Origin of the sequence: Blastococcus sp. CT_GayMR16 (genome assembly GCF_004570875.1) — a bacterium.
In the GTDB taxonomy this organism is placed as follows: Bacteria; Actinomycetota; Actinomycetes; order Mycobacteriales; family Geodermatophilaceae; genus Blastococcus_B.
Map to the genome: position 1 here is coordinate 1 of NZ_SPQK01000020.1, position 53,578 is coordinate 53,578.

A 53,578-nucleotide genomic window follows, 5' to 3' on the forward strand; every position below is an offset into this window, starting at 1 on the left:
CCCTGGCCGGCCTGCCGCCGGGCAGCGCGGCGGGCGTCTCCGGCGTCCGGCAGGACGTCGCCTCGCTGCCCGACCAGTGGGCGCAGGCCCGCGCCGCGGCACGGGTGGCACGCGCCGTGCCGCACCTCTCCCCCGTGGCGCACTGGGCGGAGCTCGGCGCGTGGCGGGTCGTGACCGAACTCCCCGGGCCCGACCCCGTCGTCCTCCCGCTCCTGTCCGACCGCGTGCTCGCCGAGACCGCGGAGGTCTTCCTCGACTGCGCCGGGAGCGCCTCCCGGGCCGCCGCGGTCCTGCAGATCCACCGGCAGACGCTGTACTACCGGCTCGCCCGGATCGGCGAGATCACCGGCCTGGACCTGGCCGACGGCGAGGCCCGGCTACTGCTCCACGCTTCCGTGAAGGCGGCCCGCCTGGGGCCGGGTATCTGATCCGCACCCGGATGATCGACTGTCGCCTAGGCTTTCCCCAATGGCCCCCGGAGAAGCGACGGCGGCCGCGGCGAACAGCGACGTCCTGCACTTGTTGCGCACGGGGACGGCGGCCGAGCACGAGTCCGTCGAGCGCACCCTCGACCTGCTCGACCCGGACCTGGACCGGGCGCGGCTGACCGGCGTGCTCACGCGCATGCACGGTTTCTGGCAGGCGGCCGAGGCCGTCCTCGACGACTGGGCCGCCCGGTTCCCCGCCGACGCCGAGACCGTCAGGTGGTTCGCGCGGCGCCGGGCCGCCCTGTTCGCCGCCGACCTGGACACCCTGGGTGCGGGCCCGGCCGACGCCGGGCCGGTCCTCCCGCCGGTCGCCGACACCGACGACGCCCTCGGCCGGCTCTACGTCCTCGAGGGATCCACGCTCGGCGGCACGTTCATCGACCGCCACCTGACCGGGCTCCCCGCCCTCTCCGGGGTCCGGCTGCGCTCCTTCTCCCCGTACGGCGCCGACACGGGCGCCATGTGGCACGCCTTCCGCCGCGTCACCCGGGACCACGTGGCCGGCGGCGGAGACGCGGGCGCGATGGTCTCGGCGGCGACCGGCACCTTCCGCGCCCTCGAGCAGTGGTGCCGCCCCGCGGGCGTGGCCGCGTGACCGAGCCGCTGGTGGAGTTCCTCCCCGCAGGCACGCCGGTCGACCTGTCCAACTGCGAGCGCGAGCCGATCCACGTGCCCGGCAGCGTGCAGCCGCGCGGGGTGCTCATCGCCGTGAGCGACCCCGACTTCGTCGTCCAGCAGGTGTCGGAGAACCTCGGCGACCTGATCGGCGTCCACTGGCGGGCGGCGCTGGGCCGCCCGCTGACCGAGGTGCTCGGCGTCGCGGCCGCCTCGGCCGTGATCCGGTCGGCCAGCGCTTTCGGTGACCTGCGGGAGCGCAACCCCGTGGAGATCACGCTGGACGTCGACGGCGACCCGGTGCCCGTCGACGCACTGCTCCACCGCGCGGTGATCCGGGCCGACGAGCCCGTCCCGACGGAGTTCCCGGCCGGCCGGGACCCGGGCTCGAGCCTGCTCGTGGAACTGGAGCCCGCGCGCGGCCCGCGGCCCTTCTCCTTCCCCAACACCTACCAGGCGGTGCGCGGCACGATCGGCGACCTCAACCGGGCCTCGTCGCTGCAGCAGCTCTACGACATCACTGCCACGGCGGTCCGCACCCTCACCGGCTTCGACCGCGTGATGGTCTACCGCTACGACGCCGACTACAACGGCGAGGTCGTCGCCGAGGCGAAGCTGCCGGAGCTCAACTCCTTCCTCGGCCTGCACTATCCGGCCTCGGACATCCCCGCCCAGGCTCGGGCCCTGTACGAGAAGAACTGGATCCGGCTGATCTCCGACGTCGACTACGTGCCGGCCGGGCTGCAGCCGACCCTGCACCCCGCCAGCGGGCTGCCGCTGGACCTCACCTACTCCACGCTGCGCAGCGTCTCGCCGATCCACCTCGAGTACCTCAGGAACATGGGCGTGCGGGCATCCATGTCGATCTCGCTGCTGCGCGACGACAAGCTCTGGGGCCTCATCGCCTGCCACCACTACAGCGGTCCGCACGCACCGCCGTATGCGACCCGGGCAGCCGCGGAGTTCCTCGGCTCCACGCTGTCGCTGCGCCTGGTCGACCGGGCCGAGGAGGACGAGATCCGCCGGGCGCTGCGGGTCCGGTCGACCCTGGCCTGGCTGACCGCCGCCACGCTCGACGAGGACCGGCCGCTCGCCGAGACCCTGCTGGGCTCCCGCAGCCTGCTCGACCTCGTGCCTGCCGACGGCGTCGCCGTCCATCTGCAGGGCACGCGGGGCAGCCGCGGCGTGGCGCTACCGGTCACGGTCGCCGACGGGATCGCCGCCTGGGCGGCCGCCCAGGGTGACGACGTGGTCGCGACGGACTCCCTCCCGCACACGGCCGACCGGCTCGGCGTGCCGGCGGAGCTCGCTTCCGGGGTACTCGTGCTGCCGCTCCCGGAGGGCCAGTACGTGCTGTGGTCGCGCGGCGAGGCGGTGCAGCACATCGACTGGGGTGGCGACCCGCACAACAAGGCGATCGCCGAGCGCGAAGGGAACGGCGTGCGGCTGAGCCCGCGCAAGTCCTTCGACCGATGGCGGGAGACCGTCCGCGACCGCTCCGAGCCGTGGACGACGCAGCAGGTGTCGGAGGCGACCGAGCTGCGCACGCACCTGCTCGAGGCCCTCTACGCCCGGTCGCGCAGCACCGTCCGGGCCGCGGAGAGGTTGCAGCGCAGCCTGCTGACCGACCCGCCGCAGCACGATCGGCTCGAGGTGGCGGTGCGTTACGTCCCCGCTGCACCGGGGGCCCAGGTGGGCGGCGACTGGTACGACGTGTTCGGTCAGCCGGACGGCTCGACGATGCTCGTCATCGGCGACGTCGTGGGCCACGACACCGAGGCGGCCGCGAGCATGGCCCAGCTGAGGGGCCTGCTGCGCGGCATCGCCTTCGACAGCAGCGACGGGCCGGCCGCGGTGCTCGCCCGACTCGATGCCGCGACCCACGGCCTCCAGGTCGGGGCCCTGGCGACGGTCCTGGTCGGCCGGCTGGACCACGTCGGCGGACCCGCGGGCGGCATGCGCCTGCGCTGGGCCAGCGCCGGACACCTGCCGCCGATCGTCGTCGACCCGGACGGGCGAGAGCGGCTGCTCACCGCGCCCCGCCCCGGACTGCTCCTCGGCGTCGACGCGAGTGCGACCCGGACCGACCAGGAGGACGTCCTGGCGCCCGGGTCGACGGTCCTGCTCTACACCGACGGGCTGGTCGAGCGCCGGGACCAGCTCTTCGACGACGGCGTCACGCTGCTCGGCGAGGCCCTCGCCGACCTGCGCGGGCTGCCCGTCGGCGAGATGTGCGACGCGCTGCTCGCCCGGCTGCTGCCGGAACGGTCCATGGACGACGTCGCGCTGGTCGCCGTCCGGCTGCGCGCTCAGGCGGACTGACGCCCGCCGCTAGTCCTGGTCGAGATCGGGGGCGGTGAACCGGGGCGTCAGCCCGTCGTCGGGCCCGCCGCCCTCGCCGGGCAGCGGTGCCTCGTCCTCGGCCGCACGCATCTGAGCGAGGGACTCCTCGACCGACGGCTCCCGCAGCCCCTTCGCATCCCGTTCGAGCGCGGCCAGCAGCCGCTCCTCGTCGGGGGCGAGATCACCGGGGCCGAGGTGACCTCCCGGAACGCCTGCGTCGGAGCCGGTGTCCATCCCACTGTCGGGCAGCGTGCTCTCGGGGTCGGTGCCGTCCCGGCCGGCCATGCTCATGCTGTCTCCTCACGTGGGGCGGCTGCATGCACCCCTCCGTCCGAACCTCGCCGCTGTGCCCCTCCACCCTCTCGGAGAACGGGCCCGGGCGCAGGTCGGCGGGACCCCGGGGTTGTCTCTCAGGCGCGGAACGAGGCAATGCGTGGTCGTCAGGTTTCGGTCGCTCGGGCGAGATCAGGTGGCGGGCTCGCCGAACCAGCGGGAGAGGTGGTCGTCCAGGTCCTGCTGATCGTCGCCGATCCAGGCGACATGCCCGTCGGGGCGGAGCAGGACGCACGGAGCATCCAGGACCGCAGTGGGATCCGCGAGGTGGTCGACCCGGTCCGACCAGCCGCCGACGGTCAGGCGCCCAGTGCGGTCCAGGAGCAGACCGCGGCCGCGATGCAGCAGTTGGTAGAGGTGGCCCTCTTCCACGTCGATGTCGCGCAGGCGGCGGCCGAGCAGGTCGGGGCCGTCGCCGACGTCGTAGCGGATGCCGATCGCGGTGATCTTCTCGATCAGATAGCGGTTCACCTCGTCGAAGTCCATCAGTTCGGTGAGCAGCCTGCGCACGGCCTGCGGGCCCGGTTCGGGAGACATCAGTTCCATCTGGGCGCGGGTGTTGTCCAGCACGTCTGCGGCGACCGGACGACGTTCGGCCTGGTAGGTGTCCAGCAGTGTCTCCGGCGCCCAGCCGCGGATCTGTGCGGCCAGTTTCCAGCCGAGGTTGAACGCGTCCTGAACGCCCAGGTTGAGGCCCTGTCCGCCGATGGGTGGATGGATGTGGGCCGCGTCGCCGGCCAGCAGCACCCGCCCGACCCGATAACGGTCGGCCAGCCGGGTGGCATCCCCGAAGCGGGACATCCAGCGCGGGGAGTGCACGCCGAAATCGGTTCCGGCGATGGTGCGCAACTGTCGTCTGAAGTCCTCGAGGGTGGGCGGTTCCGCACGATCGCTGACTCCCGCGACGGGAACGACGACCTGGTAGACCCCCACGCCTGCGGGCCTGACCCAGAATCGCCGATTGGTCTCGCCGATCTCGGTCACCGTGGCGGCGATCTCCTCCTGCGGCACACCCACTTCCATCTCGCCCATCAGCGTCTCGGTCTGCGAGGGCTCGCCGGGGAAGCCGACGCCGAGGAGTTTGCGCACCGCACTGCGCCCGCCGTCACAGCCGACGAGATAGCGCGAACGCAGCTGTTCCCCGTCGGCCAGTTCGACGGTCACACCCTCGTCGTCCTGCTCGACACCGGCCACCGCACAACCGCGCCGGACCTGCGCACCCAGTGCGATCGCATGCTCTTCGAGCAGGTGATTGATGACCGGCTGCGGAATGCCCAGCAGATAGGCGTGCGCCGAATCCAGGCCCTCGGGCGCGGGTTTGGCGATGGCGGCGAAGAAGCCGCCGGCCGGACGCTGTCGTCCGTGTTCGAGAACGCGCTCCAGCAGTCCGCGCATCGCCATCAGCTCGATGCTGCGGACATGCAGTCCGACGATGCGGACGAACGACGGGGGCTCGGTGTCCTTCTCCAGGACGAGTACCCGCGCGTCGTGCAGCCGCAGTTCGGCGGCCAGCATCGCACCGGTCGGCCCGCACCCGGCGATGATCACGTCGAACACAAGGGGCGCGCGATCGGCGCCGGAGGCCGGCGACCGGAGAACTCCGGGATCGTCCACGGTGACGTCGCGCTCGACCAGATCGTTCGACGACGACTCGGCGGTGAACTGCAGAGAATGCATGCGTGTTGCCTTTCGGGAGTGCCTCGTGGGGAGGCGCTCCCGACGACATCTAGGTCGTTCGCCCGACCGGAACGGGACGGGGGAGCACCCACATCGATACAGCGTTCATGGGTCTCACCTCCTCGGGCGGCGTCACGGTCAACGGCACGCTACAAGCCCGGACTTCAGCGGGTCCAACCTTTTCCCAGTCACGTGATCGGCGACCGGCAGGCACGCGCTAGCCGGCACCCACCTGCCCGTTCGCCACGGCCCCGCGGAGCCGCTGCGCGGGAGTGGCCCAGACGTCGGCCAGGGTCACCGTGCGCAGCCCTCGCTCGGCGATGAGCGCCAGCAGGTCGCCGTAGACCGTGGTGACGGTGGGGTGGTTGGCGTGCCCGACGACGATCGTCTGCGCGGTGAACCACTGCCTGGCCGCGGCCATCAGCTCCTCGCCGCTCAGCACGCGGGAGTCGTCCAGGGTGCCGTTCCACATGGCGACCGTGGGGTGGCCGAGATCGGCCGCGATCCGGTCGATCCGCTCGTTCCTGGCGCCGAACGGCGGCCGGAGGAACGGGCTGTCGCGGACGCCGAACGTCGTGCGCAGGAACTCCTGGTTGCGGGTGATCTCCTCGGCCACCTCACCGTCCCCGAGGGTGGTCAGGTCCGGGTGCGACCAGGTGTGGTTGCCGAAGGCCACCTGGCCGGATTCGACCAGCGGTCGCAGCGCCGGGGCGTTGTCGGTCCAGGAGCGGTAGCACCCGTTGGGGAAGAAGGTCAGCCGCACTCCGGTGTCGGCGGCAAGCGTGGCGAACGCGGCGACGACGTCGGAGTTCGTGCCGTCGTCGATGGTCAGCGCCAGGTCGGTCCCCTCGCCCGGCAGCCCGTCCACGACCCCGACCGGGGGCGGCACCGGCACCAGCCCCGGCACCCCGATCGGTGTGACCGCGGCGGCGGGGGCCAGCACCCGGCCGGGCGTGCGCCGGACGTCGACGGGGGCGGTCTCGCGCACGAGGGCGGCGCCCGCCAGGCCGGCCGCGAGGGTGAGCAGGAACTGTCGGCGCTCCATGGGGCGGACCGTAGAACCGGCCCGACAGGCCGCCCGGAACCCGCCGTCCGACGCGCCGCAGCCGTTCGGAGCGCTAGCGGACGACTGCGTTCTGTAACGAACTCAGTAACAGACCGCTATACAGCACGTACAGCGGGTTGATATTTACCCCTCACCCCGATGGGGGGACATGGCCCAAGTCGGTGTACTCAAACCTTTCAGGACTTAACACTCCGTGCCGAACCCATTACGCACAAGGAAGTCCGAGTTCCACAAGGAGGTGCACTGCATGATCAGCAACCAGCGGGGATCCACCGCTCAGGATGCGCCGGGCTACGGCGTGACCTGGGGCGGCCTTCCCCTCCACGCGCGACGGGCAATGACCGTCGCTGTCGCCAGTCTCGTGGCGGCGGGGCTGGCCGGTCCGACCGCCGCATCCGCGGCGACCACGGCTTCGGCCTCGTCGGCCGACCAGGTGTCGGTCATCGTTCGCGAGCTCGAGGGTGCCGGTAACGCGCCCGAGCGGGCGGTGTCGGCATTCGGCGGTTCCGTCGGACGTCAGCTCGACATCATGGGCGGATTCACCGCCACCGTCCCGGTCGACCGCCTCGACGCGCTCCGCGGTGTCGCGGGCGTCGCCTCGGTCACCGACGATGCCGGTCTCGCTCTGCAGAGCACCGACGTCGAGTCGTCGGCCGCTCAGGCCGGCTCGCTCTACACGATCGCCAACCAGGTGACTGGTGCCTCGGCGATGTGGGACGCGGGCTACACCGGCAAGGGCGTCGACGTCGCGGTCATCGACTCGGGCGTCGTCCCGGTCGACGGTCTCACCGGCCGTACGAACACCAAGATCGTCTACGGCCCGGACCTGACCATGGAGAACAACGGTCCGACGAAGAACCTCGACACCTACGGCCACGGCACGGCCATGTCCAGCATCATCGCTGGCCGGGACTCCGCCGCGACCACGGTCAGCGGGAACGCCACCGACTTCGTCGGCATGGCTCCCGACTCCCGGATCGTCAGCATCAAGGTCGCTGACGCCAAGGGCCAGACCGACGTGTCGCAGGCCATCGCGGCCATCGACTGGGTGGTCTCGAACCGCAACAAGAACGGCCTCAACATCCGGGTGCTGAACATGTCGTTCGGTACCGACGGTGTTCAGGACTACGTGCTCGACCCGCTGGCCTACGCGGCCGAGCAGGCCTGGCACAAGGGCATCGTGGTCGTCGTCGCCGTCGGCAACGAGGGCTTCGGTACGGCCAAGGTCAACAACCCGGCCTACAACCCGTACCTGATCGCCGTCGGCAGCAACAACGCCAACGGCACCGCCACCACGGCGGACGACGTCGTCTCCACGTTCTCGAACGACGGTGACGGCACCCGCAACCCCGACGTCGTCGCCCCTGGTGACCACGTGGTCGGTCTGCGTGCGGCGGGGTCCTACCTGGACACGACGTACCCGACCGCCCGCATCGGCGAGCGGCTCTTCCGTGGCAGCGGCACCTCGCAGGCCGCCGCTGTGGTGTCCGGTGCCGCGGCGCTGCTGATCCAGCAGCGTCCGAACATCAAGCCCGACCAGGTCAAGGCGCTCCTCACCGGGACGGCTTCGGCCATTCCCGGTGCGACCGCCGCCCAGCAGGGCGCCGGCCTGATCGACCTGGCGAAGGCCAAGGACGCTGCCACCCCCGACAAGGTGCAGAACTTCAAGTTGTCGACGGGTATCGGCTCCCTGGAGCTCTCGCGTGGTTCGGTGCACGTCACCGTCGGTGGCCGTGAGGTCCGCGGCGAGGTCGACGTGCGTGGTCGTGGCGTGGACGTTCGCGCCCTGGCCGCCGGCCTCCGCAACAGCGCCAACTGGAACGGCATGAGCTGGTCCGGGATGTCGTGGTCCGGCATGAGCTGGTCCGGCATGAGCTGGAGCGGCATGAGCTGGTCCGGCATGAGCTGGAGCGGCATGTCCTGGTCCGGCATGAGCTGGAGCGGCATGTCCTGGTCCGGCATGAGCTGGTCGGGCATGTCCTGGTCCGGCATGAGCTGGTCCGGGATGTCCTGGTCCGGCATGAGCTGGTCCTAAGGAGGTGACGACGATGACGAACGGTGTCGAGGTGAAGGATTCACGCGTGTCCCGCCTGGGCGTTCCCCAGCGGATCATGCTGCTCACGGCCTCTGTGGCTGCGATTGCGGTGGCGCTGTTCGTCATCGTCGTCCGCACGCTGCCCGGAGCCCCCACGGCTCTGACCCTGCCGTGGGTGCTCTGGGCCGCCGCCTTCACGATCAGTGAGGCGCTGGTCGTGCACGTCCAGTGGCAGCGCGAGGCGCACACGTTCTCCATGGGCGACCTCGTCCTGGGGGCCGGCCTGCTCCTCGCCACGCCGCGCGAGCTGGTGATCGCCCAGGTGCTCGGCTTCGCCGTCACCCTGGTCGTCCAGCGCCGGCAGCGCGGCATCAAGCTGGCGTTCAACGTGGCCATCTCGGCCCTCGGCGGATCGCTCGCCACGATCGTCTTCGCGCTGCTCTCCGGCCCTCTCGGGTTGTGGGACTGGCTGGCGGCGCTGTTCGCCGTCCTGGTCATCACCGTGACCGCCGACCTCTGCATCTTCGCCGTCATCAGCCTGTCCGAGGGGCGTGCCCACCTGGCGCCCCTGCTGGAGATGCTGGCGCTGTCCCTGCCCTTCACGCTCGGCTCGGCCGCGGTGGGCCTCGTGCTCGCCCGGTCGGCCGTCAGCGACCCCGCGGCGCTGGCCCTGCTCGCGCTGCCCACCTTCCTCATCGTCGCGGCCTACCGCGCCTACACCGGTGCCCGCGAGCAGCGGGAGAACCTGCGCCTGCTGCACGAGGTGACCTCGCTGCTGCACTCCAACGGCGACAGCCAGGAGGCGCTCGGCGACTTCCTCGACTCGGTGCGTTCGGCGTTCCGCGCCGACATGGCCGAGCTCGTGCTGCTCGGCCCCGCCGGCCGCGAGGGTGCGACCGTCAGCCGCAGCCGCGAGGGCACCGAGCCCGTCGTCATGGCTCCCCTCGACGACCCCGAGGACCACCACCGCCTGCTCCGCCTGGCCACCGCGTCGGGTGCGCTCACCACGCGCACCGGCACCGGCCGGGGCCAGCACCTGGACGGCTACGCGGCCGGCCGTGGGCTCAAGGACGCCATGGCGGCGGCCCTGCGCACCGACGACCGCGTGCACGGGCTGCTGCTCGTCGGCGGCCGCCTCGGTGACGTGAGCACCTTCAGCACGAGCGACCTCGCCCTCCTGGACACGTTCGCCCGCCACGTGGCGACGTCGCTGGAGCGCGGTCGCCTCGAGGAGAACCTGCGCCAGGTCACCGACCTCAAGGAGCAGCTGCGGCACCAGGCGCTGCACGACCCGCTGACCGGGCTGCCCAACCGCACCCTGTTCCTAGACCGGGTGCGCCACGCCGTCGACACCGCCGGCCGCACCCGCGTCTGGCCGGCCGTGGTCTACCTGGACCTCGACGGGTTCAAGCCGGTCAACGACACCTTCGGCCACGAGGCCGGCGACGTCCTGCTGCGCACGGTCGCCGACCGTCTCCGCGGGTGCCTGCGCCCCGCCGACACCGCCGCCCGTCTCGGTGGTGACGAGTTCGTGGTGCTGCTGAACGGTCCCATCGACCGCTTCGGCGTCGACCGCGTGATCGAGCGCATCCGCACCCAGCTCGACGTGCCGGTGCTGCTCGGCGAGGGCGTCGTCACCACCGTCGGCGCCAGCATCGGGGTCGCCATCGGCGACCTCGACATCCCGGACGCCGACACCCTCGTCCGCAACGCCGACATCGCGATGTACACCGCCAAGCGCTCGCTCGGCAACGACTACGTGATCTACGAGCCGGGCATGGGCGACACGACCGTCACCCGCAAGGACTCCGCCGCCGAGCTGGCCGCGGCCATCCGCAACGGTGAGATGCGCACCGTCTACCAGCCGCTGATCGACATGCGCACCGGCCGGCCGATCGGGGCCGAGGCGCTCGTCCGCTGGCAGCACCCGGTCGACGGGCTGCGCTCGCCCGACCAGTTCATCGGCCTCGCCGAGGACAGCGGCCTGATCACCGAGATCGGTGCCGTGGTGCTCAACGACGCGTGCCACCAGGCCGCGCGCTGGGTCGCGGAGTCCCCGGACCACACCGACCTGCTGGTGACGGTGAACCTGTCCGCGCGTCAGGTCGGCGACGAGAAGATCGTCGAGCAGGTCAGTGCGGCGCTCGCGTCCTCGGGCCTGGACCCGCACCGGCTGGTCCTCGAGATCACCGAGACCGTCCTGATGCACGACCGCGACGCGGCTGCCGCCACGCTGTGGCTGCTCAAGGGCCTCGGCGTCCGGATCGCGATCGACGACTTCGGCACCGGCTACTCGTCGCTGGCCTACCTGCGCCGCTTCCCGATCGACATGCTCAAGGTCGCCCGCGAGTTCGTCGACGGTCTCGGCCGCGACGCCCACGACGACGTCATCACCCACGCGATCGTGGAGCTGGCCAACACCCTGGGCCTGCTCACCGTCGCCGAGGGCATCGAGACGGCGCAGCAGTCGGAGACGCTGGCCGCGCTGGGCTGCGACATCGCCCAGGGCTACCTGTTCTCGCGTCCGATCGAGGCCGAGGCGGTCAGCCTGGTCATGGCGGCGGCGACGTGGCCGGACATGCCCCAGTCCGAGGCCGCGGCCGCCATCGAGGCGGGCCCGGCGGAGCTGGCCTCGGCCAGCTGAGCAGCGATCAGGCCGCAGGGGCCAGCCCCGCGGCCTCGATCAGCTGCGCCTGCTCCCGGCACCACGGGGACCAGGCGTCGTCGCCCTCGGCCTCCTGCCGCTGGCGGAACGCGGCCCAGTCCAGCAGCTCCCACTCCCCCACCTCGGTGGCCTCCGGCGTAGGCGAGCCGCTGAACCGGCCGAGGTAGACGGGGCAGATCTCGTTCTCCACGACGCCGCGGAACTCAGCGCGGTAGCGGTAGCCGGGCAGCGCCGGACGGACGTCGGCCACCTCCAGGCCCAGCTCGAACCGGGCGCGCCGCGCGATGGCGGCGGCGTCGTCCTCACCCGGGCCCGGGTGGCCGCACACGGTGTTGGTCCACATGCCGGGGAACGTCTGCTTCCCCTGCGCCCGGCGGGTGACCAGCAGCCGGCCCGCGTCGTCGAAGAGGTACGCCGAGAACGCGCGGTGCAGCGGCGTCTCCCCGTGGTGCACGAGCGGCTTCGGCATCGCGCCGATGGCCTCGCCGTTCTCGTCCACGAGAACGATGAGCTCCATGACACTGTCGTCCTCCGGACGACCCCGCGGCCACGTGCCGTCCCCCGGCGCTGCTGAGCCCTGCCGCCGTTCCTCGCGGGAGCCTCCGGCCCCCACTCGTCGCGACACCTCGTCCCCCAGTTCCGTTGTCGGCCCTACTGGTCGTAGTCCACGGTAACTGCGTCAGTTGTAGGGAGGGACTGGCAGGTGAGGACGTAGCCGGCCGCGACCTCTTCGGCCTCGAGGGCGTAGTTGCGCCGCATCGTCACCTCGCCCTCGGTCACCTTCGCCCGGCAGGTGCCGCACACCCCGCCCTTGCACGCGAACGGCAGGTCCCCGCGGACCTTCTGCGCGGCGTCGAGCACCGGCACGTCCCGGGGCAGGGTCAGCGGGGTGGCCCGGCCGTCCAGGACGACGGTCACCTCGCTGCTCGGCCCCGTCACCGTGGCCGCGTCGCCGCGCGCCGGCTCCGGCGGGACGTCGTCGACGTAGAACAGCTCCTGGTGCACCCGCTCACGCGGCACCCCGAGCTCGGCCAGGAGTTCCTGCGCGTCGGTGACCATCCCGTGCGGACCGCACAGCCACCAGTGGTCGACGCTCCCGGCGTCCAGGAACGCGTCGAGCAGGGTGCGCAGCCGCTGTCCGTCGAGCCGGCCACTGGTCAGCTCGGCGTCGCGCGCCTCGCGGGAGAGCACGTGCACGAGTTGCAGCCGCGGCCCGTGGCGGTCCTTCAGGTCGGCCAGCTCGTCGGCGAACATGACGGTGTTGGTCCTGCGGTTGCCGTAGAACATGGTCACGGTCGACTCGCCGTCCTGCAGCGCCGTCGCCGCGAGCGACAGCGCGGGGGTGATCCCGGAACCGGCGACGACGAACACGTGCTCGCCCGGCGCGGTGAGGTCGGCGGTGAAGCGCCCCTTCGGCGTCAGCACCTCGATCTCGTCACCGGGGCGCACCTGGTGGACCAGCCACGAGGAGAACAGCCCGCCGGGCACCTCGCGCACGCCGATCCGCAGCGAGGCCCCGGCGGGCGCGCAGATCGAGTAGTCGCGACGCTCATCGCGGCCGTCGTCCGTGCGGCGCAGGGTGATCGACTGCCCCGGCCGGAACGCGTAGTCGGCCGCGAACTCCGGCGGGACGTCGAACGTGACCGCCGCCGCGTCGTCGGTCAGCTGGTCCACCCGCGCCACGCGCAACGGGCGGAACGTCGCGCGCCGTGGGATCACCGCAGTCACTAGATCTCCTTCACGTGCTCGAACGGCTCCTGGCAGCTCCGGCACCGGCGCAGCGCCTTGCATGCCGTCGCGCTGAATTCGCTGAGCTCCTCGGTGTCGGCGGACCCGCACAGCGGGCAGGACGCCGTCCGGTGCGTCGTCCCCAGCTGCAGCGGAACCGGGCCCTCGGATCGGACCGGCGCTAGACCGGGCGGCGCGATCCCGGCCTCGAGGAGCTTGCGGCGACCCTCTGGAGTGATCCAGTCGGTGCTCCACGCGGGCGTGAGCACCGTGCGGACGTCGACGTCGGCGAAGCCCGCCTCGTGCAGCGCGTGCACCAGATCCGCCCGCATGACCCCCATCGCCGGGCAGCCGGTGTAGGTGGGGGTGATCTCGACGACGACGGAGCCGTCGCGCTCGATCCGCACGTCGCGGAGGACCCCCAGGTCGGACAGGGAGATCATCGGGAGCTCCGGGTCGGTCACCGACTCAGCGACGACGCGGGGGTCGGCCGTGCTGGTCATCATGCTCACCAGGTCGCCTGCGGGTGGGTCCGGGCCAGGCCCTGCAGCTCCTCGAGCAGCGCCGGCAACTCCGGGCCGTGTCGTCCGAGCCGGCCGCCCGGCGCGGCGTCCGCCGGCCAGGCGGGCAGCCGCAGCGTCGCCCGCGTGAGCACCTCGTCGAGCACCGACCGCACCTCGTCGCGGACGCTCGCAGGGTCGACGGCGACGCCCGCCGCGGTCAGCCGGGCCTCGACCTCGGTCGCGGTGAACAGGTCGGCCAGCAGCGGCCAGACCGCATCGACGCCGGCCTGGGCTCGCTGGTGCGACTCCGCCGTCCCGTCGCCCAGCCGCAGCAGCCAGCGCCCCGCATGGTCGCGGTGATAGGCGAGTTCGTTGACGCCCTTCGCGGCGATCGCCGCGAGCACCGGGTCCCGGGAGGCGCGCAGCCGGGCGAACAGCGCCAGCCGCCAGGTGGCGGCGACCAGCAGCCGGGCGATCGTCTGCGCGAAGTCGCCGTTGGGGGCCACCACGAGCGCGGTAGAGCGGAACTCGTCGACGTCCCGGAAGTAGGCCAGCGCGTCCTCGTCGGGGATGGTGTCGCCGGCCAGCGTCCGCGAACGGCCCAGCACACCCACCGAGCCGGCGCGAGCCAGCAGCAGCCGGGCCTGGCCGAGCAGGTCCAGCGCGATGTTGGCCAGCGCCACCTCCTCCTCGAGCTCCGGGGCGTTGGTCACCCACTGGGTGAGCCGCTGGGCGAGCACGAGGGCGTCGTCGCCGAGCATCAGGCAGTAGGCGCCCAGGTCGGCAGGGTCGACGCCGTCGGGGACGGTCGTGTCGACGCCGGCCAGCGGATCGTCGAACCCGGTACCGAACGCCCAGTGCCCCTCACCGCCGTGCGCCTGGTCGAGAGCGTCGTAGACCGTTTCCTCATGCGCCATGCGAACCCTCTCTTCCGGGCACGGAGTGCTCGGCCATCGGCCTTCTCTCAGGGGCCCGCCCGCCGAGGAACGAGGCGGGTGGGGGGAGAGGAGGTCCTTCACATGTGGGGGACGGTGTCCGGGATCTCGTAGAACGTCGGGTGCCGGTAGACCTTGTCGCCGTTGGGGGCGAACATCGGGTCCTTCTCGTCGGGGCTGGAGGCGCTGATGTGCTCGGCCTTCACCACCCAGATGCTCACGCCCTCGTTGCGCCGGGTGTAGACGTCGCGGGCGGCGTGCACCGCCATCTCGTCGTCGGGCGCGTGCAGGGAGCCGACGTGCACGTGGTTGAGCCCCCGCTTGCCGCGGACGAACACCTCGTAGAGCGGCCAGTCGCGGCGGCCCCGTCCAGGGGCCCGCCCCGAGCTTGCGAGGGGTGGGGAGGACGGGGTGTTTTTGCCGCCCTCCGCTGTCATGTCGCTCACGGCTGCTTCTCCGCGTAGGCGGTCGCCGCCTCGGTGACCCACGCGTTGTCGTCGCGGGCGGCGCGCCGGCGGGCGATCCGCTCGTCGTTGCACGGGCCCTCTCCGGCGATCACCCGCTTGAACTCCGCCCAGTCGATCGCGCCGAAGCGGTAGTGCCCGCTCTCCGGGTCCAGGGTGAGCTCCGGGTCGGGCAGCGTGACGCCGAGGAACTCCGCCTGCGGCACCGACATGTCCACGAACCGCTGCCGCAGTTCGTCGTTGGTGTGCCGCTTGACGCCCCACTTCATCGACTGGGCCGTGTTCGGGCTGTCGTCGTCCGGTGGGCCGAACATCATCAGCGACGGCCACCACCACCGGTCGACGGCGTCCTGCACCATCGCGCGCTGCTCGGGGGTGCCGCCCATCATCGTCATGAGGAGCTCGTAGCCCTGCCGCTGGTGGAAGGACTCCTCCTTGCAGACGCGGATCATCGCCCGCGCGTACGGGCCATAGGAGCTGCGGCACAACGGCACCTGGTTGCAGATCGCCGCGCCGTCGACCAGCCAGCCGATGACGCCGACGTCGGCGTAGGTGAGCGTCGGGTAGTTGAAGATCGAGCTGTACTTCTGCCGGCGCTCGATGAGCTTGTCGGTGAGATCGGCCCGGTCGGCGGCGAGCGTCTCCGCGGCGGAGTACAGGTACATGCCGTGGCCGGCCTCGTCCTGGACCTTGGCCAGCAGGATCGCCTTGCGCCGAAGGCTGGGGGCTGCCAGCAACCAGTCGCCCTCGGGCTGCATCCCGATGATCTCGGAGTGCGCGTGCTGGGCGATCTGCCGGATCAGGCCGTTGCGGTAGCCCTCGGGCATCCAGTCCCGGGGCTCGATGCGGTGGCCGGCCGCGATCGTCGCGTCGAAGTACGCCTCGAGAGTCGCGTCGTCGAGAAGGCTGTCCCGCGTCGGGGCGCTCATCGCATCTCCCTCAGAGCATTTACTGACCGATCGGTCAGGAATAGTGTGGCCCACGACACCGCGGCAGCACAAGGTCGGCACGACGCGACCCGGAGGGACGGCGATGACGACGGAGAGCACCGCACGGCCGGGGCTCGCCCCGGACCCCGGGACGCTGGACCCGGCGGAGCGGATGGGCCTCGACGAGCTGCGCGCGGCCCAGCTGACCCGGCTGCAGTGGACACTCCGGCACGCCTACGACAACGTGCCGCACTACCGGCAGGCCTTCGACGCCGCCGGCGTCCACCCCGACGACTGCCGGGAGCTGGCCGACCTCGCGAAGTTCCCGACGACCGGCAAGGCGGACCTGCGGGAGAACTACCCCTTCGGCATGTTCGCCGTCCCCCAGGACCGGATCCGCCGGGTGCACGCCTCCTCCGGCACGACCGGGCGGCCGACCGTCGTCGGCTACACCGAGGGCGATCTGGACACCTGGGCCACGGTCGTGGCCCGGTCGATCCGGGCCGCGGGTGGCCGTCCGGGCGACGCGGTGCACGTCGCCTACGGGTACGGGCTGTTCACCGGCGGGCTCGGCGCCCACTACGGCGCGGAGAAGCTCGGCTGCACCGTCATCCCCATCTCCGGTGGCATGACCCCGCGCCAGGCGCAGCTGATCACCGACTTCCGGCCCCGGGTGATCATGGTGACGCCGTCCTACATGCTCGCCGTGATCGACGAGCTGGAGAAGCAGGGCGTCGACCCGCGGTCGACGTCGCTGGAGATCGGCATCTTCGGCGCCGAACCGTGGACCGACCAGATGCGCCAGGAGATCGAGGCGCGCCTCGGCATCGACGCGGTCGACATCTACGGGCTGTCGGAGGTCATGGGGCCGGGCGTGGCCCAGGAGTGCGTCGAGACCAAGGACGGCCTGCACATCTGGGAGGACCACTTCTACCCGGAGGTCGTCGACCCGCTGACCGGCGAGGTGCTGCCGGACGGCGAGCGGGGCGAACTGCTGTTCACCACGCTGACCAAGGAGGGCATGCCGGTCATCAGGTACCGCACCCGCGACCTGACCCGACTGCTCCCCGGCACCGCACGCCCGGGGATGCGCCGCATGGAGAAGGTCACCGGCCGCACCGACGACATGATCATCCTGCGCGGGGTGAACCTGTTCCCGACGCAGGTCGAGGAGGTCGTCCTGCGGACGCCGGGGCTGTCGCCGCACTTTCGCCTGGTACTGACCACCCGCGGCCGGCTCGACCACCTCACCGTCGAGGTGGAGGCACGCACCGACTGCGCCGACGACCGCCGGAGCAACGCGGCCGAGGAGGTGTCGGCCGCGGTCAAGGAGACCGTCGGGGTGAGCGTGGACGTCGTCGTCGTCGACCCCGAGACGCTGCCCCGCTCGGTGGGCAAGCTGCAGCGGCTGCTGGACCAGCGCGCCCGTGACTGAGCAGGCGGTCCGCCGCGGCCGCCCGGGCCACTCGCTGGAGTCGCTGCTCGCCGTCGCCGTCGCCGTGTTCAACGAGCGCGGGTACGAGGCGACGAGCATGGACGAGCTCGCCCTGCGGGCCGGGATCACCAAGTCGGCGATCTACCACCACGTGCCCGGCAAGGAGGAGCTGCTCCGGCTGGCCGTGGACCGGGCCCTCGACGGGCTGTTCTCGGTAACCCGGGAACCGGGCGCGACGACGGGCCCGGCGATCGACCGGCTGGAGCACGTCGTCCGCGGCTCGGTCCGGGTGCTGACCGCCGAGCTGCCATTCGTCACGCTGCTGCTCCGGGTGCGGGGCAACACCGACGTCGAGCGTGCCGCCGTGGCACGGCGGCGTGAGTTCGACCGTGTCGTCAGCGATCTGGTGCGGGCCGCCGAGCAGGAGGGCAGCGTGCGCCCCGACGTCGACCCGGCGGTGATCGGCCGGCTGCTGTTCGGCACCGTCAACTCCCTGACGGAGTGGTACCGCCCGGACGGGCCGCTGTCGTCCGACGACCTCGCGAACGCGCTGGTGGCGACCACGTTCGACGGCCTGCGGACCGGCTGACGGTGCGGCAGGGTGGTGCCGTGGACAGCTTCCGCCGTGACGGCCTCACCTTCGACGTCCGCGACGCCGGCCCTGCGGACGGCGAGCCCGTCGTCCTCCTGCACGGCTTTCCGCAGGACTCGGCCGCCTGGGACCTGGTGGCGCCGGCGCTGCACCAGGCGGGCCTGCGCACGCTCGCCCCGGACCAGCGCGGCTGCTCCCCCATGGCCCGGCCCCGCGGCCGCGGCCGGTACCGCCTGCGCGAGACGACCGCCGACGTCCTCGCGCTGATGGACGCCGCCGGGCTGGAGAGCGCCCACGTCGTGGGGCACGACTGGGGCGGCATCGTGGCCTGGGCGCTGGCCGCGTGGCACCCCGACCGGGTGCGGACGCTGACCGCGCTCTCGGTGCCGCACCCCGCGGCGATGGCGAAGGCCATGGTGACCAGCGACCAGGCGCTCCGGTCGTACTACATGTTCGCCTTCCAGCTCCCCTACCTGCCCGAACGGCTGCTGCTGTCCGGCGGGGGGACGCCGCTGCGCCGGATGCTGCGCAGCGGTGGCCTGTCCCGCGAGGCCGCCGCCCACTACGTCGCCCGGATGCACGAGCCGGGGGCGCTCAGCGCGGCCCTCGGCTGGTACCGCGCGCTGCCGATGAGCGGCCGCGACCGGGTGGGCGTTGTCCGCGTGCCCACGCTGCACATGTGGAGCACCGGCGACGCGTTCCTCGGCCGCGCCGGGATCGACGCCACGGCGCGCTTCGTCGACGCCCCCTACCGGCTCGAGGTCCTCGAGGACGTCTCGCACTGGATCCCCGAGCTGGCCGCGGACCGCGTCGCCGAGCTGGTCACCGCGCACGTCCGAACCGCCTGACCGCGCTTTCGTACCGAAAGCACCTCCTGAGTTGGTGCTTTCGGTACCGAAAGCACCTAGAGGGCGGCGAGGTAGTGCGGGAACAGCGTCGACCAGCCCTGCTGGTTGCGGTCGCGCCATGCCCCGCCCCGGGAACCGAGCCGCTCCCAGCCGGAGTGCTCGATCTCGACCCGGGTCGCCGACTCCCCCGCAGGGACGAAGCGGACGGCGACGTCCGTGGCGTCGGCCCGGTCGGCGCGCAGGAACCAGAGGTAGTCCAGGCGGTGCGGCGGCTCCCACACCGTGACCTCGCCCCAGTCGTGCTCGACGCCGTCCGCCGTCCGCTCGTAGATCCGCCCGCCGGGCCGGCCCTCGAGGGCGACGCGCAGATCCCGTTCCCCCGTGACCGTGTGGTCGGCCGGCCACCAGGTGCCGATGCCGGCCGTCCAGACGGTGAAGGCGTGCTCCACGGGGCAGGCGACCTCGAAGGAGAACCGGAGCGGCTCGGTCACGGCCGGCCCTCGGTGTTCTCCGCGACCAGCCGGAACCGCGCGGCGGCCTCGCCCCACACGCGCTCCAGGTAGGCCTGGACAGCGGTGAGCCCCTCCTCCTGAAGCCGGTAGATCCGCCGCGCCCCACGTGGCTCCTCGACGACGAGCCCGGCCTCCTTCAGCAGGCGGAGATGGCGGGAGACAGCCGGCCGGCTGACCGGCAGCCGCTCAGCGAGCTCCTGGACCGACCGGTCGCCCTCCCCGAGCAGACTCAGGATGGCCCGCCGGGTCGGGTCGCCGAGCGCCTCGAAGGGATCCCGTCCGGGGACCTCAGGCACCGGACTCGACGCGGCGCTTGAGCCCGGCGACGAACTGGTCGAACGACGGCTGGAGGTCGGGCATGCTGCGCCAGATCAGGCCGAGCAGCGGGCCGGTGTACTCCTCGCGCATGCGGACGACGGTGCCGTCGCCGTCCGGGGTCAGCGTGTAGGTGCGAACGCCCCGGAAGAGTCCGAGCGGCATGCCGCCGGTGAACTCCATCCGGTGCGGGGCCTCCACGGTGGTGACCTTCACGGGGAACGCCCGGCCGGGCGCGGCCGCGGAGCGGATCGTCACCTTCTCGCCGAGAGCGACGCGTCCCTCCACCCCGGTGACGCCGGAGTCCCACGACGACCATGCAGCGGCGTCGCCGAGCACGGTCCAGACCTCGTCCGGACTCGCGCCGATCGTCGCCGTCGACTCGTAGCACTTCACAAGAACCTCCCCGGGTGTGGTAACCGATCGGTTACGGTAACTCGGCGGTTACCATAGCCCGCCGTCCGTGAGAGGGGAACCCACGCGCGCCCTGAGCACCGGGCCGGCCACCGGCGGCCCGAACCAGGTGGTGAGCGCGTCCTCGAGCCCCGCTCCGGTCCCGTCTCCCACCCAGGCCACATGCCCGTCGGGTCGGATCAGTACGGCTGCGGGAGCGGGGACTGCACCGATCACCGGCAGCTCCCACGCGCCGTCGTAGGAGGCGTCCACCACCTGCACGCGATCCCGCCACGCCCCCACGTCGACGCTGCCCCGCTCCCCGAGGTTCAGCAGCACCGGGCGGGCAGGATGCAGGAGGGTGAACACCCGCAGCGGGCCGGCGGGGGTCACCAGATCGAGATCGGGCATGCGGCACCCGAGCAGCGGGTGTCCCGCACCGAGGTCGTAGCGGACGTCCAGGCCGGAGAGCAGTCCGGCGACGTGGCGGCGCGGCTCGTCCATGTCCATCAGCTCGGCCATCAGGTCGCGCACGGCCTCGATCCGCGGGTCGGGCCGCTGGAGGGCGCTCATCGCCATCGTCTGCCGCAACGCGCGGGCCCCGGCCGGGTGCCGCTCGGCGGAATAGGTGTCCAGGAGGCTGTCCGGTGAGACGCCCCTGACCACCTGGGCGAGCTTCCACCCCAGGTTCACCGCGTCCTGGATGCCGAGGCCGATCCCCTGCCCGCCCGAGGGGTGGTGGATGTGCGCGGCGTCGCCGGCCAGCAGCACCCGCCCGTCGCGATAGGTCGCTGCCTGCCGCGTGGCATCGGTGAACCTGGAGATCCAGGTGGGGCTGTGGATCCCGTAGTCGGTCCCGCAGGCGGCGACGAGGGCCTCGCTGAGGTCGCGCAGGGTCGGGTCGCTGTTCGGTCCGACGTGCGCTTCGGTCACCATGATCCCCACCGGCCCCCGGTCCGCGTAGACCACCTCGCCGTCGCAGATCACGTACTCCGTCCTGCCGAAGGCGAGGAGGCCGGCAGGAGTGCGGCGGGTGCCCAGTTCCGGCTCCTCGGCCACCTCGGCCTCGCCGATCAGGCTGCTCGTCGTCGCCTCCCAACCGGGGAACTCGATGCCGGCCGCCTTGCGGATGACACTGCGCCCGCCGTCGGCCCCGACGAGATACGCGGTCCGGATCGGCTCGCCGCCGGCCAGGTGGACGACGACACCGGCGTCGTCCTGGGCGAAGCCGATCACCTCTCCTCGGTGGATCGGCACCGACAGCTCGTCGACCCAGCCGGCCAGGATGCGTTCGATGTGTTTCTGCCACAGGCCGAGCGTGTACGGGTGGCGGGTCGGGAAGTCGCCGGCGTCCAGCATCCTGTTGCCGGTGCCTGCCGCCTGGGCCACCTGCCCCTCCGCGAGGAACCGATCAGCGATGCCCCGCTGGTCGAGGATCTCGATCGTGCGGGAGTGGAAGCCGCCGGCACGCGAGCCCACCAGTTCCCGGGTCGGCCGCCGCTCGACGATCGCGACATCGATCCCCGCCAGCGCCAGCTCAGCGGCCAGCATCAATCCGGTCGGCCCGCCTCCGGCAACGAGCACATCCACCATGTCGTCCCCCATGTCTCCCGTTCCGGCACGGCCGCGAAGTGTGGGGGACGACGGGGGCCTTGCCGCAAGCCCCCCTCCGCGCTATACGTTGAAGTGGCAGGGAGCGACGCTGGGTGCCGGGTTGACCGGTATCGCGTCATGGGTCCAGGACCTCGGTGGAGCGACATGGTCAGCGAGAGCCTCTACCGGCAGCTGGTACCGGAGGCGCCGCTGTACCGGCGCACCGACCGTGACCCGGTCAGCGACGAGTCGCGGGCGCGCTACGAGTCGCTGCGGTCGGCCGCCCCGCCCACGCCCGGGCTGACCGATCCCCGGCTGCACTCCACGTGGCAGGGGCAGATCGCGCAGATCCTGTTCGCGTTCCCCGCGTGGGCGGTCGAGGACCAGGAGTCCGCCACGGCGTACCGCTCGGTCATCGGCGCCCTGCGAGCGGGCACCGAGTTCGTGGTCGTGCACGCCGCCGGCGCCCGGGCCGCCGTCGAGGAGTGGTTCGACTCGGCCGGGCACGCCGACACCGTCACCTACGTGCCGTTGCCGGACTACGTCAGCTTCACCGACTGGGCCGAGGACGCCTACGTGGCGCTGGCCGACGCCATCGATGACACCCGGTACCTGATGGAGCCGTGGGAGTTCCAGCGCGCCGGCGACGCGCTCATCGCCGACGCCGTCGAGGAGCACACCGGCATCCGCGCCTCGCAGGCGCCGCTGATCTTCCAGGGCGGCAACTGCCTCATCGGGGACGACTTCTGGTTCCTCGGCACCGACTACTTCGCCGACAGCATCGTCCTGCTCCGCCGCGGCCGGTCACCGGTGGAGCTCCCCGACGGGGCCGACCTGTCCGCCGCCGTCCGTCGGTTGTTCCACGACTACGTCGAAGCGGGACGGCGGCTCGACCTCGTCGGTACCCGCAAGCCGATCGCCGTCCCGGACTTCCGGGGACGACGGGAAGGGGACCAGTACTTCCTGGACCTGCCTTCGGGCGGCACCGGCGCCTTCCAGCCGATCTTCCACATCGACATGTTCGTGACTCTGGTCGGGCGCGAGGAGGGCCGGTTCGTCGTCCTGGTGGGCGACCCGTCGCAGGCCGACGAGCTGCTGGGCTCGACCTCCCCGTACGACCTGCGCGAGGTGTACGACCAGATCGCCGCCACGCTCGCCGCGGCTGGCTTCGACGTGCGGCGCAACCCGCTCGTGCACCGGAGCACGGTGGCGCAGAGCCTGTCCCTGGCCGACCTGCGGGCGATCGCCGAACGGGAGAAGGACGCCGCCCTGACCCAGGCGGTGCGCGAGCTGTCGGCCGCCGGGGCGCAGGCAGACACGAACGTGACGGTCCGCGACTGGCACCACGTCACCTGGAACAACTGCCTGGTGGAGAACAGTGCGGCAGTCGGACGCCACGTCTACCTGCCGACCTTCGGCCACGGCCCCGAGAGCGACCTCGCCGTCGTCGACGACCACATGAGGCAGCTGTGGGCGGACCTCGGCTTCGAGGTCCACCTGCTCGCCGACTTCACCTCCTTCGCCCGCCGGCAGGGCGTCGTCCACTGCATCAAGAAGTACCTGCGTCGCGGCGACTGACCTGGTCAGCCGGCCGCCCGCGGAGCACAGTCACGCGTCATGAGTCTCGATCCGGTGGAGTCCAACCCCCAGCACTACGCGGTCGTCTTCGAGAACGACCGGGTGCGCGTCCTGGAGTACACCGACCGGCCCGGGGACCGGACGACGCCGCACGAGCACCCCGACAGCGTGATGCACACGCTGAGCGCGTTCCGGAGACGGCTGCACTCCGGGGACGCGCACCGGGACGTCGAGATGCCGGCCGGCCTCACCGGCTGGCTGCCGGCGCAGCAGCACGCCGGCGAGAACATCGGCGACACCCCGACCCACGTGCTCTTCGTCGAGCTCAAGGAAGGGTCAGCGACAGGCGGGGCGATGGTCAGCTTGGGCCCCGAATGACCGACGACGCCCCCGGTCTGCCGACGAATCTCGGCGCACCGGCGACCCGCGCGCTCCGGGCAGCCGGGTACACCGACCTGGCGGGGCTGGCCGATGTGCCCGCCGCCGAGCTGGTGCGGTTGCACGGCGTGGGTCCGAAGGCGCTGGGCCGTCTGCAGGAGGCGCTGCAGGCGGCGGGACTGTCGCTCGGCTGACCGACCTCAGAGGTCGAAGGCCGTGGGGTGGCGCGCCTCGTAGAGACCGAGTCGCCCGCCGCCGGGCAGGCGGATGGTCGTCAGCCGTCCCCACCCCTGGTCGCTGACCGGCCCGTCGAAGGTCACCCCGCGCGCGCTGAACTCCGTCACGCTCTCGTCGACGTCGTCGCACACGAGGTAGAGCTCCACGGCACCCGAGGTGTCCGCCGGGTGCACCGCGACCTCGCCCGGTGGCAGCTGGAGGATCGTCCAGCCGCCGCCGGCATCGGCCGTGGGAAGGGGCAGCAGGTCCTGCAGGAAGGCGCGGTCGGCCTCCGCGTCGGTGCTGTACAGGATGACGTGCGCGCCCCGGATCATCCGCCCAACCTAGGGCCGGCACGGTGACCGGTCGCACCGGTTGCCCGTCACCGCTCCGGGTAGCGGCTGCTCATGGCTGAATTCACCAGCGACCACCTCCGCGGGATGACGGTCGCCGTCACCGGCGCCAGCGGAAACCTCGGGACGGCGCTGCTCCGGCGGCTGACCGCACCTGATGCCGGGGTGGCCGAGGTCCGCGGGCTGGCCCGCCGGCAACCTCCGGACGTCGCGCCCTACTCCGGCGTCCGGTGGCACCTGGCCGACCTCGGCGGGCCGCGCAGCGAGGACACGCTCGCCGAGTTCATGGACGGCGTCGACGCCGTCGTCCATCTCGCCTGGGCGCTGCAGCCCGGCCGTCAGCCCGACGACCTGCGGCGGGTCAACGTCGAGGGCACCCGCCGCGTGATGCGCGCCGCCGGGGTCGCCGGGGTGCGCCACGTCGTGCACATGTCCTCGATCGGCGCCTACGCGCCGGGGGCGGTCGGGCAGCGCGTGGCGGAGGACTGGCCGACGACCGGCATCCCTAGCGCGCAGTACAGCCGGGACAAGTCCGAGGCCGAGCGCGTCGTCCGCGAGGTGTCGGCCCGGCACCCCGAGATGACGGTGAGCGTCGTCCGGCCGACGCTGGTCCTCCAGCCCGACGCCGGCAGCGAGATCGGCCGCTACTTCCTCGGGCCGCTGGTGTTCGGCGCCGCCCGGATGCTGCCAGGTGCGGTGGCCCGGCTGCTCCCCCTGCCGCTCCCCCGGCTGGCGGTCTCGTTCGTGCACGCCGACGACGTCGCCGACGCCGTGGTGCGGATGCTCGACCGCCGCGCTCCTGGTCCGTTCAACCTCGCGGCCGAACCCCTGTTGGACGGCAACGGCCTGGCCCGCGCCCTGGGAACGGTGCGGATCCCCGTTCCCGCGCTCGCCGTCCGGACGTCGGTGCAGGCGGCGTTCGCCGCGCACGTCATCCCGACGGAGCCGGGGTGGGTGGACATCGGCACCCGGGTCCCGGCGCTCAACACGAGCCGCGCCCGGAAGCTCCTGGACTGGGCGCCGGTGCATCGCGGGGACGAGGTGCTGCGGGACTTCGTCGCCGCCCTCGGCCGCGGGGAGGGAGCGCCCGGCCCGCTGCTGCGGCCGGCCGGCCGCCCGGCTCCTTGAACCACCCGGGCCGGCGCCCGCGCGTCCTGAAGGGGGGCTTTCAGGGACACCCAACTCCCGAGGTGACGGGGGTGCATGAGTTGCGCATGCTGGAACCATCCTGCGGATGACGACACCGATCGGTCTGGAAGCGCAGCGACCCAACCCCGCACTCGAACCGCTGGCGCCGCTACTGGGCGAATGGCGCACGACCGGGACGCATCCGCTGGTGCCAGGAACGACCTTCCATGGCCGTACATCGTTCGCATGGCACCAGGGCGGTGCCTTCGTATTGATGCGCTCCGAGATCGATGAGCCGGAGATCCCCAGCGGCGTAGCGGTGATCGGCTCCGATGACGCCGCCGGCACCTTCACGATGATCTACTTCGATGAACGCGACATCTCTCGCCGATACACCGTCGAGGTCGGCGACGGCGAGGTGTCGTGGCACCGCGACGAGGCGGGGTTCGCCCAGCGGATGGTCCTCACCGTCGCCGGCGACGGCAGCCGACTCGACGCCAAGGGGACCATGTCGCACGAGGGGGGCCCGTGGGAGGACGACCTACGGCTGACCTACGAGCGCATCGACTCATAAGGCGACCCAGCGTGTCCGCTGGTTCTGGCCGGCTCGCCCCCGGGTGCTTCGAGCCGCGCCTGGAGGGCCGCGGGGGTCACTACCTCGACCTGGCGGGACGGGTCGGGTCGGACCAGCTGGTGGTGTCGGCACCGGTGCGATCGCCGTTCCGCGCCAGCGGCGCCTCGCCCACCTCGAGCGTCTGCCACGGTTCTCCCACCCACGGCTGCCGGCTGTACTCCAGACGCAGTCGACCCGGCCGCGCGTCGATCAGTTCACCGAACACGGTCGCGAACACCTGACCGTCCCGCTCGTGGCGGACCACCAGCGCGGCCGGATCGTCTCTCGGGGGTCCGTCCTGGACGAGCCGGCGCCAGCCGTCCGGGTAGGCGGACTCCTCGAAGGCTCTGAGGAAGGTCTCCGCCTTGCGGTTCTCCGGCCCACCGGAGGTCAGCATGGAGGTTCCCTCCGGGTGCTCCGTCGTCCGGAGCTCCCGGCCGTCGAAGTCCCACGTGGTGACGCGCTGCGGCGTCGCCAGGAGCAATGCGAAGCTCGCCATGCCGCCGAGGTCGAGGTGATCGAGCCACTCCGCGCCGTGCGCCACCGCCAGAAGCGGGAGCACTCCCCTGCTCGGCGCGCCGGCATCGGCGTCCTGCTTCAGCGGCCGGTTGACCACCAGCGCGGTTGCGCCCGTGCTGATCCGCGAGGCGCACCACGTGCCGCCCGCGATTCGGTCACGGCCGCCGACGACGTCCGGGAACTCGGGCCACCACGTGCCGGGATCATCGAAGTCCCGCGTCGTCAGCTCGTCGCGCAACGCCAGGATCTGGGGTGGCCGTCCCACAGACCAGCGGACGACGACGGTGCACACCTCCACATGATCGCCGTCAGCCGGGTGCGGCGCTCAGCGGTCAGACGTCAGCCGCGGCGCTGCCCAGGAGAGTGCGCGTCATGGCGTTGCGCGTGTCCAGGAGTTCGTCGAGTGCGACGGCGAGGTCGCCGGCCGACACCGCGAGGGCTTCGGCGCCAGGTGTACGGCTCGCGGCGAGGAGTGCGGCCCGTCTCAGCAGCTCCTTGAGGAACGACGCGGTGACACCCTCGGTCCGGGCGATGACGTCGTCCAGACCTGAGGTATCGACCGGCAGCGTGCCGCGGTAGAGCTCGAACAGCGCGCGGCGAGCGTCCGCGTCGGGCAGCCCGAGAGCGACCGCCTGGTCGACGCGGCCGGGTCGGGCGGCCAGTGCCGGCTCGAGCAGGTCGGCCCGGTTGGTGGTCAGCACGAAGACCACGTCGGCGTCGTCGGCGAGGCCGTCCATCTCGTTGAGCAGCTGGAACAGCAGCGGATGCTGCCCGGGGTGCATCCCACGATCGTCGGCGATGAGATCGACGTCCTCGATCACCAGCATCGCCGGCTGCAGGGCTCGGGCGACCGAGCATGCCTCGGCGATCAGGTGCATCGCGTTGCCGGTGAGCTGTAGGACCGTGGTGCCCGCGAGGCTGCTGGTCAGGTACCGGATGGTGTGCGTCTTGCCGGTCCCCGGCGGCCCGTAGAGCAGCAGCCCGCGCTTGAGGTGCTGGCCGGCCGCGAGCAGCCGCTCCTTGTGGCTGGCCACCTCGACGACCTGCCGCTGCAACGAGGCGAGGGTCTCCGGCGGCAGGATGAGCTGCGCGGCAGTGAGGGTGGGCCGACGGTGGAACTGCAGCAGTGTCTGCCCGTGCCCGAAGACCTCCTGCCCGAAGGACAGCACCTGCCCGCGGAAGACGTTGTGCTCGACGGACGCCGCCCGGATCTCCGCGGCTGCCCTGGCCCCAGCCTGGGAATCGGTGCTGACGATCTGCACGGACACCTGCTCGATACCGAACTCCGGTGAGGCGCCGCGCAGCAGCAGAGTCGTCCGCACGTCCCCCTCACGCACCAGGTAGATCCCGCATCGCTGGCACGGGCGGACCTCGCCGTCCGGCCCGCACGCCAGGTTGACGGTGGCGGGGTTGCCCGGCTGCAGCCCCATCACGTCGTGCCGTCCCTCGCCGCCGGAGAACAGGTCGCCCAGGCGGAACATGGCGTGCTGGAAGTTCGTGACACCGACGAGTTCCCAGCTGCGGCGCGCGTCGGTCAGCCAGGCGTCCAGTCCGGCCTGCACGTTGACGTGGTCGTAGCTCGGCCAGGTCTCCTCGACCACGTCGAAGGCGGTGGCCCCGGGACCGAGGTGTTCGCCCAGGATCCGCGAGAGCCGCGGTCGGTCGGCGGCGCGTGCGGCGCCGACCACCGCACGCAGGCCGCGACGGGCCAGCCGGCCGACGTCGGCGAGTTCTGGTCGCAGTGCCCCGTCGGAGGAGGGCGGGCTGACCGGCACCGGGCCGTAGGAGGCCCATCCGCGCTCTTCGACCACCGCTGCCCTCCCGGTCCGTGGGAGCGGACAGTAGCCGGAACGAGCGGGTTCAGCTACCGGTATTCAGTCGGTCCTGCTGGACCAGGCCGTGACGTCGCGGCCGGTCTGCGCGAAGACGTCGGCGGCCCGCTCGGGGCGTAGCGCCACGAACAAGCCCTCCGCCTCGGCGAGCGTCGTCCCTGGGTCGTCCTCGGCCACGAGCCGGGCGGTTGCCGTCGTCCGCCGCCCCTCCGTGGTCCCCATCTCCGCGGTCGCGAGCAGGGGGACGCCGAGGCGCACCGGACGCCGGTAGGTGACGGTGATCGTGGCGGTCAGGCCGCCGCGGCCGGCCGCCCGGATTGCCCGGGCGAGCACGTGGTCGAGCAGGGTCGCGACGACGCCGCCGTGCACCAGACCCGGCGGGCCCTCGTGGGCCTTGCCGAGGGTGACCCGGCCGGTCGCCCGGCCGTCCGGAGTGTCGGTGGCGACCATCGGGGGTGCGACCGGGTTGCCCGGGCCGTAGACCGGGCTGTACCAGCGCTCACCGATCTCCGGGTCGTCCACGGAGGCGATCTCGTGCAGCTCCCGGCTCTGCCTGCGGAGCCGGCCCGTGACCTCCCGCGCCAGGAGGGCGGCCTCGGCCAGCTCGGGGATCGGCACCTCGGTGCGGACGGCGGCGTCGACGAGTTCCCGCAGCGCAGCACCGAGCTCGCCCACCGCGGCCCGGCGCTCGTCGCGGGCTTCAGCCACGGGGCATGCCGGCTTCGCGCAGCAGCGCGCCGCCGACGATCACCCGCTGCACCTCGCTGGTGCCCTCGTAGAGCCGGAACAGCCGGGCGTCGCGGTAGAAGCGCTCCACCGGCGTCGTCCTCAGGTAGCCCATGCCGCCGTGGATCTGGACGGCGGAGTCCGTCGCCCGGCCGACCATCTCGGTGCAGAAGAGCTTCGCCGACGAGGGGCCGACGGAGGTGTCCGCACCGGTGTCGTAGGCGGCCGCGACCTCGCGGACCATGGCGCGCCCGGCCAGCAGCCCGGCGTGCATGTCGGCGAGCATCCCCTGGACCAGCTGGAACCGGCCGATGGGCGCACCGCCCTGCTTGGCGGTGGCGGCGTAGGCGACCGACTCGTCGAGCACCCGCTGCGCCATGCCGACGCACAGCGCCGCGATGTGCAGCCGGCCGCGGGAGAGCACGGTGAGCGCCTTGGCGTACCCGCGACCCTCCTCGCCGATGAGCGCCTCGGCGGGCACCCGCACGTCGTCGAAGAAGACCTCCGCGGTCCAGGCCCCGGATTGCCCCATCTTCTTGTCCTTGGGGCCGACGGTCACGCCCGCCGTCGACGTCTCGACGACGAAACTGGAGATCCCGCGGCCGCCGCGCTCGTCGGGGTTGCTCCGGGCGAACACGACGAAGAGGTCGGCGATCGGCGCGTTGGTGATGTAGCGCTTGCTGCCGTTGATCACCCATTCGTCGCGGTCGCGGCGTGCGCTGGTGCGCAGGCCGGCGGGGTCGGAGCCGGCCTCGGCCTCGGTGAGGGCGAAGGAGCCGATGAGCTCGCCGGCTGCCAGGCGGGGCAGGTACGCCTTCTTCTGCTCCTCGGTGCCGAACTTGGCGATCACCTGCCCTGCGATGCCGTTGTTGGTGCCGAAGAGCGAGCGGAACGCCGGCGTGGTGTAGCCGAACTCGAACGCCAGCTGCACGTCCTCGCTCATGGTCACGCCGAGGCCGCCGTACTCCTCCGGCAGCGCGTACCCGAACAGGCCCATCTCGGCGGCCTGCGCACGCAGCTCGTCGGGGATGCGGTCCTCGTCCTCGATCTGCTCCTCGCGGGGGATGACCGATTCACGGACCAGAGCCCGGACCGCGTCCCTGATCTGGCGGAAGTCTTCAGCGTCCACGCCGCCATGGTGACGCGTGCGCCCGCGGGCCGCTCCCGCGGGGCTTCCCGGTAGTGGCGGCCTCTGCAAACTTAACGGAGTCAAACGATTGCTCTCCGTTGTCAAAGCGCGTCCGCCCGGTTTAGCCTCGTTACGCGGTCCCCCGAGTACCGGGTGTCCGGCCCGACGATCGACCGGAGGCGCAGTGCCGCCACTCAACGTCGCCCTCGTCCCGGGCCCCGACCAGGTCGTGGTCCGGCTGACCGGGGACGCGGACATGTCCACCGTTCCCCTGCTGTCCGATGCCCTGACCCAGGGCGCTGGTCTGGGCACCCGGCAGGTCGTCGTCGACATCGCCGGGGCCTCCTTCTGGGACTGCTCGGGACTGCACGCGCTCGCCACGTTCACCGGCGAGCTGGCCGCGGCCGGGCGCTCGTGCCGGATCGTCGGGGCCCTCGCCGCCACCCGGCGGCTGATCGGCCTGGCCGACCTCACCGGCCGGCTGGTTCTGGACGGGCCTCTGCCGGCACGTCCGACGTCGCCCCCCGCCCCGGTTCGGCGGGCAGTACCGGCCCGCCGTCCGGTGAGCGGGCACCCCGTCCCCGTGCGCGGCGCGCAGTCGCCCGTCGCAGCCGGACGATTCGCGCGCCGCGACTGACGATCAGGCGAGGGCATCCAGGCGGGCGATGTCCTCGGCGGACAGCGTGATGCCGGCGGCGCCCATGTTCTCCGTGAGGTGCTCCACGGACTTGGTGCCGGGGATGGGCAGCACGACCGGCGACTTCTGCAGCAGCCACGCCAGCGCCACCTGGGACGGCGTCGCGCCCAGCTCGCCGGCGATGTCGGCCACCGGGCTGTCGGGTGCGGCGAGGTCACCCGTGGCGATCGGGAACCACGGGATGAACGCGATGTTCTCGGCCGTGGCGTAGTCGAGCACGTCCTGGCTCTGCCGGTTGGTCAGGTTGTAGAGGTTCTGCACGCTGACGACGTCCACGATCTCCCGCGCCGCCGCCAGCTCCTCGACCGACACCTCCGAGACACCGATGTGCCGGACCTTGCCCTGGTCCTGCAGGTCCTTGAAAGCGCCCAGCTGGTCGGCCAGCGGCACGGCGGGGTCGATGCGGTGCAGCTGGATGAGGTCGATCCGGTCCACCTTCAGGTGCCGCAGCGAGAGCTCCACCTGCTGGGTCAGGTAGGCCGGGTGGCCGACCACCGTCCAGACGCCCGGGCCCTGCCGGGTGAAGCCGGCCTTCGAGCCGATGACGAGGTTCTCCGGGTAGGGGTGCAGCGCCTCGGCGATGATCTGCTCGCTGACGAGCGGCCCGTAGGAGTCGGCGGTGTCGATGAAGTCGACGCCCTGCTCCACCGCTGCCCGGACAACGCGCAGCGCGCCGTCCCGGTCGGCGGGCTCACCCCAGACGCCGGGGCCGGGCAGCTGCATCGCGCCGTAGCCGAGCCGATGGATGGGCAGGTCGCCGCCGATGGAGAACGTGTCGCTCAGTTGTGCAGTGGTCATGTCTGGGGCCAGCACGGCACACCGCGCGGGTGTTCCCGGCACCGTGTTCGATGGCGGGATGGGCGAGGTTCTCGGTGGGCGGGTCGGGGAGATCATCGTGGTGCGGCACGGGCAGACCGAGTGGAGCCGCAGCGGCCAGCACACCGGCCTGACCGACCTGCCACTGCTCCCCGATGGAGAGGCCGACGGACGGCGCCTCGGACCCGTCCTCGCGGAGCGGCACATCACACACGCCTTCGTCAGCCCGCTCACCCGAGCCCGGCGGACGGCGGAGCTGGCCGGGCTCATGGACGGCGCGGTCGACACCTCCCTCGACCCGGACCTCGTCGAGGTCGACTACGGGGCCTACGAGGGCCGGACGACGAAGGACATCAGCGCGGAACTGGGCAGGCAGTGGTCCCTGTGGGCCGACGGAACCGCCCCCGGCGACACCCCCGGGGAGAGCCTCGACCAGGTGGCCCAGCGGGTCGACCGCGTCCTGGACAAGGTCCGGCCACTGCTGCCCGACGGCGACGTCGCGCTGGTGGCGCACGGGCACGTGCTGCGCATCCTCACCGCCCGGTGGCTCCGTCTGGGCCCGGAGGCCGGCGCCCTCTTCCCCCTCGCGACCGGCCGCTTCGGCGTCCTGGGCCACGAGCACGACCGGCCCGCACTGACCGGCTGGAACACCGGCTGCTCCTGAGCTACGTCGTCAGTGCCCGCGCCGGCGTGACCGGCTGCCATCTGCCTTCGGGCTCCTCGACCGGCGGCTGCGGGCGCACGGGCCGGCCGAACAGCCAGCCCTGACCCAGGTCGGCGCCGAGCGCGGTCACCTCGTCGGCGAGCCGCTCGGTCTCCACGCCCTCGGCCACGACGACGGCGCCGAGCTGGTGGGCGAGATCGGTGACCGCCTTCAGGACGGTGCGCGCCCCGTCGTCCGGGAGCTCCTGCACCAGTCGCTTGTCGAGCTTCACGACATCGGGGCGGACGGCCGCGAGCAGCGACAGGCTCGACCAGCCGGCGCCGACGTCGTCCAGGGCGACCCGCCAGCCCAGCGTGCGGTAGTGGTCGAGGATGGAGACCAGGTGACCGCGGTCGGCGATCGCGTGCGACTCGACCACCTCGAACACCAGCTGTGCGGGCTCGATCCCCGTCTCGTGCACCACCCGCTCTGTGCTGGCCAGGCAGACCTGCGGCCGGTAGATCGAGGTCGGGTTGAAGTTGACGAACAGGTCGTCGTCCCCGAGCCAGGGCACCGCGCCGGTGATCGCGGACTCGCGGCCGATCCGGTCGAGCCGGTGCAGCCAGCCGGCCTGCTCGGCAACGAAGAACAGGTCACCGCCCCCGACCTCGCGGCCGTCGACGACGCCGCGCAGCAGGGCCTCGTGGGCGGCGACGGAACGGTCGGCGAGGGACACGATCGGCTGGTAGACCGACCAGAACTCCGCCTCGGCGAGGACGCCCACCTCCACGGTCACCCCGCGGCGGGCCAGCTCGACGGCGAGCGTGGGTGCCGTCAGCAGTCGCGCGGTGAGCGCGGCCCCCTCGCCGGGTGGATCGGTGACCACCCGGAGTGCCTCGGTCTCGGCGGCGGTGAGCTCACGGGCCAGGATCTGGAAGAGCCGGTCCAGTCGGCGCCCGCCGCGGTCGTCGAGGATGTCCAGCAGCTGAGGGGACGAGTAGACCGTCAGCCCCATCGCCTTCGCGATCCGGGACACGCTCGGCAGGACGTGCCCGATCGAGGTGGCCACCAGCGCCCGGGTCGCGGGACCCGGGATCTCCCAGTTCTGGCGGCAGCCGCACACCCCGCCACACATCGTTCCCACACCCGCAGGATGACTGACCGTTTTCCCGCCGGCGCACAGGCGCGCGGCGGCCCGGAGGGTCTTCCGGATTGACACTCACAGGTTACTCGTAGGCGAAGTTCTGGAACGTTCTTATCTTTAGTGTCTAAGGTCTGCCCCATGTCCGTGCTCACGCCGACCGAGATCCCCCGCCCGAGCCGCGGAGGGCGACCCCGCGATCCCAGCCGCGACGGGGTCATCCGGGCCGCCATCCTGCGCCTGCTGGCCGACGTTGGATACGGCGCGCTCACGATGGACGCCGTGGCGTCGGAGGCCGGCGTCGGCAAGGCGACGATCTACCGCCGCTGGCGCACCAAGCAGGACCTCGTCGTCGACACGATCTCCGACCTGAACCGCGCCGAGGCGACGCCGGAGGACACCGGCTCCCTCGAGGGCGACCTGCGGGCGATCCTGCGGTCGCTGGTCGCCGTCATCACGGGACCGACCGGCGCCGCCACCCTGTCCCTGCTGTCGACGGTGCCGCACCAGCCGGCGCTGGCGCAGGCCTTCCGGAACGGCCCGCTGGGCGTCTGGCGCCACGCCTTCGACCAGATCTGGGCCCGCGCCGAGGGCCGCGGCGAGATCGGGCCGGGCATCGCCGGCTCCGTTCTTGCGGAGACCACCAGCGCACTGCTCGTGCAGCGCTGGCTGCTGACCGGGGACACGGTGGACGAGGCGTACGCCGACGAGGTGCTCGAGACGGTGATCCTTCCGCTGGTCCGCGCGTCCAGCGTGGCTGTCTGATCCGGCGCGGCTACCAGCCGAGCGTGCCCGGCTCCCCCTTGAACGGTCCGACGACCTCGTCGGTGATCCAGCCGCCGTAGAACCCGCCCGCCTGCGGCCGCGCCGTCTCCCCGTCGACGAGCGCGCGGTCGACCTTGCCCGGATAGAACGCGACCGCGCCCCGCAGGTGCTCGAAGCCGGGGCTCGGGTCCTCGTAGGACCAGGCGGCCTGGGGCACGCGCGTCCCGTCGACGACGACATCCCAGTAGGTGGCGGCGCCCTTCCACTCGCACCACGAACCGCCCCCGGCGCGCTCGAGCACGCCGTCGGCGACGTCCTCACGGGGGACGTAGTACACGGGCGGGTGGCTGGTCTCGCAGACGCGGACGGCACGGACGCTGTCGGCGAGCACACGGCCGCCGAACTCGACGACGATGCGCCGGGCGGTCACGTCGGCCGAGGGCGGCCGCGGGTAGTCCCAGACCGACTCCTGGCCCGGGCCCACCGGGTCGCGGCGCACGTCAGTCGTTGCGGTGCCGGATCTTCTGGACGACGGCGAAGGTGATCAGCAGGCCGACCGCACCCACGGTCGCCATCCCGGCCGGGGTCTGCAGGAAGCGCTGGACGGCGTCCCTGCCCTTGGCCTTCAGGCGCGTCGGGCTCGTCCGGTAGGTCAGCTGGTCCAGGGTGGCGGCCAGCGACTCGCGGGCGGCGTCGATCTCGAGCTGGATCTGTCGTGGGTCGCGAGGCACGGCGACAGCCTGCCAGACGATCCGCAGGCGGGCTCACCCGCGAACCCCAGGGACACCCGGGAGGGCTACTTCTAGACTTCGGGACCGAGCGGGAGTGGTGTAACGGCAGCCACGCCAGACTTAGGATCTGGTGCCTTCGGGCGTGGGGGTTCGAGTCCCCCCTCCCGCACAACAGTGAATCCCCAGCACCGTCCGGTGCGGCAGGCTGCGGGCTCGTGGGCGCGGAGTACGAGCTCGAGCCGCTGCGGACGGCCACCGCGGCTGGTCGATGAGTTCCGGGCCTGCGTGCGGTCAGAACCACCAGGACCTGCCGGGGAACTGACGCGCCCGTACGCGAAGGAGACGCATGGCCAAGCTGATCTACTCGATGATCACCTCGCTGGACGGCTACGCCGAGGCGGCGGAGGGCGACCTCGGCACCGGGGCCGAGGACGAAGAGGTGCACACCTTCATCGGTGACGTGTTCCGGTCGGTCGGCACGTTCCTCTACGGCCGCCGGATGTACGAGACGATGGTCTTCTGGGAGACCGCGCACACCGAGCCCGACGCGCCTCCGCACATCCTGCAGTACGCCCGGGACTGGCAGGCCGCCGAGAAGGTCGTCTACTCCACGACGCTGGAGTCGGCGTCCAGCGCGAAGACCAGGATCGAGCGGACGTTCGACCCGGACGCGGTGCGCACGCTCAAGGCCGAGGCTGACCACGACCTCAGCATCGACGGCCCGAACCTCGCCGCCCAGGCGATCGCCGCGGGCCTGGTGGACGAGTACCACCTCTTCATGACGACCAGCGTGGTCGGTGGCGGCAAGCGGTTCTTCCCCGACGGCGTCCGCCTCGATCTGGAGCTGGTCGAGGAGCGCGCCTTCGACACCGGTCTGATCTACGCCCGCTACCGAACCCGCTGAGCCGGCAGCTCCGACACCGTCGCTCCCTTCCCGGATCAGCCGAGCTGCTCCATGGCCTCGGCCCGGAACTGGGCGAGGAACTGGTCGCGGGTGATGCCCCGCCGCTCGGCCTCCCGGTCGCACAGCATGGCGATGACCAGCGACGACTGGCGGACGACGTCGGCGCGCGTGTCGTCGTCCAGGCCGCTGAGCACCTTCGTCCAGCCGGCCCAGTCGCCCTCTCCGGCGGCCTCCGCCATCTCCAGCACCAGGCCGAACCGGCGCAGCGACTCCAGGTTGGCCATCCGGCACTCCCTCGCTCGTCCGGTCGCCCGGTGCGCCCGATCGCCCTGACGGTATCGACGTCGTGCCGGCTCCCCGGCCGAGGCCCTACGGTGCCGCAATGATCGACAGCGACCCCCCGTGGGAACCGCCCCTGGCCGGCACCGAGTCCGAGCATCTCGTCGGGGCGCTCGACCGCCTCCGCACGACCTTCCGGTGGAAGGCCGACGACCTGGACGCGGCGGGGTTGCAGACCCGCATCGGCGCCTCGTCGCTGACGCTCGGCGGCCTGCTCAAGCATCTGGCGTTCGTGGAGGACTACCTCTTCACCACCAAGCTGACAGGGCAGCCGGTCGGGGCCCCGTGGGATTTCTCCGAGTGGGACGGCGACGACTGGCCGCTCACCTCCGCGGCCCAGGACACCCCCGAGCAGCTGTACGCGTTCTGGGACGACGCCGTCGCGCGGTCCCGCGAGCGCCTGACCTCGGCGCTGGCCGACGGCGGACTCGACCAGCTCGTCCACGTCTCGTCGCCGGACGGCCGCCATGCCAGCCTCCGCCGGCTCGTCTGCGACCTCATCGAGGAGTACGGCCGGCACACCGGGCGGGCATGCCGATCTGCTCCGCGAGGCCGTGGACGGCCGTGTCGGGGAGGACCCCCCGGCCGACTGGCGCCTCGCGCCGAGGTCCACGCCCGGCCTCTCCTGAGCGTCAGGCCAGGCGGACCCGCAGGTCCAGCTCGACCGACGGAGTTCCCGGGTCGTCACCGTCCACGACGGCCAGCAGGTGCACCTCGTCCGGGCGGAGCCTGCTGAGGGCGAGCCCCTCGACCTTGTGCACGTGGCCGTCCACCTGTGGGATCGGCGCGACGTCGACGACGCTGTCGCCGTCCACGAGGACGAGCGCGGAGGCAACAACGGGACCGTCGTCGACGGCGTTGGGGGTGTCCTCGGCAGCTGCGCTGAGCAGCATCCGACCATCGGGCAGCGTGATCGCGTCGGTCACGGCGAGACCGACACCCCCGACCGAACCGAGGTCGTAGCCGCGGGGGTGCCGGACCTGCACCGAGCCGCCACCGGTCCGGTGAATCGCGGCGGCGACGAGCTCCTCCAGCGAGAGGTCCACGCTCGCGGAGCGCACTCCCGCGGCCAGGTTGCCGCGGTTGAACCACCGCACGGTCCCGTCGTGACGGGCGGCGCCCTCGAGATTGAGGTGCTCCAGGGGCAGGCCGAGCCGCTGCGCGACCCGTTCGTAGAGGCGATCGAGGTCGGCGGCCTGCGCGACGGGCCGGCCGTCGCTGAGCTGCACGAGCACGCCGCGCATCCGCCGGCTCGTGGAGCCCGATCCGAGCAGCAGGACCGCCGGCTCCCCGTCCACCTCGACCGGACAGGCCACCTCCAGATCCGGCTTGAGGCGCTTCGTCCCGCGCGCCTCGCTGAACGTGTCGTGTCCCTCCACCGGCGGCAGGACCCGCACCGGCGTGATCTCGGCGGCACGGCGCCACGCGGCGAACGTGGCGTCGTCCTGACAGATGAGCCAGCCGTCGCCCAGCGGTGCGATGCCGGACGCCGCGGTCACCGGCGTCCCGTCGGAAAAACGCAGCGACCGGACGTCGTCCACGGAGACCAGCACCGGCCCACTGTGCGCGCTCCTCCGCCGGACCGCTCCGGGCCGTCGGCGCCCGCGTCCAGGTCCGGGGCCGGACGGGGAGCCCTTGCGCGTCCTCGGCCTTCCGAGCAGCCTGCGCCGATGGGCGTCTACACCGAGCACCTCCGGCCACGACTGCACAACCTCGCCCTGAACGGTCGCGCCACCGGCGAGGTACGCGACCGCGTCTGCGCCGGCCTGAGCGGCGACGTCCTCGAGATCGGCTACGGCTCGGGACTCAACCAACCGCACCTGCCGACGGCGGTGACCGGCGTGTGGGCGATCGAGCCGTCCGCGACCGCCCTCCGGCTGAGCGAGGAGCGTCGGAGCGCCTCGGAGATCCCGGTGGTCGTGGCCGGTGACGACGCGCAGTCGCTCCCCTTTCCCGACGACCGTTTCGACGCCGCGCTGTGCACGTGGGTGCTCTGCGGCATCCCCGACGCGGGTGCCGCGCTGGCGGAGGTGGCCCGCGTCCTGAAGCCGGGCGCGTCGCTGCACTTCGTCGAGCACGGCCTGGCGCCGGACCCCACCGTCGTCCGGTGGCAGCGCCGCACCAACTCGATCAACCGGGCGATCGCCGGTTGCATCCTGGACAACGACGTCCGTTCCCTGCTGGGCGCCTCGCCGCTCACGGTGACCGAACTGAGCCAGCAGTACGAGAAGGGCGCGCCGAAGTCCCAGGGCTCCATGTACGAGGGGCGCGCCGCGGCCTGACGGTCACCCTTCGGGGTGGGACCGCCGCCGCTCGCCTCGGGAGCGGAACCCGACCGGCCGAAGTCCTAGGCATGACCAGCTCTGCTTCGTCGGCCACCTGGCTGCCCGCGGCCGTCGCCCGCGCCGCCGTGGTCTCCCCTGCCCCCGCCCACGCCGTGCCCACGACCGGCCGCCACCGCGCGCCCGACATGCCCGGCCCGTTCACCTTCGCAACCCCGCGCGACCTCGTCCGCAGGGGGCGGCACAGCGAGGCGAAGTGGAGCGGTGAGCTGCACGACCCGCGCCGCGACGAGGTCGACGCCTTCGACTGGCTGGGCTTCGGGCAGAACTGAGCGTCAGCCGGCCCGAAGGACCTCGGCGAGCACCGGCACCAGCGCGGCGAATGCCTGGCCGCGGTGACTGCGCGCGTCCTTCTCCTCCGGCGTCAGCTCCGCCGAGGTGACGTCGAGTCCCTCCGGCACGAACACCGGGTCGTAGCCGAACCCGTTGGCGCCGCGCTTCCCGCGGATCACGCTGCCCCGCCACTGCCGCGCGAGGACCCGCTCGGTGCCGTCGGGGGTCACGAGCGCGGCCGCGCAGACGAACGCCGCACCCCGGCGTTCGTCGGGCACGTCGGCGATCTGCCCCAGCAGCAGCGCGGTGTTCGCCTCGTCGTCCCCGTGCCGGCCCGACCACCGGGCCGAGAGCACCCCGGGCATCCCGTTGAGCGCGTCGACGGTCAGACCGGAGTCGTCGGCCACGGCGGGCAGACCCGTGTGGCGCACCGCCTCGCGCGCCTTCAGCAGGGCGTTCTCCTCGAACGTCGCGCCGGTCTCGGGCGCCTCCGGGTACTCGTCGACGTCGCGCAGGCCGATGACCTGCACCCCGGGGACGGCGGACTCCAGCAGCCGCTGCAGCTCCGCGAGCTTGCCCGCGTTGCGGGTGGCCAGGAGCAGGGTGCTCATCGAGCCAGCGCTTCGGCCTGCAGCCGGGTCAGCTCGGCGCAGCCGGCGACCGCGAGGTCCAGCAGCTCGTCGAGGGTCTTCCGGTCGAACACCGCGCCCTCCGCGGTGCCCTGGACCTCGACGAAGTTCCCGTCGCCGGTGCACACGACGTTCATGTCGGTGCCGGCGCGCACGTCCTCCTCGTAGGCGAGGTCCAGCCGGGGCTCGCCGTCGATCACCCCGACGCTGACAGCCGCGACCGACTGGCCGATCGCGTGGGGCTTGGCCAGCTTCTTGCGGTCGCCCAGCCACGAGACGGCGTCGGCGAGGGCCACGTAGGCGCCCGTGATGGCTGCGGTCCGGGTGCCGCCGTCGGCCTGCAGGACGTCGCAGTCGATGGCGATGCTGTTCTCGCCGAGAGCGGCCAGGTCGATCGAGGCGCGCAGCGAGCGGCCGATCAACCGGCTGATCTCATGGGTGCGGCCGCCGATGCGGCCCTTCACCGACTCGCGGTCACTCCGGGTGTGGGTGGCCCGCGGGAGCATCGCGTACTCCGCGGTCACCCAGCCCAGGCCCGAGCCCTTGCGCCAGCGCGGCACGCCCTCGGTCACGCTGGCCGCGCACAGCACGCGCGTGCGGCCGAACTCGACGAGCACGGACCCCTCGGCGTGGTCGAGCCAGGAGCGGGTGATGGTCACGGGGCGGAGCTGGTCGGCTGTACGGCCGTCGGGGCGGGTCACGAGATCCGAGGGTAGTTGCGGGCCCGGGCCGGCCTTCCGTGCGTCCCGGGACGACGGCCGCGATGATCACCGCATGCGATCGGAACTGCGTGCGGTCCGGACCGGCGGGATGCCGGTCGTGGTGGACCTGACCGAGGACTGCGCCGAGTTCGTCCGGCAGGAGGTCGACGGCCTGCTGCACGTCTTCGTGCCGCACGCGACTGCCGGGATCGCGATCCTGGAGACCGGCGCCGGCAGCGACGACGACCTGCTCGCCCAGCTGGACGTGCTGCTCCCCCGCGACGACCGCTGGCGGCACCGGCACGGCAGCCCGGGACACGGCCGCGACCACGTCGTCCCGGCGTTCATCCCCCCGCACGCCAGCGTGCCGGTGCTCGAGGGGCTGCTGCAGCTGGGCACCTGGCAGCGGATCTGCCTGGTCGACACCAATACCGACAACGCCCAGCGGCACGTCCGCTTCTCCTTCCTCCCCGGCTGAGCTGCCGCGCGCGCCTCCCCCGGTTCCGGGTCGTCGGAGGAACACGGCAGGATGCCGGTCATGACCGACAGCGGCACCGACACGGCCTCCGTCCGCCTGTCCCCCGGCGACCCGGCGCCGGACTTCACGCTGCCCGACGCCGAGGGCACGCCGGTGACGCTCTCGTCCTATCGCGGACGGCGCGTCATCGTGTACTGCTACCCGGCGGCACTGACCCCGGGATGCACGACCCAGGCCGTCGACTTCACCGCCGCAGCGGGCGAGCTCGCCGAGGCGGGGCTCGACATCATCGGCATCTCCCCCGACCAGCCCGAGAAGCTGCTGCGTTTCCGGGACAAGGAGAAGCTCGACATCACCCTCGTCTCCGACCCGGACAAGAAGGTGCTCCAGGCCTACGGCGCGTACGGCCCGAAGAAGCTGTACGGCAAGGAGGTCATCGGCGTGATCCGCTCGACCTTCGTCGTCGACGCCGAGGGCCGCATCGAGAGCGCCGCCTACAACGTCAAGGCGACCGGCCACGTGGCCAAGCTGCGCCGCGACCTCGGCTTGGGCTGACCCGGGACGGATCGCCTCAGGAGTGCTGGGCCTCGGCCCGCACCGCCGCGCGCGCCTCGGCGTACCGGACCACCTCGAACGCGATCAGTGCGACGAGGACGGCGACGAGCACAGCCAGAGCTGCCAGCGCCGGCAACTGAGCGGTGGCCAGGGGCGCGGCGAGCACCACCACCGCGACCACGGCCCGTGGGCGGTTGATCGAGCCGACGTTGCGCAGCCGGAACGCCAGGTGGGCCAGGAGGTAGGCCGCGACGCCGCCGTACATCGCCCAGAGCGCGGTCGTCGGCAACGGGTCGGTGAGGCTGTGGTGCGAGGTGTCGGCGACGTACTCCGCGGTCTTCTTCAGGCCGAGGGCGAGGTAGACGATTCCGGCCACCATCGGGAAGTGCAGGTAGGTGTAGGAGTCCCGCGCGAGCTTGACCCGTTCGACGCCCTGGCGGCGGCTCAGCTCCCGTTCGGCGACCGGGGCCACGACGTCGAAGTACAGCCACCACAGCGCCACGCTGACCGCCAGGCCGAGCAGCGCAGCGCCGATGACGGGCACGGTCAGCGGCAGGTCGGTGACCCCGACGCCCACGGCGATGATCGACTCCCCGAGCGCGATGATCACGATCAGCCCGTGCCGCTCCGCGAAGTGCACAGGGGACGGCAGCCGCCAGCCGTTCCCCGAGGCGTACACGCCGGTGTAGTCGATGACGAGGGCCAGTGCCCAGAGCCCGGTCTGCGCGGCACCGCCGAGCACCGCCCCCACCACGAGCAGCGTGACGGCCACGCCGACGGGAACGGCCGTGCGCAACAGCTGCCGGCGGAGGTCCGCGTCGCCCAGGGCCGCGACGGCGTACACCGACAGGTGCAGGAGGCGGATGAGGGCGAGCGCACCGGCCAGGACGACGGGCGCGCTGATGCCACCGCCCTCGTCACCCCAGGCCTCCGGAATGGCCAGCGCGACCAGGAACATGGCACCCATCGCGGCGATCATCGCCGCGCGGACCACCCCCTCGTCGGCATGCGCCTGGTTGCCCAGCCAGGCGTAGCTGCACCACACGAACCACATCAGGGCGAGCAGGACGAGCCCCCGCAGCAGCCCCCGCCAGCCGAGGTCGTCGGCCATGAACGCGGTGACCTGGGTGATCGCGAAGACGAACACCAGGTCGAAGAAGAGCTCGAGCGTGGTGACGCCGTGCCCCTCCTCCGTGGGCACGATCCGCGCCCGGAGGCGGCGGCGGTCCGGGCCGGCTGCCGGGGCAGGCTGCGGTGCGTCGGTCTGCCGGCTCACGTCGTCCCCTCTCGAGGGTCGCCGGCGCCTGGCCGGCCGGCTGACCGGGACATCATGGACGCTGACCGTGTCCCCGGACAGGACGTCGGCCGCGGGCCGGTGTCACGCGCGCCACGTACCAGGCCGCGGCTGCACATCCGGCTCGTCGGGCCCGTTGCCCTCCCAGGGGAAGCAGTGATCGGGGAACGCCCAGGTGAGCTGGTAGGCCGGCACGGAGTACTCGGCGGGGCGTTCGTAGAACCGGTTGGCCACGAGCACAACCTCGCCCGGGTTCGGCAGTTCCTCGACGACCAGCCGGATGTCGGCCCAGTCCGGCCAGACGAGCAGCTCGCCGGCGACGAGATTCCGTCCGTCGGCCACGACTCCGGCGACCCGGCTCACGACGCTGTGCGTGGTCTTCGCCCCCAGACCGACGAGAACCAACTCGGGATGCCCGAGTCCGAACAGGCCGACGGTGTAGCCGAACGGGGGCTCGTCGGGCTCGTCACCGGCGCCGACGTACTGGACCGACCAACGGTGGGCCCGGATCACCTGGGCGAGGTGGGCGTCCTCCTGGTCCAGCCAGGCGATCGTCTGCGGGTCGTGCGTCATACGAGCAGCCTGCGCGCGAGTACCGACAGAACGGGCTCTCACGGCCGGCCTGTGGACGGGGAAGCGGGGTGGGGACGGCGGTCAGTCGCCGGGGGGCGCGGCCTCGTCGGCCGCCTGCTGGGCCCTCTTCCGCCGCTTGCCCTCGTGCATGGCCTGCACCCGCGCGATGGGGATGGTGTGCCCCTCGGCGAGCAGGTCGGCCGGCAGGGTCTGCGGTTCGGGCAGTTCGGCCGCCCACTCGGTGGGGAACCGGTCCGAGGCGGACGTCACGGTGAAGTCCGCGGGCCGGACGTCGTCCAGGGCGTCCCAGCCGACCGGCGCGGACACGGGCAGGGACGGCCGGATCCGCGGGCTGTAGGCGGCGACGATGGTGTTCTGCCCCGACCGGGTCGAGTCGACGAAGACCCGCCCGTGCCGGTCCTCCTTGAGGTAGGCGGTCGTCGCGAGCTCGGGGTCGAGACGCTCGGTGCGGGCCGCGAGCGCGCGGGTGGCGGCCGCGACGTCCTCGAAGGGCGCCCCACGGACCGGGACGACCACGTGCACCCCCTTCGACCCGCTGGTCTTCACCGCTCCCGTCAGCCCGGAGTCCTCGAGCGCCTGCCGGACCAGCCGGGCGGCACGGACGACGGTCGCGAAGTCCGCACCCTCGGGCGGGTCCAGGTCGAGCACCAGGCCGGTCGGCTCCGCCTCCCCGACGCGGAAGAAGGGGACGTGGAACTCGACAGCGCGCTGGTTGGCCAGCCACAGCAGGGTCCGGCGGTCGTCGCAGAGCACCTGCGCGATCTCGCGGTGCGAGCCCTCCGACCAGACGGGCACCGTCCGCACCCAGTCGGGGGCGCCCTTCGACACGTTCCGCTGCATGAACGGCGCCTGACCGGGACGCACCCGCTTCACCGACAGCGGCCGGCCCGCCAGCAGCGGGACCATCCGGTCGGCCACGGCGTCCAGGTAGTCGACGAGGTCGCCCTTGGTCACGCCGAGGTCGTCACCCAGCGGCTGGTCGAGGCTGGTCAACCGGACGCCGTCACGCTCCTCCTCCACGCCGCTCACCGTGCCGTCTCCTCGCCAGGTCGGCAAGCGGCCCTCCTGCAGGGGCCCGCCGCGAGCTCGCGAGTGGTGGGGGGCAGGAGGGTCCTTTTCAGATCTCGTAGGTCGCGCCGGAATGGACGAGCTCGGTCTCGGAGAAGACGGCGCTCGCGGCGAACAGCTGGCCGATCTCGTCGACCCAGGCCGGGATGTGCGTCAGCAGCAGGCGGCCGACGCCGGCCGCGGACGCGTGCTCGCCGGCCTCCCGGCCGGTGAGGTGCAGCCCCGTGGGCAGGTCGGGGCCGGGCGGGTGGGCCGCCTCGGCCAGGAGCACGTCGGCACCGCGGGCCAGCTCGATGACGCGCTCGCACGGGCCGGTGTCGCCGGTGTAGACCAGCGACCGCCCGTCGACGGTCAGCCGGATGGCGTAGCACTCCACCGGGTGCGCCGTGCGGGCGAGCGTGACCTCGAAGGGTCCGAGCAGGAACGAGCCCGACCCGACCGGGACGAAGTCGAAGACGTCGGTGAGCCCGTCGCCGTCCAGGTCGTAGGCGAGCGCCAGCCGCCGTTCGGCGCCGACGGGCGCGTACATCGGCACGAGTTTCCGGGGGGACGGGCCGGCGTAGCGGTGCCAGACCACGAACGGCGCGACGTCGAGGCAGTGGTCGGCGTGCAGGTGGGACAGGAAGAGCGCGTCGATGCTCGCCGGGTCCACATAGCCTTGCAGCGGACCGAACGCGCCGTTGCCCAGGTCGAGCAGCAGCCGGAATCCCTCGTGCTCGACGAGGTAGCTCGATGCGGGCGACTTCGGCCCCGGGCCGCTGCCGGAGCAGCCGACGATGGTCAGCTTCACGCGGCACCCACCGATGCGACCCGGAGCACCGAGCCGATCTCGGGGCCGAGGAAGCGCCGGCCCAGCCGGGCGAACGGCTCGGGGTCGCCGGTGGCAAGGAAGCGGTGCTCGGGCGGCGGAGCGTCCAGGTCGCGCAGCAGGTCGGCGCCGGTGAGCACCCGGTAGACGTCCTTGGCGGTCTCCTCGGCGCTGGACACCAGGGTGACGTCGTCGCCCATCACCAGCGAGATGACGCCGGTGAGCAGCGGGTAGTGCGTGCAGCCGAGGACGACGGTGTCGACGCCGGCGGCCAGCAGCGGGTCGAGGTAGGACTGGGCCAGGCCGAGCACCTGGCGGCCGCTGGTGACCCCGCGCTCCACGAAGTCGACGAAGCTCGGGCAGGCCGCGCTGGTCACGGTGATCTGCGGCGCCGCGGCGAAGGCGTCCTCGTAGGCGCCGCTCGTGACGGTGGCCTGGGTGCCGATGACGCCGACCTGCCCGTTGCGGGTCGCGGCCGTCGCCCGGCGGACCGCGGGAAGGACCACCTCGACCACCGGGACGTCGTAGCGCTCGCGGGCATCCCGCAGGGAGGCGGCGCTGGCGGAGTTGCAGGCGACCACCAGCATCTTGACCCCGTCGGCCACCAGACCGTCCATCACGGCGAGGGAGTGCCGGCGCACCTCGGCGATGGGCAGCGGGCCGTAGGGGCCGTTCGCGGTGTCGCCGATGTAGCGGATCGCCTCGTGCGGAAGCTGGTCGAGCACGGCCCGGGCGACCGTCAGCCCACCGACACCGGAGTCGAAGATGCCGATCGGCGCGTCTGCTCCGCGCATTGTCTGCGTTCCTCCCATATTGCGCGTCAGGCTAGCTGCCCGTAGCGACACGTTGCAGGACGTGTGCGCCGACGTCTGCGGCACCCTTCTCCCCGACACACGGCGAAGGCCCTCTCCCGGTTCAGGAGAAGGCCGTCGACGCCGTGCTGATCATGAAGGAGGCATCAGGCCCAGAGCTGGCCCTCCAGCGCGGTGGTGGCGTCCTCGAGCGAACCGCCGTACGCACCGGTGGAGAGGTACTTCCAGCCGCCGTCGCAGACGATGAACGCGATGTCGGCATGCCGGCCGGCCGCGACCTCCTTGTCGGCGATGCCGAGCGCCGCATGCAGGATCGCGCCGGTCGAGATGCCGGCGAAGATGCCTTCGCGCTCCACCAGCTGGCGGGTGCGGTGGATGGCGTCCTCCGGGCCGACGGAGAAGCGGGAGTCCAGCAGCGAGGCGTCGTAGAGCTCGGGGATGAACCCCTCGTCGATGTTGCGCAGGCCGTAGACCAGCTCGCCGTAGCGCGGCTCGGCGGCGATCACCTGGACGCCGGGCTTGTGCTCCCGCAGGTAGCGGGAGACGCCCATCAGCGTCCCCGTCGTGCCGAGACCGGCGACGAAGTGGGTGATCGTCGGGAGGTCGGCGAGGATCTCCGGGCCGGTGCCCTCGTAGTGCGCCAGCGCGTTCGCCGGGTTGCCGTACTGGTACAGCATCACCCAGTCCTCGTGCTCGGCCGCGAGACCCTTCGCCACCGCCACGGCCTGGTTCGATCCGCCCGCGGCCGGCGAGTAGATGATCTGCGCGCCGTACATCTCCAGCAGCTGGCGCCGCTCGATCGAGGTGTTCTCCGGCATGACGCAGATGAGCTTGTAGCCGCGCTGACGGGCGACCATCGCCAGCGAGATGCCGGTGTTCCCGCTGGTCGGCTCCAGGATCGTGGCCCCCGGCTGCAGCGACCCGTCCTTCTCGGCGGCGTCGACCATGGCGATCGCCGCGCGGTCCTTGATCGAGCCGGTCGGGTTGTGGTCCTCCAGCTTGGCCCACAGCCGGACGTCGGGGGTCGGCGACAGGTTCGGCAGCCCGACGAGCGGAGTGCCGCCCAGGGAGTCGACGAGAGACGCGAAGCGGGCCATGGGAGGTCAGCCGCCGGCGACGGCGGGGAGGATCGTGACCGAGTCGCCGTCCTTGACCTGGGTGTCGAGGGCGCCGGTGAAGCGCACGTCCTCGTCGTTGACGTAGACGTTGACGAAGCGGTGCAGCTTGCCCTCCTCCGTCACCAGACGGTTCTTGAGGCCGGGGTGCTGGCTGTCGAGATCGTCGACGAGCGCGCCGAGCGTGGCGCCGCTGCCCTCGACGGTCTTGTTGCCGCCGGTGTGGGTGCGCAGAATGGTCGGGATCCGGACCTCGATGGCCATGGCGTGCGGTTCTCCTAGAACTGGGATGTCAGGGGACGCTGCGCGGGGCGCAGCAGTGGTGCGTCTGTGCGGGCCAACGCCCGTCCGCCGCCGGGGATTCCGGACGGCGGCGCTTCCTCAGTCGTAGACGACGGTGGTCGGGGAATGACCGAAGAGGTAGGACTCGACGATCTCGACCTCCTCCTCGCTCACCTCCCCGTCCACGATGCGGAAGCTGCGGAACTCGACGTCGTCGCCGGCCAGCCCCGTCTGGTTCCCGTGGTGCCGCGTGGACACCAGGACGTAGTGCGCGTTCGGCTCGGACGCGTAACTGATGTCGGTGCGCGAGGGATGGGCCTCGGTGGCGGTGTGCGAGTGGTAGATCACCACCGGCTCTTCGTCCCGGTCGTCCATCTCGCGGTAGAGCTTCAGCAGGTCACCGGAATCGAACTCGTAGAACGTCGGCGACCGCGCCGCGTTGAGCATCGGGAGAAAGCGCTCGGGGCGGTCACTGCCCTCGGGACCGGCGACGACGCCACAGGCCTCGTCCGGGTGGTCTTCCCGGACGTGGGCCACGATGGCGTCGTAGGTCGCGCGGTCGATGCGCAGCACGAGGCTCAGTCTAGTAGAAGGACCCTCCTGCCCCCCGACCGCTCGCAAGCTCGCAGCCGGGCCCCTGCAGGAGGGCCGATCACAGCCGATACCGTCGGGCCTCGTGTTGGTCAACCTGCTCATCGCCGCCGGGGTCGTGCTCTTTCCGATCCCCGCGCTGGTCCTGGGCGCCCGTGGCCTGCTCAAGCGGCCCGGCTACACCGCCGACGAACCGGCCGACCGGGTCTCCTACATCGTGCTGATCTCCTTGCGCTGCCTCCTGCTGCTGGTGGTGTTCGCGCTGTCCGTCGTGATCCTCGTGTCCACGATCGGCGCCACGGTGCGCGACGTGGAACTGCACGGGCTGGTCTACGTCTTCTTCGCCCTCGACGTGCTGCTGGCCCTGCTGATCGTGTTCAGCTTCGGGCGCCGCGAGCGCCGGCGAGTGCGTCGACGAGCGACCCCTGCAGCGCGGTGAGCCAGTAGTAGACCGCCAGTTGCTGGTCCTGTTCGTCGGCGACGTCGTCCGGCGGCTCGGTGTCCTCGGTGATGTCCAGCCGCGTACCCAGCGCGAGGCGCAGGTCGTTGCTGCTGCGCAGCCACGCCCCCGCCTGGTCGCGATCGAGCCGGATCTCACCCCCGCCGTCGGGCAGGGTGGCGCGGACGATGGCCAGGTCGTCGGTCTTGCCGCTGCGCAGCGAGGACTCGGTGAGCTCCCGGTAGTCGGCGGCGAGCTCCGGATCTCCACGGTGTCCGTCCGGCAGCAGCCGGGCCATCACGGGGTCACCGGCGACGTCGTCGGTGTCCGCGGCGAGCAGCTGCTCCAGCTGGTCGAGGAGCAGGCCGACGATGCCGGCCTCGGCCGGGTCGAGCCGGGCGACGACGTCGCCGCCCCTGGTCACTCGGAAAGTCTTCACGAGTCCCTCTGGTAGCTGGCCCACAAGCCGTAGGCGTGCAGCCGGCTGGTGTCGTGCTCCATGCGCTCGCGCGGCCCGGAGCTGACGATGGCCTTGCCCTCGTGGTGCACCTGCAGCATCAGCGTCGTGGCCGTCGGCTCGTCGTAGCCGAACAGCTCCTGCAGCACGAAGGTGACGTAGTTCATGAGATTGACCGGGTCGTTCCAGACGACGGTGACCCACGGACGGTCGAGATCGGAGTGTTCCTCCACCGTCGTCTCGGGCGTCCGGGACGGAGCGAGCGGGCCGGCCACCCGACCACTTTAGGACGCCGGCCCGACAACGTCCGCAGCCGCCTTTACGCTCCGGGACCATGCCGAAGTCCGGAGAGCCCGTCCCTCCCGCAGCCCGACCGGCTCCCGCGCTGTTCACCGACCGGTACGAGCTGACGATGGTCGCCGCCGCCCTGGCCGACGGCACGGCCGACCGCGACTGCGTGTTCGAGGTGTTCGCCCGCCGCCTGCCCCACGGCCGCCGCTACGGCGTCCTCGCCGGCACCGGCCGGCTGCTCGAGGCGCTGCCCCACTTCACGTTCGGGGACGACGAACTGGCCGCGCTGCGCGAGCAGGGGCTCACCGACCAGCGGCTGCTCGACTGGCTGGCCGACTTCCGGTTCACCGGCGACATCGACGGCTACGCCGAGGGCGACCTTTACTTTCCCGGCTCCCCCGTGCTGACCGTCCGGGCACCGTTCGCCGAGGGAGTGCTGCTGGAGACCCTGGCTCTCTCGGTGCTCAACCACGACAGCGCGATCGCCTCGGCCGCGGCGCGCATGGTGGCCGCCGCCTGCGAGCGGCCGTGCATCGAGATGGGGTCGCGACGCACCCATGAGGAGGCCGCGGTCGCCGCCGGCCGCGCCGCGTACCTGGTGGGGTTCGCGTCCAGCTCCAACCTCGAGGCCGGCCGGCGCTACGGCGTCCCGACCACAGGCACCAGCGCGCACGCGTTCACGCTGCTGCACGACGACGAGCGTTCCGCGTTCCGGTCGCAGGTCGACACGCTCGGCCCCGGCACGACGCTGCTGGTCGACACCTATGACGTCGACCAGGGCATCCGGACGGCGGTGGAGGTGGCCGGCCCGCAGCTCGGTGCCATCCGCCTGGACTCCGGCGACCTGCCGACCCTCGCCACCCACGCCCGCCAGCTGCTGGACTCCCTGGGAGCCGCGTCGACCCGGATCGTGGTCACCAGCGACCTCGACGAGTACGCCATCGCCGGACTCATGGCCGCGCCCGTTGACCGGTACGGCGTGGGCACCTCGCTGGTCACCGGCTCGGGCGCGCCGACGGCCGGCATGGTCTACAAGCTGGTCCAGCGCGACGGCGTCCCGGTGGCGAAGAAGTCGGAGGGCAAGAACTCCGTCGGCGGCCGCAAGCACGCCGTCCGCCGGCACGCCTCCGACGGGACGGCGCTGGCCGAGGTGGTCAGCAGCGCACCGATCACCCCCCGGGACGGCGACCGCGACCTCGTCGTCCCCCTCGTCCGGGCCGGGGCGACCTGCAGCGACGTGACCCCCGCGGAGGCCATGGCCCAGGCACGGGCGCACCACGAGCAGGTGCGCGCGGCACTGCCGCCGGAGGCCTGGGCGCTGTCCCGCGGGGAATGCGCGTTGGAGACCGTGACGGCATGAGGAGGCATCGATGACGCGAGCGCTGATCGTGGTCGACGTGCAGAACGACTTCTGCGAGGGCGGCAGCCTGGCCGTGGCCGGCGGCGCCGCGGTGGCCGCTGCGATCTCCGGCCACATCCCGGCGGCCGGCTACGACCACGTCGTCGCCACCCGGGACCACCACATCGACCCGGGCACGCACTTCGCCGAGCACCCGGATTTCCTGGCGACCTGGCCCGCGCACTGCGTCGTCGGATCCGGCGGGGTCGAGCTGCACCCCGCGCTGGACCGGGAGCCGCTGGAGGCGATCTTCGACAAGGGCGAGTTCGCGGCCGCCTACTCCGGCTTCGAGGGCGCTTCCGACGGCGTCGCGCTCGCCGACTGGCTGCGCGAACGAGGCGTGGACGCCGTCGACGTGGTCGGCATCGCGACCGACCACTGTGTGCGCGCCACGGCGCTGGACGCCGTCGGCAACGGCTTCGCGACCCGGGTCCTGCTCCCGCTCACGGTCGGCGTCGCCGAGGGCACGACGCAGGCGGCACTGGAGCAGCTCCGGATCGCCGGCGTCGACCTGCAGGGACACGTCAGCCGGGCGTGAGGACACCCGCCGGCCCTGGGTGTGCTCAGGCGGCGGCGCGGTGGCTGCCCAGCAGCCGGCCGTGCTCGAGGGCGTCGCGCTCGGCCGTGGCCTTGAGCTCGGCAGCCAGCTCGGTGAAGCCGTCCAGCATCGGGTTCACACCGACCAGGGTGAACTCGCGCTCGACCACCCGCAGGTCCAGGTGCCAGCCGTCCTCGAGGATCCGGCGGATCCAGCCAGTGGCGTGGTCCCAGCCCTCGCGCGGCGTGCCGGCGCTGTAGTTCCCGCCGCGCACCGTGACCAGCACGGCGGGCTTGCCGGCCAACGGCGCGTCGCCGGCGGGGCTCATCCGGGGGTCGGTGAGCACGAGGTCGACCCACGCCTTGAAGTGCTGGGAGACCCCGAAGTTGTACAGCGGCACCGCGAACAGCAGCGCCTCGGCGTCGATCAGTTCGTCGACCAGGGTGGCGGCCAGCGCCACGGCCTCCGCCTCCTCCGGAGTGCGCTGCTCGGCGTCCAGCCGGCTGCCCGCCACCGCCGACGCCCAGGCGCCGGCCGGCAGCGGCTCGGTGCCGATGTGCCGCCGGGTGACCGGGGCGGCCGGGTTCCCGACCCGCCACTCGGCCTCGACGATGTCGGCGATCTCGCGGCTGGCGGATCCCTCGACGCGGATGCTGGCGTCCAGACGGAACAGCGACATGACGTTCTCCTCACTAGTTCTGGGCTTGCTGCTACGAAAAGGCTAGCACTAGGAATTTCGGAGTGTGGTCTAGCATGAAGTCGTGACCGAGGACCCGGCGCACAGCGCGCGCGCCTGCGACGGGGCGCTCGTTCGCGTCTTCGACGTCCTGGGGAAGCGCTGGAACGGCGTCATCATCGGCGTGCTGGTCGACGGGCCGGCGTCGTTCAGCGAACTGCGCCGGGCGGTCCACGGGATCAGTGACTCGGTGCTCTCCGACCGGCTCACGGAGCTGGCCGCCACCGGGCTGGTCCACCGGACGGTCGCGGAAGGGCCGCCGGTCTCCGTCCGCTACGAGCTGACCGACTCCGGCACCAAGCTCATGCCAGCGCTGCGCGAACTGTCCCGATGGGCCGCCGACAACCTGGACGCGACCGCGCCGACTGCGTGAGCGCCCCTGGCTTCAGGTCCCCGCATCCACGACTTCGTCGCGGGTGAAGCCGAGCACCTGCAGCACCGCATCGAGGTAGGGCTGGTTGAGCGCCGTGTGCGCCTGCTCGCGCACGAAGGGCTTGGCGTTGAACGCGATGCCCAGGCCCGCGGTGTTCAGCATGTCCAGGTCGTTCGCGCCGTCGCCCACCGCGACGGTCTGCTCCAGCGGGATCCCGTACTGCTCGGCGAACCGGGCCAGGGCGCGGGCCTTGCCCGGGCGGTCGACGATCTCGCCGACCAGGCCGCCGGTGAGCTTGCCGTCGACGACCTCGAGGGTGTTGGCAGCGGCGAAGTCCAGGCCGAGCGCCTCGGCCAGCGGATCGGTGATCTGGGTGAACCCGCCGCTGACGATGCCGCAGCGGAACCCCAGCCGCTGCAGGGTGCGGATGAGGGTGCGTGCCCCGGGCGTCAGGACCAGGGCCTCCCGGACCTCGTCCAGGACCTCCACCGGCAGCCCTTCGAGGACGGCGACGCGCGCCCGCAGCGACTCGGCGAAGTCCAGCTCGCCGTTCATCGCGGCAGCGGTGATCCGCGCGACCTCGGCGGCACGGCCGGCCCGGGCGGCGAGCTCGTCGATGACCTCCCCGCGCACGAGGGTGGAGTCGACGTCCAGCACGATCAGCCGCTTGCTCCGGCGGGCCAGCCCGACCTGCTCGACGGCGATGTCGGCACCGGTGGCCGCGGCGACCGACGCCAGCGCCGTCCGCAGGGCCGTGGCCTCGGCACCGGAGACGGTGAGCTCGAAGCTCGTCACCGGGTAGTCCGACAGCCGCCGGATGGCGTCGATGTTGCCGCCGATCCCGGCGATCGCGTGGGCGGCGCCGGCGACGGCGTCCGGCGGCACGGGGCGGCCGAGCACGATCACGTGGTGCGGCCGGCCCGCGGGTGCGGCCACGGGCTCCGGGATCGACGCCGACTCGACCTCGACGGTCATGCCGGTCGCCGCGGCGACCTCTGTCGCCAGGCGCCCCAGGTGGGCCAGGAGCGAGCCCTCGTCGGCCGGGGCGACGTCGTCCACCGCGAGGGAGCCGACGACCACCCCGAGGACGAGGTGGCCGTGCACGACGACCTGCTCGACGTCCAGGACCTCCACGACCGGGGCGCCGTCGGCGAGGGCCGAGAACAGCCGCGCCGTCACCCCGGGCCGGTCGATGCCCGAGACGGTCAGCACCGCGCGCGCCGCCGCCGTCGACGGGGCGGGCGGGAGGCGAGGCGTGGGGTCCAGCGGTGAAAGGACCCCCTTCCCCCCACCCCTCGCACGCTCGGGGTGGGTCCCTGAAGGGGGCCGTTCCATGTCGCCTCGGCCTCCGGTCAAGTGGCTCAGAGGGGGTCCGGGTCGTTCGGCCCCTGCCGCTTGCCGGTGCCCTCCAGCAGCTCGCTGGCGTACGGCGCGTGCCGCGATCCGGAGTGCGCCTCGGCCTGCAGGCGCTCGAGCATGTGCGGGTAGTGGGCCTCGAACGCGGGACGCTCGGACCGGATCCGCGGGATCTCCACGAAGTTGTGCCGCGGCGGCGGCGAGGACGTCGCCCACTCCAGCGAGTTCCCGTGACCCCATGGGTCGTCGCGCAGGGCCAGTTGCCCGTACTTCCACGACTTCACCACGTTGTAGAGGAACGGGATGGTCGAGGCGCCGAGGACGAACGCGAAGATCGTGGAGATCGTGTTCAGCGTGGTGAAGCCGTCGGTCGACAGGTAGTCGGCGTAGCGGCGCGGCATGCCCTCGTTGCCCAGCCAGTGCTGGATCAGGAACGTGCCGTGGAAGCCGATGAAGGTCAGCCAGAAGTG

The 53,578-nt window shown here is 72.3% G+C and carries 65 protein-coding genes and 1 tRNA gene (1 of these 66 cut by a window edge); 27 read left to right on the plus strand and 39 right to left on the minus strand.

Translation table 11 applies throughout. The annotated features are described in order from the left end of the window. From E4P38_RS18180 to E4P38_RS18190, 3 genes are all read left to right on the plus strand, one after another. Positions 1-428, plus strand: a 428-nt coding sequence (locus E4P38_RS18180; protein WP_135133373.1) for a helix-turn-helix domain-containing protein, incomplete at its 5' end; no start/stop codon positions are given. Between the two features lie 40 nt (positions 429-468). Continuing rightward, positions 469-1,083: a biliverdin-producing heme oxygenase gene (locus tag E4P38_RS18185; RefSeq protein WP_135133374.1), complete on the plus strand. Its 615-nt coding sequence runs from the start codon at positions 469-471 to the stop codon at positions 1,081-1,083. Continuing rightward, entirely contained in the window at positions 1,080-3,425 is a 2,346-nt protein-coding gene (locus E4P38_RS18190; protein WP_135133375.1) for a SpoIIE family protein phosphatase, read from the plus strand. The genes E4P38_RS18185 and E4P38_RS18190 overlap by 4 nt, the downstream gene beginning before the upstream one ends. 9 nt (positions 3,426-3,434) lie before the next feature. Here the strand turns inward: E4P38_RS18190 and E4P38_RS18195 are convergent, their stop codons facing one another. The 3 genes from E4P38_RS18195 to E4P38_RS18205 all read right to left on the minus strand — a co-directional run bounded on the left by E4P38_RS18195 (position 3,435) and on the right by E4P38_RS18205 (position 6,501). Further along, positions 3,435-3,737, minus strand: coding sequence for a hypothetical protein (locus E4P38_RS18195; RefSeq protein WP_245161128.1), 303 nt, complete (start codon positions 3,735-3,737; stop codon positions 3,435-3,437). A gap of 174 nt (positions 3,738-3,911) precedes the next feature. Beyond that, positions 3,912-5,393: a rifampin monooxygenase gene (gene rox, locus E4P38_RS18200; RefSeq protein WP_245161129.1), complete on the minus strand. Its 1,482-nt coding sequence runs from the start codon at positions 5,391-5,393 to the stop codon at positions 3,912-3,914. A gap of 280 nt (positions 5,394-5,673) precedes the next feature. After that, positions 5,674-6,501: a polysaccharide deacetylase family protein gene (locus E4P38_RS18205; protein ID WP_135133377.1), complete on the minus strand. Its 828-nt coding sequence runs from the start codon at positions 6,499-6,501 to the stop codon at positions 5,674-5,676. Between the two features lie 268 nt (positions 6,502-6,769). Between E4P38_RS18205 and E4P38_RS18210 the strand changes: the two genes are divergently transcribed. Together E4P38_RS18210 and E4P38_RS18215 are read left to right on the plus strand one after the other, a co-directional pair. Beyond that, complete coding sequence (locus E4P38_RS18210) at positions 6,770-8,557, plus strand: S8 family serine peptidase (RefSeq protein WP_135133378.1); 1,788 nt, start codon at positions 6,770-6,772, stop codon at positions 8,555-8,557. Positions 8,558-8,570: 13 nt separating this feature from the next. Beyond that, a complete protein-coding gene (locus tag E4P38_RS18215; RefSeq protein WP_135133379.1) occupies positions 8,571-11,201 on the plus strand; it encodes an EAL domain-containing protein in 2,631 nt (876 codons plus the stop codon). 7 nt (positions 11,202-11,208) lie between these two features. Here the strand turns inward: E4P38_RS18215 and idi are convergent, their stop codons facing one another. The 6 genes from idi to paaA form a co-directional block, all read right to left on the minus strand. After that, a complete protein-coding gene (gene idi / locus E4P38_RS18220) occupies positions 11,209-11,739 on the minus strand; it encodes an isopentenyl-diphosphate Delta-isomerase (protein WP_135133380.1) in 531 nt (176 codons plus the stop codon). 134 nt (positions 11,740-11,873) lie between these two features. Continuing rightward, positions 11,874-12,950, minus strand: a complete 1,077-nt coding sequence (gene paaE / locus E4P38_RS18225; protein ID WP_209309180.1) for a 1,2-phenylacetyl-CoA epoxidase subunit PaaE — start codon at positions 12,948-12,950, stop codon at positions 11,874-11,876. Next, positions 12,950-13,453 (minus strand): 1,2-phenylacetyl-CoA epoxidase subunit PaaD, encoded by a 504-nt coding sequence (gene paaD, locus E4P38_RS18230; RefSeq protein ID WP_245161130.1) that lies wholly within the window; start codon positions 13,451-13,453, stop codon positions 12,950-12,952. Before paaD ends, paaE begins: the two co-directional genes overlap by 1 nt. 5 nt (positions 13,454-13,458) lie before the next feature. Beyond that, positions 13,459-14,370 (minus strand): 1,2-phenylacetyl-CoA epoxidase subunit PaaC, encoded by a 912-nt coding sequence (gene paaC / locus E4P38_RS18235; RefSeq protein ID WP_135133382.1) that lies wholly within the window; start codon positions 14,368-14,370, stop codon positions 13,459-13,461. Between the two features lie 98 nt (positions 14,371-14,468). Further along, positions 14,469-14,825 (minus strand): 1,2-phenylacetyl-CoA epoxidase subunit PaaB, encoded by a 357-nt coding sequence (gene paaB / locus E4P38_RS18240; protein WP_348633798.1) that lies wholly within the window; start codon positions 14,823-14,825, stop codon positions 14,469-14,471. Positions 14,826-14,830: 5 nt separating this feature from the next. Beyond that, positions 14,831-15,781, minus strand: coding sequence for a 1,2-phenylacetyl-CoA epoxidase subunit PaaA (gene paaA, locus E4P38_RS18245; protein ID WP_135133384.1), 951 nt, complete (start codon positions 15,779-15,781; stop codon positions 14,831-14,833). Between the two features lie 103 nt (positions 15,782-15,884). On the opposite strand from paaA, the gene paaK reads away from it, so the two are divergent. Genes paaK through E4P38_RS18260 form a run of 3 tightly spaced genes read left to right on the plus strand, consistent with a single transcriptional unit; the run spans position 15,885 to position 18,656 of the window. Further along, positions 15,885-17,216, plus strand: coding sequence for a phenylacetate--CoA ligase PaaK (paaK, locus tag E4P38_RS18250; RefSeq protein ID WP_135133385.1), 1,332 nt, complete (start codon positions 15,885-15,887; stop codon positions 17,214-17,216). Then, positions 17,209-17,805, plus strand: a complete 597-nt coding sequence (locus E4P38_RS18255) for a TetR/AcrR family transcriptional regulator (RefSeq protein ID WP_135133386.1) — start codon at positions 17,209-17,211, stop codon at positions 17,803-17,805. Before paaK ends, E4P38_RS18255 begins: the two co-directional genes overlap by 8 nt. A gap of 20 nt (positions 17,806-17,825) precedes the next feature. Further along, a complete protein-coding gene (locus E4P38_RS18260) occupies positions 17,826-18,656 on the plus strand; it encodes an alpha/beta fold hydrolase (RefSeq protein WP_135133387.1) in 831 nt (276 codons plus the stop codon). A 56-nt stretch (positions 18,657-18,712) separates the two neighbouring features. Here E4P38_RS18260 and E4P38_RS18265 read toward each other — a convergent pair whose 3' ends face one another. Genes E4P38_RS18265 through E4P38_RS18280 form a run of 4 tightly spaced genes read right to left on the minus strand, consistent with a single transcriptional unit; the run spans position 18,713 to position 21,481 of the window. Further along, a complete protein-coding gene (locus E4P38_RS18265; RefSeq protein ID WP_167760616.1) occupies positions 18,713-19,147 on the minus strand; it encodes an SRPBCC domain-containing protein in 435 nt (144 codons plus the stop codon). Beyond that, entirely contained in the window at positions 19,144-19,464 is a 321-nt protein-coding gene (locus tag E4P38_RS18270) for a metalloregulator ArsR/SmtB family transcription factor (RefSeq protein WP_135133389.1), read from the minus strand. The genes E4P38_RS18265 and E4P38_RS18270 overlap by 4 nt, the downstream gene beginning before the upstream one ends. After that, complete coding sequence (locus tag E4P38_RS18275) at positions 19,457-19,879, minus strand: SRPBCC domain-containing protein (protein WP_135133390.1); 423 nt, start codon at positions 19,877-19,879, stop codon at positions 19,457-19,459. Before E4P38_RS18275 ends, E4P38_RS18270 begins: the two co-directional genes overlap by 8 nt. 48 nt (positions 19,880-19,927) lie before the next feature. Next, a complete protein-coding gene (locus E4P38_RS18280; RefSeq protein ID WP_209309181.1) occupies positions 19,928-21,481 on the minus strand; it encodes an FAD-dependent monooxygenase in 1,554 nt (517 codons plus the stop codon). 153 nt (positions 21,482-21,634) lie between these two features. Here E4P38_RS18280 and E4P38_RS18285 point away from each other — a divergent pair, with 153 nt between their 5' ends. The 3 genes from E4P38_RS18285 to E4P38_RS18295 are packed head-to-tail and all read left to right on the plus strand — an operon-like array spanning position 21,635 to position 23,619. Beyond that, on the plus strand, positions 21,635-23,047 hold the full coding sequence (locus E4P38_RS18285; RefSeq protein WP_135133391.1) for a hypothetical protein: 1,413 nt from the start codon (positions 21,635-21,637) through the stop codon (positions 23,045-23,047). 39 nt (positions 23,048-23,086) lie between these two features. Further along, complete coding sequence (locus E4P38_RS18290) at positions 23,087-23,425, plus strand: cytoplasmic protein (RefSeq protein WP_135133392.1); 339 nt, start codon at positions 23,087-23,089, stop codon at positions 23,423-23,425. Continuing rightward, complete coding sequence (locus E4P38_RS18295) at positions 23,422-23,619, plus strand: helix-hairpin-helix domain-containing protein (RefSeq protein WP_135133393.1); 198 nt, start codon at positions 23,422-23,424, stop codon at positions 23,617-23,619. Before E4P38_RS18290 ends, E4P38_RS18295 begins: the two co-directional genes overlap by 4 nt. A gap of 6 nt (positions 23,620-23,625) precedes the next feature. Here E4P38_RS18295 and E4P38_RS18300 read toward each other — a convergent pair whose 3' ends face one another. Then, positions 23,626-23,976 carry an extradiol dioxygenase gene (locus E4P38_RS18300; protein ID WP_135133394.1) on the minus strand — a complete coding sequence of 117 codons (351 nt, stop codon included), beginning with the start codon at positions 23,974-23,976 and terminating at the stop codon, positions 23,626-23,628. Between the two features lie 72 nt (positions 23,977-24,048). On the opposite strand from E4P38_RS18300, the gene E4P38_RS18305 reads away from it, so the two are divergent. Together E4P38_RS18305 and E4P38_RS18310 are read left to right on the plus strand one after the other, a co-directional pair. Beyond that, positions 24,049-25,122: an NAD-dependent epimerase/dehydratase family protein gene (locus E4P38_RS18305; RefSeq protein ID WP_135133395.1), complete on the plus strand. Its 1,074-nt coding sequence runs from the start codon at positions 24,049-24,051 to the stop codon at positions 25,120-25,122. Positions 25,123-25,228: 106 nt separating this feature from the next. After that, on the plus strand, positions 25,229-25,696 hold the full coding sequence (locus E4P38_RS18310; protein ID WP_135133396.1) for a hypothetical protein: 468 nt from the start codon (positions 25,229-25,231) through the stop codon (positions 25,694-25,696). A gap of 79 nt (positions 25,697-25,775) precedes the next feature. Here the strand turns inward: E4P38_RS18310 and E4P38_RS18315 are convergent, their stop codons facing one another. From E4P38_RS18315 to E4P38_RS18330, 4 genes are all read right to left on the minus strand, one after another. Continuing rightward, positions 25,776-26,546 (minus strand): NRDE family protein, encoded by a 771-nt coding sequence (locus E4P38_RS18315; protein ID WP_135133397.1) that lies wholly within the window; start codon positions 26,544-26,546, stop codon positions 25,776-25,778. A 40-nt stretch (positions 26,547-26,586) separates the two neighbouring features. After that, complete coding sequence (locus E4P38_RS18320; RefSeq protein WP_135133398.1) at positions 26,587-28,065, minus strand: ATP-binding protein; 1,479 nt, start codon at positions 28,063-28,065, stop codon at positions 26,587-26,589. A gap of 63 nt (positions 28,066-28,128) precedes the next feature. Next, on the minus strand, positions 28,129-28,794 hold the full coding sequence (locus tag E4P38_RS18325) for a PaaI family thioesterase (RefSeq protein WP_135133399.1): 666 nt from the start codon (positions 28,792-28,794) through the stop codon (positions 28,129-28,131). Continuing rightward, positions 28,787-29,941, minus strand: a complete 1,155-nt coding sequence (locus E4P38_RS18330) for an acyl-CoA dehydrogenase family protein (RefSeq protein ID WP_135133400.1) — start codon at positions 29,939-29,941, stop codon at positions 28,787-28,789. The genes E4P38_RS18325 and E4P38_RS18330 overlap by 8 nt, the downstream gene beginning before the upstream one ends. A gap of 184 nt (positions 29,942-30,125) precedes the next feature. On the opposite strand from E4P38_RS18330, the gene E4P38_RS18335 reads away from it, so the two are divergent. Further along, positions 30,126-30,578 (plus strand): STAS domain-containing protein, encoded by a 453-nt coding sequence (locus E4P38_RS18335; RefSeq protein WP_135133401.1) that lies wholly within the window; start codon positions 30,126-30,128, stop codon positions 30,576-30,578. Between the two features lie 3 nt (positions 30,579-30,581). Here the strand turns inward: E4P38_RS18335 and E4P38_RS18340 are convergent, their stop codons facing one another. Continuing rightward, positions 30,582-31,436 (minus strand): aldo/keto reductase, encoded by an 855-nt coding sequence (locus tag E4P38_RS18340; protein ID WP_135133402.1) that lies wholly within the window; start codon positions 31,434-31,436, stop codon positions 30,582-30,584. Positions 31,437-31,494: 58 nt separating this feature from the next. On the opposite strand from E4P38_RS18340, the gene E4P38_RS18345 reads away from it, so the two are divergent. Beyond that, on the plus strand, positions 31,495-32,118 hold the full coding sequence (locus tag E4P38_RS18345; protein WP_135133403.1) for a histidine phosphatase family protein: 624 nt from the start codon (positions 31,495-31,497) through the stop codon (positions 32,116-32,118). 1 nt (position 32,119) lies between these two features. Here E4P38_RS18345 and E4P38_RS18350 read toward each other — a convergent pair whose 3' ends face one another. Beyond that, positions 32,120-33,232 (minus strand): EAL domain-containing protein, encoded by a 1,113-nt coding sequence (locus tag E4P38_RS18350; RefSeq protein WP_167760619.1) that lies wholly within the window; start codon positions 33,230-33,232, stop codon positions 32,120-32,122. 147 nt (positions 33,233-33,379) lie between these two features. Between E4P38_RS18350 and E4P38_RS18355 the strand changes: the two genes are divergently transcribed. Beyond that, on the plus strand, positions 33,380-34,003 hold the full coding sequence (locus E4P38_RS18355) for a TetR/AcrR family transcriptional regulator (protein WP_135133405.1): 624 nt from the start codon (positions 33,380-33,382) through the stop codon (positions 34,001-34,003). Between the two features lie 10 nt (positions 34,004-34,013). On the opposite strand, the gene E4P38_RS18360 is transcribed toward E4P38_RS18355, so the two are convergent. Next, entirely contained in the window at positions 34,014-34,502 is a 489-nt protein-coding gene (locus E4P38_RS18360; protein ID WP_135133406.1) for a DUF427 domain-containing protein, read from the minus strand. Position 34,503: 1 nt separating this feature from the next. Beyond that, entirely contained in the window at positions 34,504-34,734 is a 231-nt protein-coding gene (locus E4P38_RS18365; RefSeq protein ID WP_135133407.1) for a DUF3618 domain-containing protein, read from the minus strand. An 88-nt stretch (positions 34,735-34,822) separates the two neighbouring features. Between E4P38_RS18365 and E4P38_RS18370 the strand changes: the two genes are divergently transcribed. Next, a tRNA-Leu gene (locus E4P38_RS18370) sits at positions 34,823-34,903 on the plus strand. A gap of 177 nt (positions 34,904-35,080) precedes the next feature. Then, positions 35,081-35,638, plus strand: a complete 558-nt coding sequence (locus E4P38_RS18375; RefSeq protein ID WP_135133408.1) for a dihydrofolate reductase family protein — start codon at positions 35,081-35,083, stop codon at positions 35,636-35,638. Between the two features lie 35 nt (positions 35,639-35,673). Here E4P38_RS18375 and E4P38_RS18380 read toward each other — a convergent pair whose 3' ends face one another. Next, on the minus strand, positions 35,674-35,922 hold the full coding sequence (locus tag E4P38_RS18380; protein WP_135133409.1) for a hypothetical protein: 249 nt from the start codon (positions 35,920-35,922) through the stop codon (positions 35,674-35,676). Positions 35,923-36,020: 98 nt separating this feature from the next. On the opposite strand from E4P38_RS18380, the gene E4P38_RS18385 reads away from it, so the two are divergent. After that, positions 36,021-36,713, plus strand: a complete 693-nt coding sequence (locus tag E4P38_RS18385) for a DUF664 domain-containing protein (RefSeq protein WP_209309182.1) — start codon at positions 36,021-36,023, stop codon at positions 36,711-36,713. On the opposite strand, the gene E4P38_RS18390 is transcribed toward E4P38_RS18385, so the two are convergent. Continuing rightward, positions 36,610-37,530 carry a hypothetical protein gene (locus tag E4P38_RS18390; protein WP_135133410.1) on the minus strand — a complete coding sequence of 307 codons (921 nt, stop codon included), beginning with the start codon at positions 37,528-37,530 and terminating at the stop codon, positions 36,610-36,612. The two genes, E4P38_RS18385 and E4P38_RS18390, sit on opposite strands and share 104 nt — an antisense overlap. Before the next feature lie 117 nt (positions 37,531-37,647). On the opposite strand from E4P38_RS18390, the gene E4P38_RS18395 reads away from it, so the two are divergent. Both E4P38_RS18395 and E4P38_RS18400 read left to right on the plus strand, forming a co-directional pair. Next, positions 37,648-38,259: a class I SAM-dependent methyltransferase gene (locus E4P38_RS18395; protein WP_135133411.1), complete on the plus strand. Its 612-nt coding sequence runs from the start codon at positions 37,648-37,650 to the stop codon at positions 38,257-38,259. Positions 38,260-38,330: 71 nt separating this feature from the next. Beyond that, positions 38,331-38,591 (plus strand): hypothetical protein, encoded by a 261-nt coding sequence (locus tag E4P38_RS18400; protein ID WP_135133412.1) that lies wholly within the window; start codon positions 38,331-38,333, stop codon positions 38,589-38,591. A gap of 3 nt (positions 38,592-38,594) precedes the next feature. Here the strand turns inward: E4P38_RS18400 and rdgB are convergent, their stop codons facing one another. Then, positions 38,595-39,203 (minus strand): RdgB/HAM1 family non-canonical purine NTP pyrophosphatase, encoded by a 609-nt coding sequence (rdgB, locus tag E4P38_RS18405; RefSeq protein ID WP_135133413.1) that lies wholly within the window; start codon positions 39,201-39,203, stop codon positions 38,595-38,597. Next, positions 39,200-39,922: a ribonuclease PH gene (rph, locus tag E4P38_RS18410; protein WP_135133414.1), complete on the minus strand. Its 723-nt coding sequence runs from the start codon at positions 39,920-39,922 to the stop codon at positions 39,200-39,202. Before rph ends, rdgB begins: the two co-directional genes overlap by 4 nt. 73 nt (positions 39,923-39,995) lie before the next feature. Here rph and E4P38_RS18415 point away from each other — a divergent pair, with 73 nt between their 5' ends. Both E4P38_RS18415 and bcp read left to right on the plus strand, forming a co-directional pair. Continuing rightward, complete coding sequence (locus tag E4P38_RS18415) at positions 39,996-40,400, plus strand: YjbQ family protein (RefSeq protein WP_135133415.1); 405 nt, start codon at positions 39,996-39,998, stop codon at positions 40,398-40,400. Between the two features lie 60 nt (positions 40,401-40,460). Continuing rightward, positions 40,461-40,955: a thioredoxin-dependent thiol peroxidase gene (bcp, locus tag E4P38_RS18420; RefSeq protein ID WP_135133416.1), complete on the plus strand. Its 495-nt coding sequence runs from the start codon at positions 40,461-40,463 to the stop codon at positions 40,953-40,955. Positions 40,956-40,971: 16 nt separating this feature from the next. On the opposite strand, the gene E4P38_RS18425 is transcribed toward bcp, so the two are convergent. From E4P38_RS18425 to E4P38_RS18460, 8 genes are all read right to left on the minus strand, one after another. Then, positions 40,972-42,231, minus strand: a complete 1,260-nt coding sequence (locus E4P38_RS18425) for a low temperature requirement protein A (protein ID WP_209309183.1) — start codon at positions 42,229-42,231, stop codon at positions 40,972-40,974. Positions 42,232-42,333: 102 nt separating this feature from the next. Next, the gene (locus E4P38_RS18430; protein WP_135133417.1) at positions 42,334-42,822 is read right to left on the minus strand and encodes a DUF4262 domain-containing protein; all 489 of its coding nucleotides are present in this window, start codon (positions 42,820-42,822) and stop codon (positions 42,334-42,336) included. An 81-nt stretch (positions 42,823-42,903) separates the two neighbouring features. After that, positions 42,904-43,872, minus strand: coding sequence for an ATP-dependent DNA ligase (locus E4P38_RS18435; protein ID WP_245161131.1), 969 nt, complete (start codon positions 43,870-43,872; stop codon positions 42,904-42,906). 88 nt (positions 43,873-43,960) lie between these two features. Then, positions 43,961-44,701, minus strand: coding sequence for an MBL fold metallo-hydrolase (locus E4P38_RS18440; RefSeq protein WP_135133418.1), 741 nt, complete (start codon positions 44,699-44,701; stop codon positions 43,961-43,963). Further along, the gene (murI, locus tag E4P38_RS18445; RefSeq protein ID WP_135133419.1) at positions 44,698-45,513 is read right to left on the minus strand and encodes a glutamate racemase; all 816 of its coding nucleotides are present in this window, start codon (positions 45,511-45,513) and stop codon (positions 44,698-44,700) included. The genes E4P38_RS18440 and murI overlap by 4 nt, the downstream gene beginning before the upstream one ends. 164 nt (positions 45,514-45,677) lie before the next feature. Then, on the minus strand, positions 45,678-46,628 hold the full coding sequence (locus tag E4P38_RS18450) for a cysteine synthase (protein ID WP_135133420.1): 951 nt from the start codon (positions 46,626-46,628) through the stop codon (positions 45,678-45,680). Positions 46,629-46,634: 6 nt separating this feature from the next. Then, positions 46,635-46,910, minus strand: coding sequence for a ubiquitin-like small modifier protein 1 (locus tag E4P38_RS18455; protein WP_135133421.1), 276 nt, complete (start codon positions 46,908-46,910; stop codon positions 46,635-46,637). A 117-nt stretch (positions 46,911-47,027) separates the two neighbouring features. Next, a complete protein-coding gene (locus E4P38_RS18460; RefSeq protein WP_135133422.1) occupies positions 47,028-47,501 on the minus strand; it encodes a M67 family metallopeptidase in 474 nt (157 codons plus the stop codon). A gap of 103 nt (positions 47,502-47,604) precedes the next feature. Between E4P38_RS18460 and E4P38_RS18465 the strand changes: the two genes are divergently transcribed. Beyond that, positions 47,605-47,958 (plus strand): hypothetical protein, encoded by a 354-nt coding sequence (locus E4P38_RS18465; RefSeq protein WP_135133423.1) that lies wholly within the window; start codon positions 47,605-47,607, stop codon positions 47,956-47,958. On the opposite strand, the gene E4P38_RS18470 is transcribed toward E4P38_RS18465, so the two are convergent. After that, positions 47,897-48,397 carry a DUF2017 family protein gene (locus E4P38_RS18470; RefSeq protein ID WP_135133424.1) on the minus strand — a complete coding sequence of 167 codons (501 nt, stop codon included), beginning with the start codon at positions 48,395-48,397 and terminating at the stop codon, positions 47,897-47,899. The genes E4P38_RS18465 and E4P38_RS18470 overlap by 62 nt on opposite strands. Continuing rightward, positions 48,394-48,690: an ATP-dependent Clp protease adapter ClpS gene (gene clpS / locus E4P38_RS18475; protein ID WP_135133425.1), complete on the minus strand. Its 297-nt coding sequence runs from the start codon at positions 48,688-48,690 to the stop codon at positions 48,394-48,396. Before clpS ends, E4P38_RS18470 begins: the two co-directional genes overlap by 4 nt. A gap of 59 nt (positions 48,691-48,749) precedes the next feature. Here clpS and E4P38_RS18480 point away from each other — a divergent pair, with 59 nt between their 5' ends. Together E4P38_RS18480 and E4P38_RS18485 are read left to right on the plus strand one after the other, a co-directional pair. Continuing rightward, positions 48,750-50,066 (plus strand): nicotinate phosphoribosyltransferase, encoded by a 1,317-nt coding sequence (locus E4P38_RS18480; protein ID WP_135133426.1) that lies wholly within the window; start codon positions 48,750-48,752, stop codon positions 50,064-50,066. Between the two features lie 10 nt (positions 50,067-50,076). Beyond that, positions 50,077-50,643 carry an isochorismatase family protein gene (locus E4P38_RS18485; protein WP_135133427.1) on the plus strand — a complete coding sequence of 189 codons (567 nt, stop codon included), beginning with the start codon at positions 50,077-50,079 and terminating at the stop codon, positions 50,641-50,643. Between the two features lie 25 nt (positions 50,644-50,668). Here E4P38_RS18485 and E4P38_RS18490 read toward each other — a convergent pair whose 3' ends face one another. After that, entirely contained in the window at positions 50,669-51,322 is a 654-nt protein-coding gene (locus E4P38_RS18490) for an NAD(P)H-dependent oxidoreductase (RefSeq protein ID WP_135133428.1), read from the minus strand. Positions 51,323-51,404: 82 nt separating this feature from the next. On the opposite strand from E4P38_RS18490, the gene E4P38_RS18495 reads away from it, so the two are divergent. After that, positions 51,405-51,752 carry a helix-turn-helix domain-containing protein gene (locus E4P38_RS18495; RefSeq protein ID WP_135133429.1) on the plus strand — a complete coding sequence of 116 codons (348 nt, stop codon included), beginning with the start codon at positions 51,405-51,407 and terminating at the stop codon, positions 51,750-51,752. Positions 51,753-51,764: 12 nt separating this feature from the next. Here the strand turns inward: E4P38_RS18495 and serB are convergent, their stop codons facing one another. Then, positions 51,765-52,964: a phosphoserine phosphatase SerB gene (serB, locus tag E4P38_RS18500; protein ID WP_245161132.1), complete on the minus strand. Its 1,200-nt coding sequence runs from the start codon at positions 52,962-52,964 to the stop codon at positions 51,765-51,767. 149 nt (positions 52,965-53,113) lie between these two features. Beyond that, positions 53,114-53,578, minus strand: partial view of a cytochrome c oxidase subunit I gene (gene ctaD, locus E4P38_RS18505; RefSeq protein WP_135133431.1) — the final stretch only. It continues 1,287 nt past the right edge of the window; 465 of the gene's 1,752 nt are visible here — the last part of the coding sequence; its start codon lies off the right edge, out of view — the gene reads right to left on this strand; its stop codon occupies positions 53,114-53,116.

Excerpts from the sequence above, each read along its gene's own strand:
- E4P38_RS18185 (WP_135133374.1), top strand. The coding sequence starts at position 469 with ATGGCCCCCGGAGAAGCGACGGCGGCCGCGGCGAACAGCGACGTCCTG.
- E4P38_RS18310 (WP_135133396.1), top strand. The coding sequence starts at position 25,229 with ATGACGACACCGATCGGTCTGGAAGCGCAGCGACCCAACCCCGCACTC.
- paaC (WP_135133382.1), bottom strand. The coding sequence starts at position 14,370 with ATGGCGCATGAGGAAACGGTCTACGACGCTCTCGACCAGGCGCACGGC.
- E4P38_RS18340 (WP_135133402.1), bottom strand. The coding sequence starts at position 31,436 with ATGACCACTGCACAACTGAGCGACACGTTCTCCATCGGCGGCGACCTG.
- paaB (WP_348633798.1), bottom strand. The coding sequence starts at position 14,825 with ATGACAGCGGAGGGCGGCAAAAACACCCCGTCCTCCCCACCCCTCGCA.
- paaA (WP_135133384.1), bottom strand. The coding sequence starts at position 15,781 with ATGAGCGCCCCGACGCGGGACAGCCTTCTCGACGACGCGACTCTCGAG.
- E4P38_RS18395 (WP_135133411.1), top strand. The coding sequence starts at position 37,648 with ATGGGCGTCTACACCGAGCACCTCCGGCCACGACTGCACAACCTCGCC.
- E4P38_RS18345 (WP_135133403.1), top strand. The coding sequence starts at position 31,495 with ATGGGCGAGGTTCTCGGTGGGCGGGTCGGGGAGATCATCGTGGTGCGG.
- paaK (WP_135133385.1), top strand. The coding sequence starts at position 15,885 with ATGACGACGGAGAGCACCGCACGGCCGGGGCTCGCCCCGGACCCCGGG.
- idi (WP_135133380.1), bottom strand. The coding sequence starts at position 11,739 with ATGGAGCTCATCGTTCTCGTGGACGAGAACGGCGAGGCCATCGGCGCG.
- E4P38_RS18350 (WP_167760619.1), bottom strand. The coding sequence starts at position 33,232 with ATGTGTGGCGGGGTGTGCGGCTGCCGCCAGAACTGGGAGATCCCGGGT.
- E4P38_RS18480 (WP_135133426.1), top strand. The coding sequence starts at position 48,750 with ATGCCGAAGTCCGGAGAGCCCGTCCCTCCCGCAGCCCGACCGGCTCCC.
- E4P38_RS18305 (WP_135133395.1), top strand. The coding sequence starts at position 24,049 with ATGGCTGAATTCACCAGCGACCACCTCCGCGGGATGACGGTCGCCGTC.
- E4P38_RS18195 (WP_245161128.1), bottom strand. The coding sequence starts at position 3,737 with ATGAGCATGGCCGGCCGGGACGGCACCGACCCCGAGAGCACGCTGCCC.
- E4P38_RS18290 (WP_135133392.1), top strand. The coding sequence starts at position 23,087 with ATGAGTCTCGATCCGGTGGAGTCCAACCCCCAGCACTACGCGGTCGTC.
- E4P38_RS18300 (WP_135133394.1), bottom strand. The coding sequence starts at position 23,976 with ATGATCCGGGGCGCGCACGTCATCCTGTACAGCACCGACGCGGAGGCC.
- E4P38_RS18400 (WP_135133412.1), top strand. The coding sequence starts at position 38,331 with ATGACCAGCTCTGCTTCGTCGGCCACCTGGCTGCCCGCGGCCGTCGCC.
- E4P38_RS18295 (WP_135133393.1), top strand. The coding sequence starts at position 23,422 with ATGACCGACGACGCCCCCGGTCTGCCGACGAATCTCGGCGCACCGGCG.
- rdgB (WP_135133413.1), bottom strand. The coding sequence starts at position 39,203 with ATGAGCACCCTGCTCCTGGCCACCCGCAACGCGGGCAAGCTCGCGGAG.
- bcp (WP_135133416.1), top strand. The coding sequence starts at position 40,461 with ATGACCGACAGCGGCACCGACACGGCCTCCGTCCGCCTGTCCCCCGGC.
- E4P38_RS18375 (WP_135133408.1), top strand. The coding sequence starts at position 35,081 with ATGGCCAAGCTGATCTACTCGATGATCACCTCGCTGGACGGCTACGCC.
- E4P38_RS18450 (WP_135133420.1), bottom strand. The coding sequence starts at position 46,628 with ATGGCCCGCTTCGCGTCTCTCGTCGACTCCCTGGGCGGCACTCCGCTC.
- E4P38_RS18490 (WP_135133428.1), bottom strand. The coding sequence starts at position 51,322 with ATGTCGCTGTTCCGTCTGGACGCCAGCATCCGCGTCGAGGGATCCGCC.
- E4P38_RS18355 (WP_135133405.1), top strand. The coding sequence starts at position 33,380 with ATGTCCGTGCTCACGCCGACCGAGATCCCCCGCCCGAGCCGCGGAGGG.
- E4P38_RS18430 (WP_135133417.1), bottom strand. The coding sequence starts at position 42,822 with ATGACGCACGACCCGCAGACGATCGCCTGGCTGGACCAGGAGGACGCC.
- E4P38_RS18210 (WP_135133378.1), top strand. The coding sequence starts at position 6,770 with ATGATCAGCAACCAGCGGGGATCCACCGCTCAGGATGCGCCGGGCTAC.
- E4P38_RS18215 (WP_135133379.1), top strand. The coding sequence starts at position 8,571 with ATGACGAACGGTGTCGAGGTGAAGGATTCACGCGTGTCCCGCCTGGGC.
- E4P38_RS18385 (WP_209309182.1), top strand. The coding sequence starts at position 36,021 with ATGATCGACAGCGACCCCCCGTGGGAACCGCCCCTGGCCGGCACCGAG.
- E4P38_RS18280 (WP_209309181.1), bottom strand. The coding sequence starts at position 21,481 with ATGGGGGACGACATGGTGGATGTGCTCGTTGCCGGAGGCGGGCCGACC.
- E4P38_RS18380 (WP_135133409.1), bottom strand. The coding sequence starts at position 35,922 with ATGGCCAACCTGGAGTCGCTGCGCCGGTTCGGCCTGGTGCTGGAGATG.
- murI (WP_135133419.1), bottom strand. The coding sequence starts at position 45,513 with ATGCGCGGAGCAGACGCGCCGATCGGCATCTTCGACTCCGGTGTCGGT.
- E4P38_RS18285 (WP_135133391.1), top strand. The coding sequence starts at position 21,635 with ATGGTCAGCGAGAGCCTCTACCGGCAGCTGGTACCGGAGGCGCCGCTG.
- E4P38_RS18455 (WP_135133421.1), bottom strand. The coding sequence starts at position 46,910 with ATGGCCATCGAGGTCCGGATCCCGACCATTCTGCGCACCCACACCGGC.
- paaD (WP_245161130.1), bottom strand. The coding sequence starts at position 13,453 with ATGACCAGCACGGCCGACCCCCGCGTCGTCGCTGAGTCGGTGACCGAC.
- E4P38_RS18205 (WP_135133377.1), bottom strand. The coding sequence starts at position 6,501 with ATGGAGCGCCGACAGTTCCTGCTCACCCTCGCGGCCGGCCTGGCGGGC.
- E4P38_RS18415 (WP_135133415.1), top strand. The coding sequence starts at position 39,996 with ATGCGATCGGAACTGCGTGCGGTCCGGACCGGCGGGATGCCGGTCGTG.
- E4P38_RS18485 (WP_135133427.1), top strand. The coding sequence starts at position 50,077 with ATGACGCGAGCGCTGATCGTGGTCGACGTGCAGAACGACTTCTGCGAG.